Raw genomic sequence first — 56,390 nt, 5'->3', positions numbered from 1 at the left:
GCCCACGGCATGGGGTGGACCGAGTACTACGCGGCCCATCCCGACGCCGCCGAGACGTTCAACCTGGCCATGGCCGAGCACACCCGCGACGTGGCGCCCGAGGCGATCGCCGCCGCGGACCTGGGGCGGTTTCGTACCGTGGTCGATCTCGGCGGCGGCGACGGCACCCTCGTCGCGCACGTGTTGCGGGCCCATCCCGAGGTCGAGGGTGTGGTGTTCGACGTGCCCACCGGTCTGGCCGCCACCGCCGACACGCTCGCCGCCGCCGGGGTGTCGGCCCGGGCGCGGGTGGTGAGCGGTGACTTCTTCGACGCGGTGCCCTCGGGCTGCGACGCCTATCTCCTCAAGCAGGTCCTGCACGACTGGGACGACAAGGAAGCCGGCCTCATCCTGCGCAACATCCGCGCGGTGATCCCCCCGGCGGGCCGGGTCTTCCTGCTGGAGCGCGCGCTGCCCGAGACGGTCACCCCCGGCAGCCTGTCCGAGGCCGCCGCGCTCCTGCTGGACCTGCACATGCTGGTCGCCACCGGTGGTCGCGAGCGTACCGAGGAGGAGTTTCGGCGCCTGTTGCACACCGCGGGCTTCGCGACGACCCGGATCACCACACTCCCCCGCTTCGACTTCCGGGTGATCGAAGCGACTCCGGCCTGAGACTGAAGGGGGATCGATCATGTCCCGCACGACCGACCCGACCGGGCTCGACGGCGGCACCGTCGACGGCGGCCCCAGCGACGGCGGGCCCGTCGACGGTGCCACGATCCTGGCCAACGCCCGGGCCGTGGCCCCGGTGTTGCGCGAGGAGGCCGACGCGAACGAGCGGGGGCGCCGGCTCACCCCGCGGGCCGTCGACGCGCTGCGCTCGACCGGGGTGTTCCGCATGGCGATGCCCCGGGCGTGGGGCGGGCCCGAGGTGGACATCCGCACCCAGACCCGGATCGTGGAGGAGTTGTCCGCGGCCGACGGGGCGGCCGGATGGTGCGCCATGATCGGCTCCGACGGCGGCTACTACAGCTCCGCGCTGGACGACGCCGTGGGCCGCAAGCTGTACCCCGACCTGGACTCGATCACCGCGGGCTGGATCGTGCCGGCCGGTCGGCTCCACCGCGTCGACGGCGGCTATCGGCTGACCGGCCGCTGGCAGTTCGGCAGCGGCTGCACCCACGCCGACGTGATCATCGGCGGTGCGATCGTGTACGAGGACGGCGCCCCCGCGCACACCGACGACGGCCGGCCCGAGGCCCGAGTCGCCCTGCTGCGCGCCGAGCAGTTCGAGATCCTGGACACCTGGCACACCACCGGCCTGGCGGGCAGCGGCAGCCACGACTACCGGATCGACGACGTCCTCGTCCCGGCCGAGCAGACCTTCCGCTTCCGCGACCTGCGCGAACGCCGCCGCGAGGGGGTCCTGTACGCCTGGCCTGGCATGTTCTTCGCCAACCTCCCCGGGGTGCCGCTCGGCATCGCCCGGGCGGCCCTCGAAGCGGCCGAGGACCTGCTGGCCGACAAGATCGCGGTGCCCGAGATGCGTCCGGCCCGGGAGGACCCCCGGGTCCGGACCGGCGTCGCCCAGGCGCACGCCATGGTGGGCGCGGCGCGCAGCCACCTGTACGACGTGCTGGGCGAGCTGTGGTCGGCGCTGGAGCAGGGCACCGAACCGTCGTTGCGGCTGCGCGCGGCCCTGGTCGGCGGCTACATGCACACCATCCGGACCTGCCGCGACGCCGCCGGCGTGTTGTCCGACGTGGTCGGCAGCGCCTCGATCTACCGTGGTTGCCCGATCGAGCGCCACACGCGCGACCTCACCACGATCAGCCAACACCTGATGGGCCAGCCCAAGATCATGGAGATGGCGGGCGCGATGTGGCTGGGCGTCGAGCGGGCCCTGACCAGGAACCCCCTGGCGGCCGAGGGGTTGATCTGACCGTGGACCCGACCACCGGTCCGACCACGAAGGGACTGTCGTGACGTCGTTCCCGCTCTACTCCACCCCGGTGTCCGCCGACACCTGGAATGTGCCGATGGCCGGGTCCGCCCGCTTCTCCTGGGAATACGACGGGGGTCGGGAGCGGCTGCTCGCGCTGTACCAAAAAGGCAAGGACAAGCAGTGGGACGCCCGGGACCGGATCGACTGGGACCTGGAGATCGACCCGATCAACGTGGCCGGCCTGCCCGACGAGTTCAACCCGCTGCACGGCTCCGACCTGTGGGGCCGGATGTCGCAGCGCGACCGCGACGAGGTCGACCGGCACCAGGGCTCCTGGCTGTTCAGCCAGTTCCTGCACGGCGAGCAGGGGGCGCTGACCGTCTCCGCCCGGATCGTGCAGTCGGTGCCGGACATGGACTCCAAGTTCTACGCCGCGACGCAGACCATGGACGAGGCGCGGCACGTGGAGCTGTTCACCCGGTTCGTGCACGAGAAGATCGGCATGTACTACCCGGTCAACCAGGACCTGGCCAAGCTGCTGGCCGAGTCGCTGGAGGACAGCCGCTGGGACCTGCCCTACCTCGGCATGCAGGTACTGATCGAGGGCCTCGCGCTCGCGGCCTTCGGCCTGTACCGGGACCTGGCCACCGCGCCGCTGGTCAAGCACCTGCTCGCCTACGTGATGCAGGACGAGGCCCGGCACGTGGCGTTCGGCCGGCTCGCGCTCAAGGACTACTACCGCGAACTGACCGACCGCGAGCGGGCCGAGCGCGAGGAGTTCGTGATCGAGGGCAGCCTGCTGATGCGGGACCGCTTCACCGGCCGCGAGGTGTTCGAGACGCTGGACATGCCGGTCGACGAGTGTATGGAATGCGTCGAGTCGTCGGAGATGTTCCACCTCTACCGCTCGCACCTGTTCAGCCGCATCGTGCCGGTGGTCCGCGACATCGGCCTGTGGGGCGACGGCGTCCGCTCCGCCTACGAGTCCATGGGCGTCCTGGACCACGCCAAGTCCGACCTCCTGGCCCTGATGCGCCAGGACGAGGAAATCGCCGACCAATACGACGCGGCCCGAGCCGCCGCCGACCTCGCCACCCGCAAGGCGGAGGTCGACGCGGCCATGGAACTGGGCGCGGAGTAGCGGCGCGGGCGCGGCGTCCGCGAAGGCCCGCCGGGCCCGCCGCCTCCGGCTACGGACGCAGGCCGCGCTCGGGCCGGCCCGTCGGCCCATCACGTCGTTCCGCGCCAACGTCTGCGCCTGGAGCGCGCCAGGCGTCTTCCGGCGCTCGATCCGGCTGCCTCGCTCGAGTTGATCTACAGGAAAAGGCGGGAAGCATGCACGGCGATCGAGACCAACCTGTGAAGTGGCGGAAGTCCTCCTACACCGAGGAGGAGAACTGCGTCGAGGTGGCCACCTTCGGCGACCGGGCGATGGGCGTACGCGACAGCAAGCTCGCGGCTTCGCCGGTGGCTCCCCTCGACACGGGGGCATGGGCATCGCTCGTGGCAGGGTTGCGCGCGCGGTAGCGGTCGAAACGACGGTGCGGGTCGGTGATCCGCACCGTCGTTCGCGTGTTCCACACGGTGGCCCGCCGGGTGTGGGTCAGCGGGCGCCGCGGATCAGGCGGCCCGGGCGGGCGCCGGTGTCTTGGCCGTTGCGGCGGGTTATTTCGCCGGCGACGATCGTGGCTGTGTAGCCGGTGGCCTGTTGGAGCATGCGGCCGCCGCCGGCCGGGAGGTCGTGGACCATGCGGGGGCGGTGCAGGGTGAGGGTGTCCGGGTCGATCACGTTCAGGTCGGCGCGTTTGCCCTCGGCGATCACGCCCCGGTCGGTCAGGCCGTACAGCGCGGCGGTGTCCATCGTCTGCTTGCGGATCAGGAACTCCAGCGGCAGCCGCTCGCCGCGAGTGCGGTCGCGGGCCCAGTGGGTGAGCAGGAACGTGGGCTGGGACGCGTCGCAGATCATCGAGCAGTGCGCGCCGCCGTCGGCCAGGCCGAACACGCTCGCCGGGTGGGTCAGCATCTCCCGGATCGCCTCGTGGTCGCCGTCGGAGTAGTTGAACATCGGCACCATCAGCGTGGTCCGCGCGTCGTCGGCCAGTTGCAGGTCGTACAGCGTCGCCAACGGCTCCTCGCCGCGGGCCCGCGCGATCGCGACCACGGTCCGGTCCGGCAGCGGCTCGTAGTCCGGGACCGGGTCCATCGGATACATCCGGTCCAGCATGTACTGCATCGCCAGGTTGACCGAGTCGCCGGGGATGTTCGGATCGCTGGGCAGGTCCGGCTCGGCCAGGATCGCCGCCTTGACCTCGGGCCGGGCCAACTCGGCCGCGAACGCCGCGTCGTCCAGCTCGCCCGCCAGGCGCCGGTCGTCCAGCGCACGGAAGGTCGGTCGTTTGCTGAACGCGTTGCGGGTGCCGAACCCGGTCAGCATCCCGAACGGACGCCCCGCGATCTGTGGATGCAGTTGCGCGCCCGCCTCGTTCGCCGCCTGCGACTCGGCCATCAGTTCGCGCCACAACCGCGGCGCCGCGTTCACCTGGAGCAGCGCGAACGACACCGGCATGCCGATCTCGGCGGCGAGTCGGCGCATCCAGGCCACCTCGGAGGCGGGCTTGACGATGTCCTCGCCGGACGAGCCGGTCGGCGCCAGTTCGAACACGGCCCGCCCGCCCGCGGCCATCGCCCGGCCCAGGCCGAAGAGTTCGTCCTCCGTGGCAAACGTGCCCGGCACCGGCTCGCCGCCCATCGCCTTGTGCGCGACGGTGCGCGAGGTGGAAAAGCCCAGCGCGCCGGCCTCGATCGCCTCGGTGACGATCGCCGCCATCGCCGCGATGTCCTCGGCCGTGGCCGGCTCGTTGCGCGCGCCCCGCTCGCCCATCGCATACGCCCGGACCGCGCCGTGCGCGACCTGGACGCCGATGTCGGCGGCGAAGGTGCGCCGCTCCAGCACGTCCAGGTATTCGGGGAACGTCTCCCAGCCCCACGTCATGCCCTCGGCCAGCGCGGTGCCGGGGATGTCCTCGACGCCCTCCATCAACCGGATCAGCCAGTCCTCGCGACCCGGCCGCACCGGGGCGAAGCCGACCCCGCAGTTCCCGGAGACCACCGTGGTCACCCCGTGCGAGGTGGACGGGTCGAGCACCTCGTCCCAGGTGGCCTGGCCGTCGTAGTGGGTGTGGATGTCCACGAAGCCCGGCGTGACCAGCCGGCCGGCCGCGTCGATCGTCTCGGTCGCGGCGCCGTCCAGGGCCGGATCGGGGCCGGCGTGCCGGCGCACCGCGACGATCAGTCCGTCCCGGATCCCGATGTCGCCGGCGAACCGATCCGCGCCGGTGCCGTCGACGATCGTGGCGTTGACGATCTTGAGGTCGTAGACGGGGGTCCCGACGTCGTGCACAGGAGTTTCGAGGTCGTTCACAGCAGCCTCCCCGGTAAGGTGGCCAGACCGTACGGCTGCGCATTGTGCGAGTCAAGATGCGCACTATGCGAAAAGATCACGGATTCCATCCGGTATGGTCCCGCCATGGCCCCACGCCCCTCGCCGCAGACCGACCGACTCGTCTCGCTGATCGACGCGATCGCCGAACGGCCCGCCGAGGGGCTGACCCTGTCCGAGATCGCCCGGCACCTCGCGGTGACCCCCGCGACCTGCCATCCGATGCTGGCGAGCCTGACCTCACTGGGCTGGCTGATCCGCCACCCCACCCGGCGCACCTATCGACTCGGCCCGGCCCTGGTCGCGGTCGGGCGTGCCGCCGCGCGCGGGCTCGGCGTGCTCGACGTGGCCCGGCCGGTGATGCGCCGGCTGCGCGACGAGACCGGGCTGACCTGCTTCGCGATGACCCCCGGGGAGCGGCACGTGGCCATCGCGGAGGTGGTGCGCGCGCCGGGCGCGGAGCCGCACCGGCCGCACATCGGCGCCCAGGCCCCGATCACCCCGCCGCTGGGCATCGGCTACGTGCCCTGGGCCGACGAGCAAACGGTCCGCCGCTGGCTGGACGATGCCGACGATCCCACCGCGCGGGCCCGGATGGAACACGCCATCGACAACGCGCGGCGCGCCGGCTTCGCGATCGAGCTGGTCACCGACGTGGAGACCCGACTGGGCGAGACGCTGGGCGAGTTGGACGAGCACCTGGAGGGCCTGGACACGCTCGGCGCGGGCGCGTCGGCGGCCCGGCTGCGCACCCTGCTCGAGGAGATCGCGGCCGAGATCGGCGGCTCCGACGGCGGACAGATCGACGAGCTGGAGGCCGACCGGGACTACCGGGTGGGCGCGATCAGCGCGCCCGTGCACGCCCCGGACGGCGACCTCGTACTGATCCTGAGCCTGCGCGGCTTCGCGCCGCGCACCGACGGCCGCACCCTGGAACGCACCGGTCGACTGCTCGCGGACGCGGCGGCCGAGGTGGCCGCCGCGCTGTGAAAAAGCGAGCGCCGACCGGGCCACGGTCGGCGCTCGCGTTTGCCGGCGCGGGTCAGTCCTTGTCCTTCGCCCGCCCTTCCGGGTTGTCCTGGTCGGGGCTGCGCAGGTCGTCCTCGCGGCGCTTGAGGTCTTCCTCCCAGCGCCGCAACATCTCGTCCTCGTCGGTGCCGGGCTTGGGCGCGTCGGCCGGTTTGCCGTCCTTGGCCAGGGACGCCAGGAACTCGGGGTTGTCGTCGGGGGCCAACTGCCCGCCGCGACCGCGACCACCGAAGACCGTCCCGCCGCCGACGCGCTCCCGCTTGGGCCGCCCGGCGACGAACCAGCCGATCGGCCCCAGGAACGGGACCGGAAAGGAGACCAGCAGAATCAGGACCCACATCACCTTGGAGAGGTTGCGGACCTGCTTCTCGTCGGTGGTCAGGCAGTCGATGAAGGCGTAGACGAGCACGCCGAGGGCCAGCAGGATTGGCAGGACCCTGAGCATGAATTGGTCTCCCTGACTGGTACTCGGAACTCCGTACTGAGGTGTGTCTCCCATCCAGCGTAAACGGTCGACTCCATGAACACCGGATCGCTCACAACCCGGTGACCTTGCCCGACGCGTGCAGCTCGTACACCAGCGTCAACCGCCGCCGCTCGCCGGCCGACAGCGCCACGTCGTAGCGCACGATCCCCTGGTCGTCGACCGCGTCCGGGGCCGGCTCCGACAGGTCGCGGCGCACCTTGACCTCGACCGCCGACACCTCCGACACCGGCACGCGCTCGCGCAGCACCACCGTCCCGGGCACCTCGGCACCCGGCGCCGCGATGTGCGAGACGAAGACGGTCACGGTACGGGTGATCACCGTGCGCCCGGTGAGCCCCGCCGTGGTGCGCGACTCGGTGACCTCGCGGACCACCCGGAAGTCGTCCTCGCTCCCGAACGGCAACCGCACCTCCTCGCCCGGCGCGGCGAAGTCGAGCTGCCCGCGTCCGACGTAGCCGCTGCCGCGCACCAGCTCCACCGGGCCCGCGAGCAGCACGTGTCCCGCGTCGTTGGCGAACCGCACGACCTGGCTCACGTACTCCGACAACTCCGGCGCGCACGCGGCCTCGGGCGTGCAGTCGGCGGAGAAGGTGGTCAGCCGGACCCGATGCGGCCGGCCGTCGCCGGGCACCTTCACCGGCCCGGGCGCGGCCAGTACCCGGACCTCGCCGCCGTCGTCCACGCCGGGCAGCTCGGCGGAGCCCGAGGAGCCGGCCGCGACCTTGCCGACCGCGGCGATGTCCTCCTCGCGCAGGTCCACCTCGACCTGCTTCTTCTCCTCCTGGCTGCGCTCGCGCAGAGTGAGCCGGTCCTCGACCAGGCTCGGCGGCCGCGCGGCCAGGGTCGGTCGCGCGGTGGACAGGGACAGCGCGACCCCGGACCAGTCCTCGCCGGTGCGCTGCCAGACCATGGCGTCGCACTCCAGCTCGATCGAGCGACGGTCGGAAGCCAGCGTCGCGCGGTAGGCCGGCCGCCACAGCGCGCAGGGCACCAGGTGCGTCACGCGCAGCTCGGCCGAACCCGCCCGGTCCGCGTCGATCACCACCTCGACGGTCGCGGTCAGCTCCTCCGGCGCCCGCTCGGCGAGGTCGAGGGCCGCCTGCGCGTCGCGCGACCGGCGGATCAGCGCGCTCTTCTCCTCGGTCAGCGCGTGCAGGTCGGCGAACCGCTGCTCGGCCTCGGCGGAGAGCCGGTCGAGTTCGCCGGCCCAGCGCTGCGGATCGGTGGTCCCGTAGCCGGTGTGTTCGACGATCTCCCGGCGCAACTCCTGCTCGGCCCGCGTGATCAGCGCGAGTCGGCCGCGCAACCGCTCCTCGCGCCGCGTCAGTTCGTTGTCCTTGGTGCTCAACTCGTGCACGAGTCGGCGCAGTTCGGAGGCATCCGGGCCCGGGCCGTTCGCGGGTTCGGGGGTGTACGTGCGCAGCACCCGCGCGTCGATCGCGGTCGCGGTGCCGTCGTCGGCGACCACCTCGGCGCGCAGCGACCGGTCCACCGCGAGGGGGGTCACCGGCCCGATCAGGACCCGCTGTACCCCCTCGGTCAGGACGATCCGGCCGGACCGGGTCACCTGGGCCCGGTCCTCCAGGCAGGTCACCGCGGTGATCGGCAACGACTCCGGCTTGGGCTCCGCCGGCGTGCCCTGCGTACGTGTCGGTCGAGCCGTCGGTTGCGTCGTCGGCCGAGCCATCGGCTGCGTCATCTCAAACCCTCCTGTTGCCGCCGACCACGGCCTTCGCCGCCGGGATCCGGATCTCGTAGCCGCCGGTCAGGTTTTTGCGCTCGCCCGGGGCGAGTTCGACGTGCCACACCCGCGCGCCGGCGACGTGTCGTCCGTCGCGCAGCTCGGTGTCCTCGACCCAGCGCGGGGCGCCGTCGTGCTCCTCGATCCGCACGTCCTTGTCGTCGGTGACCGGGACCCGCTCCAGGATGTCGAGCCGGATCGGCCGGGCGAGGTGGTTGACCGCGTCCACCTCGATGCGGTGGTCGAGGACGACGGTGCCGCCGCGCAGGCCCGCGGTCGACTCGCGCATGTGCGCGTTGCGCGAGACCTGCACGCTCTCCACCACGCCCACCCCGACCCGCTCGCGCGCACCCGGCGCCAGCGTCGGCAGCGGCACGGTCATCAGGAACTCGCCCGCCACCGACACGTCGGCCGGCCCCGCGAGCAGCGCGTGGGGGGAGGCGTTGGCGAGTACGACGGTGCCGAACACCGCGTCGTCCAGGGCGGGTACACAGACGAACTCGGGGTCGAGGCCGATCTCGATCTCGCACACCGGGATGGTGTGCCACGCGCCGTCCGCCGCCACCTCGGCCGGAGCCGCGGTGTCGAAGCGGTAGTCGAACGACCCGGCCGCGTCGCGCGGCGCGAGCGCATGCTCGGGCAGCGTGAGCCGGGTGACCTCGTCGGCGCGCCGGCGATATTCCGCCGCCACGCCGCCCGGTCCGGACGCCGCGGCGCGCAACCGGCCCCGGTCCTGCGGTTCGTCGTCGGCGCCGCGCAGTTCGAGCGCGGCGTAGTCGAGCAGGTCGGCGCCCGGCTCGGTCGGCGCCGGCGGGGCTACGTCGGCGTCGACGAAGCGCGCGTCGACCTCGGCCGTGGGCGCGAAACCGGACTCCTGGAACGCGGCGAATCCGGCGCCCCCGTACGCGTCGCCCTCGGCCGCCTCGGCCGAGGCACCGCGCCGGAAGCGGCTGCGCGGGGCGGGGCGGGCGGCGGCCGGCGGGGGCGGACCGCCGTAACCGCCGGGCGCGATCGGCGCGGCCAGGGGCGCCGGGGCCGCAGTGGTCGGGGCGGGCGGCGGCGCGGCCCGGTACACGATCCGGTCCTCGTCCTCCATGAGTTCGCTCGGCACGGCCCCTCCGGCCGCCGCCGCGGGTACGCCGTACATCGGCCGCGGCCGCTCGGCCCGACTCGCGTCGTATCCCGCGAACAGGTCGGCCAGGCCGGTCGGCGGCTCGCGCCACCCCGCGTGCGCGGGCGCGCTCTGCCGCCGGCCCAGCCGCAGCGACTTGAGCTCGGGCAGGTCGGAACCGCGGGCCAGGTCGGCGGTGGACAGCCCGAGCCGCACGTCGGACCAGTCCTCGCCGGTGCGCTGCGCGACGCAGGCCCGCATCACCAGCGTGCCGCCGGTCATCGCCTCGTCCAGGCGCAGCTGGTACATCGGCGCCCAGCGCGCGCCGGGCACGTGGTACTCCACCGCGAGTTCGACCGGGCCGGCCCCGCCGGTGTGCTCCAGGGTGACCACGGCGGTCCCGGACGCCTGGGCCCGCTCGGTCCGCGCGGCGCCGGACCCGGCGTTGAGCCGGAAGCGGTACACGTCCACGTCGCGCATCGCCTCGCGGATCTCCGCGTCGCAGGCGGTGATCCGCTCGTGCAGCGCCGCCGACCGCTCGTCGGCGAAAGCGGCAAGCTCCAACAGCGCGGACACCGGCGCGGTGCGCGGCGGGTCGCCGCGACGCACGGGCGGCGACACCGGCTCCAGGCCGGCGATCCGGCCCAGTTCGGCGTCCAGTCGGGCCCGCCGCTCGCGCAGCGCCCGCAGCCGCGACTCGGCGGCCTCCAGGTCGCGCAGTACGTCCGGCAGATCCGCGTCGTCGACCACCTCGACGTCGACCACGGGCCGCACGTCGGTGACCCGTACGCCCGCACCGCCCCCGACCACGCGCGCCCGCAACCGGTCGCCGTACGCGGTCAACGGGAAGCCGGTCACCCGCACCCGTACCGGCCCCGACGCCTCCGCCTGCAGGTCCACCTCGCAATTTCGTACGCATACCGCCCCGACGGCGTGAACGACCACCGAACGCAATTCCGAAGCGACCGTGAGCATGTACCCCTCCCTGCCCGTCCCTGCCCGGCACGAAGGCACCAACGTAGCCCGAGCGGGCGGGTGCGCGTGCGGGTCCGGCGAGTCCGTATCGGATACTGGCACGCATGGCATACGGGACCTTGCGCGCTTTCCTGAAGGCACTGGAGAAGCGCGGTGACCTCAAGCGCGTGCGCGCCGAGGTCGATCCACATCTCGAGGTCGGCGAGATCACCGATCGGGTGAACAAGGCCAAGGGCCCGGCGCTGCTCTTCGAGAACGTCAAGGGCAGTTCGATGCCGCTGGCGATGAACGTCTACGGCACCGACGAGCGCATGCTGATGGCGCTCGGGCTGAAGAGCTACGACGAGTTGTCGGAGAAGATCGGCGGCCTGCTCAAGCCCGAACTGCCGCAGGGTTTCGGCGGGATCCGCGAGGCGTTCGGCAAGCTCGGCGCGGTCGCGCACATCCCGCCGAAGAAGATCAAGGACGCGCCGTGCCAGCAGGTGGTGTACAAGGGCGACGAGGTCGACCTGGACACCATCCCGGCGCTGTTCACCTGGCCCGAGGACGGCGGTTCGTTCTACAACCTGGGCCTGACCCACACCAAGGACCCCGACACGGGGGTGCGCAACCTGGGGCTGTACCGGCTCCAGCGGCACGACAAGCGCACCATCGGGATGCACTGGCAGATCCACAAGGACAGCCGCAACCACTACCAGGTGGCCGCCAAGCGCGGTGAGCGGCTGCCGGTGGCGATCGCGTTCGGGTGCCCGCCGGCGGTGACGTACGCGTCCACCGCGCCGCTGCCCGGGGACATCGACGAGTACCTGTTCGCCGGCTTCATCGGCGGCAAGCGGATCGAGATGGTCGACTGCGTGAGCGTGCCGCTCCAGGTCCCGGCCGAGGCCGAGGTGGTGCTCGAGGGCTGGTTGACCCCGGGCGAGATGTTGCCCGAGGGCCCGTTCGGCGACCACACCGGCTTCTACACCCCGCAGGAGCCGTTCCCGGCGCTGACCATCGACTGCGTGACGATGCGCGAAAAGCCCCTGCTCCAGTCGATCGTGGTGGGCCGGCCGCCGACCGAGGACGGGCCGCTGGGCAAGGCGACCGAGCGGTTCTTCCTGCCGCTGCTCAAGATCATCGTGCCGGACATCGTGGACTACGACCTGCCCGAGGCGGGCGGCTTCCACAACTGCGCGATCGTCTCGATCGACAAGAAGTACCCCAAGCACGCGCAGAAGGTGATGAGCGCCATCTGGGGCGCGCACATGATGTCGCTGACCAAGCTGATCGTGGTCGTGGACGCCGACTGCGACGTGCACGACTACCACGAGGTCGCGTGGCGGGCGTTCGGCAACACCGACTACGCGCGCGACCTGATGCTGGTCGAGGGGCCCGTGGACCACCTCGACCACGCGTCCTACCAACAGTTCTGGGGCGGCAAGGCGGGCATCGACGCGACCCGCAAGCTGCCCGAGGAGGGCTACACCCGCGACGGCGGCTGGCCGGAGATGGTCGTGTCGGATCCGGAGACCGCCGCCAAGGTGACCCGCCGATGGAAGGAATACGGGCTGTGACGTCCGCTGCTCTACCCGCTCCCGGAGCACCGTCGGAGGTCGGCCGGGTCAAGGCGTTCCTGCGTCTGGTGCTGATCGAGCACTCGGTGTTCGCGTTGCCGTTCGCCTACATCGCGGCCTTCACCGCGATGTACGAGAGCAACGAACGCCTGCACTACTGGGAGCTGTTCCTGGTCACCGTGGCGATGGTCGGGCTGCGCACGTTCGCGATGGCCTGCAACCGGATCATCGACCGGGAGATCGACGCGCGCAATCCGCGCACCGCCACGCGGGAGTTGGTCACCGGCGCGGTGTCGGTACGCACCGCGTGGATCGGCGCGCTGGTCGCGCTGTTCTTCTACCTGCTGGCCGCCGCGCTGCTGAACCCGCTGTGCCTGGCGCTCGCGCCGGTGGCGGTGATCCCGATGGTGATCTATCCGTACGGCAAACGTTTCACCAACGTCCCGCACGCGATCCTGGGCATCGCGCAGGCGATCGGCCCGGTCGGCGCGTGGTTGGCGATCACCGGCTCGTGGTCGTGGGAGGCGGTGGTCCTGGGCCTGGCGGTGGGCACCTGGATCGGCGGCTTCGACCTGATCTTCGGCTGCCAGGACGTCGCCGCCGACCGCGCGCACGGCGTCAAGAGCGTGCCGGCCAAGTGGGGCATCGCCGCCGCGCTGAACGCCTCCAAGGTCAGCCACGTGGTGACCACGCTGCTGTTCGTCTGGTTCGGCGCCCTCACCGGCGCGGGCTTCTTCTGGTGGCTGGGCCTGCTGATCGTGGCGGCGGCCTTCGTCTACGAACACAGCCTGCTCAAGCCCAACGACCTGAGCAAGCTCAACCGGGCCTTCTTCACCACGAACGGCTTCATCGGCATCGCCCTGTTCGTCTGTGCCCTGCTGGACCTGGGCATCCGGGGCCTGCGCCCGTAGCCGGAGGCGGCGACGACAGCCGCCTCGGCTCGCGGAGAGCTGCTCGCGTCGGCAGCGCCGGTCAAATGGTCGGCAGGCCGGCGAGCGAAGGTTGCGACGGGTCGCGGCGGTCGGTGGGGCGGCGGCGTAGTGCTACTGCCGCGATCACTCCGCCGATCAGGCCGAACAGGTGGCCCTGCCATGAGACGCCCTCCGCTACCGGGAGGATCCCGATCGCGAACGAGCTGCCGTACAGGGCCACTACCGCGAAGCCGATCAGCACGTCGAGCACGCGCCGATCGGCGAAGCCGCGTACGACCAGGTACCCGAACAGGCCGAAGACCAGGATGCTCGCGCCCGCCGAGTTCGACCCCGACGGCGAGGTGAGCCACACCCCGAGCCCGCCGACCACCGTGATCACGAGGAGCACGGTCAGGAACCGGGCGACTCCCCGCAGCGCGGCCAGGAAGCCGAGCAGCATCAGCGGAAACGTGTTGGACACGATGTGCCCGGTCCCGAAGTGCAGGAACGGCGCGGAGAGGATGTCGGGCAGTTCGTCCGCCCGCCGCGGTGTCACCCCGTGTGTCAGCAGCGAGTCGTCGGTCGCGTAGTTGATCACCTGGACCACCCAGATGGCGCCGATCAGCACACCGGTGATCAGGACCGCGTCGCGAACTCCCGATATGGATATGCGGGATGACATGCTCCACCTTCCCCGGCGGTGAGTGATACCGCCACCGGGTCAGGATAGGAGGCACACGCGACGAGCGCAGTGATGGGCGGGCCGGCCGCCCGCGTCAGTTCGGCTTGCGGACCACGAAGACGAAGTAGCCCATGTATTCGTTGATCAACTCGCGCAGCTTCGGCATCGCCGCGTCCATGTTCGCGGTCGTCTCCGCGCCGTATCGGGCCAGGATCCGCTCGTGGTGCTCGCGGTAGAAGATGTCCATCAGGTCGCCGGTGACCACGAAGCTGTCGGTGTGGTTCTCGAGGCGTTCGAGGTGGAATCCGGCCTCGGTGGTGACCCGTTCGAGCAGGGCGGCGGGTGTCTGGGGCGGCGGGGACGTCCACACCGCGCGCCATACGGCCAGGTGCTCCGGGGTCGGCTCGCCGCGCTTGGTGAATTCGGTGAACAGCAGCCGTCCGCCGGGACGCAGTACGCGCCACGCCTGACGCAGCACGGCGAGGCGATTGTCCATGTGGGCGAACGAGTCGATGGCCCAGGCGGCGTCGTACGACTCGTCCTCGTACTCCTTGCCGAGATCCATCGCGTCGGCGAGGGCGAAGCCCACCCGGTCGGCGAGTCCCGCCTCGTCGGCGCGGGCCCGGCACAGTTCCACCTGGGAGCCGCTGACGGTGATGCCGGTAACTCGGGCCCCCGTCGCGCGCGCGGCCCGCAGGGCCGGGCCGCCGGTGCCGCAGCCGATGTCGAGCAGGTGGTCGTCCGGCCCGAGGCCCAGGGCGGCGATGTAGTGGTCGGTCTGCCGATCCATGGCGAGGTTGGCCAGGTCGGTCAGGCCGGCGGCGCGAGTCCGTGCGCCCGGCGTCACCCACATGCCGACGTGGATGGCGGCGTCGCCGAGGATGAGCCCGTACAGGTCGCCGAACTCGTCGTAGGAGGCGCCGACTTCCTCGGGAGTGGGAGCGGCTTGGGCACTTTCCGAGTATTCGTCCACTGCCATGGTCGCCACCATAGCGCGGGGTGACCATCCGGACACCGACGAAATCGGCCGGTTCCGAAGGTGCGAAGGGTGCGGCGAACGCCGAAACGGGTCCGCCCCGTCGCCCCGACCGGGGCAACGGGGCGGACCCGACGAGGAATTCGCGAATCACACGCCCGCGTACGAGTGCAGCCCGTTCACGAAGATGTTGACCCCGTAGTAGTTGAACAGGAAGCACGAGAAGGCCACCAGCGAGACCACCGCCGCCTTCGAGCCCTTCCAGCCGGCCGTGGCACGCGCGTGCAGGTAGGCCGCATAGGCCACCCACGTGATGAAGGACCAGACCTCCTTGGGGTCCCAGCCCCAGTAGCGGCCCCACGCGTTCTCCGCCCAGATCGCGCCGCACACGATCGCGAACGTCCACAGCGGGAAGATGATCGCGTTGACGCGGTAGGCGGTCTTGTCCAACGACGACGCGCTGGGCAGACGGGCCAGTTGGTCGTCGAAGCGACCCCGCTTGGTGTCGGCCGGGTCGGCCTGCCGGCGCTCGTAGCGCTGCTTGAACAGGAACAGGATCGAGGCGAGCGCGCCGATGTGGAAGGCGCCGAACGACACGATCGCGGACGCGACGTGGATCCACAACCAGTACGAGTCCAGCGCCGGGACGAGTTGCTCGGAGTCGGTGTACAGCACCGTCACCGCCACGCCCAGCGTGGTGAGCACCGGCAGCGTGACGAACAGGCCCAGCCAGCGCACCGGGTACTTCCACAGCAGCGCCAGGAACGCGGTGACCACCATCAGCGCGACCGACGTGGAGAACTCGTACATGTTGCCCCACGGCGCCCGCTCCACCGAGATGCCGCGCGTCAGCACGGACCCCGCGTGCAGCAGGAAGGCCAGTGCGGTCAGCGAGACCGCGACCCGGCCGATGCGGTCGGCACGTTCGCTGCCGCCCGCCACGTTGCCCTCGTCGTCGTCGCCGGCACCGGCGTCCGCGCCGTCGCGCAGCACCACCACCGGCCGCTCGGCCAGCGCGACCCCGCCGCCCGCACCCGCGGCGGCCGCCGGTTCGAGCACCTCGACGGTCAGGTCGGCGGAGCGTTTGGCCACCGCCCCGCTGCTGCCGAAGGTCCATTCCATGCAATAGGCGAAGAACGCCATCAGGTAGACGGCGATCGCCGAATACATCAGCACATTGCTGAATTGGGCGAGGTTCTCGTTGACGCCCACGCTCACTCCTTGACCTTGGTGCCGGGAGAGTTCGCCGGCGCGGCCTCGCGCAACGCGTCCACGAACTCCTGTACCTCATCGCCGAGGCCCCCACCCTCGGTGCGGGCGAGCCCGCCGACCTCGACGACCGTGTGGCCGTCGGGGCCCTTTGCCGCACGCACCCACATCCGGCGGCGGCGTACGAACAGTGACAATACGAGACCGACGATCGCGGCGATCGTGCTGATCAGCGCGAGCCCCTTGCCAGGCTCGCTGGCGACCTGGAAGTTGGCCCAGGTCTTGACGCCGTCGAAGGTGATCGTGCCGGCGCCGTTGGGCAGGTCGACCGTTTCGCCGACCTTGAGCGCCTTGCGCCAGATGTCGTTGCCGTCCATGAACTTCGACATCTTGTTCGCCTTGAGCGCGTAGATGTTCTGCGGCACGCCCGAGTCCATGCCCAGGTCGCCCTCGTAACCGCTGATCATCAACCGGGGGTTGAGCAGCGAGGGGAAGACCGAGATCGGACCGCGCTTGGGGTCCACCAGGAGGTTGCCCTCTTGGTCCATCGGCGCGCTGGGCAGGAACTGCGCGTCGAAGCCGAGCTGCTTGAGTCCGGCGCTGACGTCCGGGACCTTGATCACGCCGGTCGAGGTGCGGTTGCCGTCCTGCGGCAGGAACACGGTCGGGCCCTTGTAGGCGATCTTGCCCTTGGCATCGCGCACGGTCACCTCGGGCGCATAGCCCGTGGCGATCATGAAGACCTTGGTGTCGCCCACCTCGAGCGGGTGGTTGACCCGGATCGTGCCCGACTTGTCCTTGCCCTCGTGCCCGTACCAGGACTCGATGTGCGCGGTGAACGAGCGCGGCTCGCCGCGCTTGGCGCCGGTCGGCTGGAAGGTCTGGTCCACCGACTTCAGCCGGAATCCGAACGGCTCCAGGTTGTCCTCGTCGACCAACGCGCCGAACTGGCGGTCGTCGTACTGCGTCAGCACGTTGGCGAAGCTGCCGCCCTCGACCACGATCTTGCCGCCCTTGACGCTGTACAGACTGCCCAAGGCGAACGCGACCAGGATGCCGAACAGCGCGATGTGGAAGAGCAGGTTGCCGGTCTCGCGCGCGTAGCCCTTCTCCGCCGCGATCGTGTCGCTGCCCGGGTTGAGCCGAAAGCGCCGCTTCTTCAGCGTGGCGCGCGCCGCGGCCAGCACCGTGTCCGGGTCCGCCGAGGTCTCCCATCGGGCGTACGCGGGCATCCGGGTGAGGTTGCGCGGCGCCTCCGGGGGCTTGGCCCGCAGCGTCTTCGCGTGCGCCCAGCAGCGCGGCACGATGCAGCCCAGGAGCGAGACGAACAGCAGGATGTAGATCGAGGCGAACCACCACGACGAGAACACGTCGAAGAGCTGGAACTTGTCCATGATCTTCGCGCGGGTGGGGTGGTCGCGGAAGTACTGGCTGACCTTGATGGGGCTGACCGGCCGCTGCGGGATCAGCGTCGGCGGCGTCGCCGCGATCGACAGCAGGAACAGCAGGATCAGCGCGACGCGCATCGAGGTCAGCTGCCGCCAGAGCCAGCGCAGCCAGCCGACCACGCCCAACTGCGGTTGGCGGATCTCCTCGTCGCCGTCGTCCTGCGCGGGTGCCGTGGACATCCCGGCACCGGCTCGCACCTCGCTCGCCGCGACCCGCTCGGGGTCGTCGTCCGGTCCGGGGTCGGCCCGGACGACGTCGTCGGGATGGGTCTCGATGCTCATCAGAATCCGATCGTGTATTGCTGGGCCCACGACTGCATCTCGCGCATCATGTGGTCCCACGCCCCGCTGAGCATGAGCACCCCGAGCAGCACGAGCATGCCGCCGCCCAGGCGCATCACCCAGACGTAGTGCTTCTTGACCCACCCGAACGCACCGAGTGCCTTACGGAACGCGACGGCGGTGAGCAGGAACGGAACGCCGAGGCCCAGGCAATACGCGACCGTGAGCAGCGCTCCCCGATTGGCACTCGCCTCACTGGTGGACAGGGTGAGCACGGCCGACAACGTCGGGCCGATGCACGGGGTCCAGCCGAGACCGAACACCACGCCCAGGAGGGGTGCCCCGACCAGACCTATGGTCGGTCGTTTGTGTACGCGAAACTCGCGCTGGAGGCCGGGCAGTACGCCCATGAACGACAGGCCCAGCACGACGGTGACGCCACCGAAGACCTTGGTGAGCGTCGACTGGTGTTCGGTCAGGGTCTGGCCGAAGTAGCCGAAGGCGGCGCCCATGGAGACGAAGACGGCGGTGAAGCCGAGCACGAACAGCAGCACGCCGAGGAAGAGCCGACCGCGTCGGGCGTCCTTGAGGTCGGCGCCGGAGACTCCGGTGACGTAGCTGAGATAGCCCGGCACCAAAGGGAGCACGCACGGCGAGAAGAACGAGATCAACCCCGCGAGCAGGGCGATCGGCATCGCCGCGAGCAGCGATCCCGTGTAGACCGTGTTGTTCATCCCCTGGGCTGCGAGAAGCACCGCGATCAGACCTTCTCGTTCAGCACGGGGTCGATCATCGAGCGCAGTTCGTCGATGGTGACCGCACGCAGCACCCGGGCCGCGATCCGACCCTCACGGTCGATGATCAGCGTGCTGGGGATGGCGTTCGGGTTCAGGCTCCCGGTGAACTTCAGGATCTCGCGCGCGTCCGGATCCCACAGGCTCGGGTAGGTGATGCCCTTGCTCGCGGTGAACGCGAGCGCGTTGTCCTGGGTGGCGTCGCGGGTGTTGATGCCGAGGAACTGCACGCCCTTGTCGGCGTTCTCGGTGTGCGCCTGCTGGAAGTCGGCGGCCTCGGCCCGACACGGCGGGCACCACGAGCCCCACACGTTCAGGACCACGACCTTGCCCTTGAAGTCGGCGAGGCTGATGTCCCTGCCCTCCAGCGTCTTGCCGGCGACCTTGGGGGCCGACTTGCGCTCGCCCTGCTTCGCCCGCGCGATGCCGCTGCTGTCGTTGTCGACATAGCCCTTGCCGTCGCCGCCGCTGCTCTTGCCGCCGGCGCTCATCCCGCCACAACCGGTGAGGGCGAGCAGGGCCGCGGCGGTGAGCAGTGCGGCACGACGAGGGAGGCGGCGTGTGAGCATGTGAAAAGTTTCGCATGCCCTCACGACCGCTCCACTCGGGGTCCGTCGTGCCGCCGACACCGCTTTAAATCATCCCGATTCGTCCCAAATAAATAGGGGGCTATGCCCCGAAGCTCTTGTTTTGCTTCTTGCCCGCGAGCTTGGCCGGCAGCAGGTCGCGAGCGGGCTCGCTGTAGCCGACGGAGACGATCTTGTCGCCCTCGTAGGTGAACGTGGTGAGCGAGGCGAGCGAGCACTGCCGGTTGCGCGGGTCGTGCCACAGGCGTCGCCGCTCGACGAACGAGCGGGTCACCCAGATCGGCAACTGGTGGCTCACACACACCGCCTCGTGCCCGCGCGCGGCGTCCCGGGCCGCACCGAGCGCGCCCATCATCCGCACCACCTGCTCGATGTACGGCTCGCCCCACGAGGGCTTGAACGGGTTGGTGAGGTGCTTCCAGTGCCCCGGGTTGCGCAGCGAACCGTCGCCGACCCCGAAGGTCTTGCCCTGGAAGATGTTCTCCGCCTCGATCAGGCGATCGTCGGTGGCGATCTCCAGGGAGTGCCGGCCGGCGATCGGCGCGGCGGTCTCCTGGGCGCGCTCCAGCGGCGAGGAGACCACGTGCGTGATGTCGCGCCCGGCCAGGTGGTCGGCCACCCGCTCGGCCATCTTCAGGCCCAGCTCCGACAGGTGGTAGTCGGGCAGGCGGCCGTACAGGATGCCGTGCGGATTGTGCACCTCGCCGTGGCGCATGAGGTGGACGATCGTCACGTCGCGGTTGGTCTGCGGCTTCTGAGCCATCGTCAGTTCTCCTGGGCACTCGCTGCGGCGCGGGCTGCGGCCGGCAGCGCGTCGAGGATACGGTTCACGGCCGCGTCGTCGTGGGCGGCCGAGAGGAACCACGCCTCGAAGGCGCTCGGCGGCAGGTACACGCCCGCGTCCAGCATCGCGTGGAAGAACGGGCCGAAGCGGAACGACTCCTGGGTGCGCGCCTGGTCGTAGTCGTGCACCGGCGCGTCGGTGAAGAAGATCGAGAACATGTTCCCGGCGGTGGACACCGTGTGCGCGACGCCCTCCTTGGCCAGTGCCGCCGACACCTCGGTGCGCAGCGCGAGCGAGACCCGGTCAAGGTGCTTGTACACCGCGTCGGTGCAGTGCCGCAGCGTGGTCACGCCGGCGGCGGTGGCCACCGGGTTCCCCGACAGCGTGCCGGCCTGGTACACCGGACCCAGCGGGGCCAGCTGGGACATCACGTCGGAGCGCCCGCCGAAGGCCGCCGCCGGGAAACCGCCGCCCATCACCTTGCCGAAGGTGATCAGGTCCGGGACCACACCCTCCAGGCCGAACCAGCCGGCCTTGGACACCCGGAAGCCGGTCATCACCTCGTCGGAGACGAACAGCGCGCCGTGCCGCTCGCACAGCGCCTTGATCCCGGCGTTGAAGCCCGGACGCGGGGTGACCACACCCATGTTGCCCGGCGCGGCCTCGGTGATCACGCAGGCGATCTCGGTGCCGTGCGCGGCGAAGGCCGACTCGACCGCGGTGAGGTCGTTGTACGGGAGCACGATCGTGTCGGCGGCCGAGGCGCCGGTGACCCCGGGCGTGTCGGGCAGGGCGAAGGTGGCCAGGCCGGAGCCCGCCGCGGCGAGCAGCGCGTCGACGTGACCGTGGTAACACCCGGCGAACTTCACCACCTTGGCCCGGCCGGTGAAGCCGCGCGCCAGCCGGATCGCGGACATGGTCGCCTCGGTGCCGGAGCTGACCAGGCGGACCTGCTCGACCGGGGCGATCCGGGAGACGATCTCCTCGGCGAGTTCGACCTCGCCGGCCCCGGGTGTGCCGAAGGACGTGCCGCGCGCGACCGCCTCGCGGACGGCCTCCTGGACGGCGGGGTGCACGTGACCCAGGATCATCGGGCCCCACGAGCAGACCAGGTCCACGTACTCGCGGCCGTCCGCGTCGGTCAGGTACGGACCGGTGCCGGAGACCATGAAGCGGGGTGTGCCGCCGACCGCGCGGAAGGCGCGCACCGGCGAGTTGACACCGCCGGGGGTGACGGCCCGGGCGCGTGCGAACAGGGCGGCGGAGGCGGGTGCGGGGTTCTCGTTGGCAGAGCTCACCCGGCCATGCTCTCAAACAAATCCGGACCCGCTCCGCTCCCCGCCGCGGCGCCGGGGAGCGGCGGGTCGACGGCGACCGGAGCGGGTGTGCGCGGATTCGCGTTGGTTCCCGGGGATCCGGGAAGCGAAACCGGGGGTATGGCGCAGTATGATCGGACCACCCGGACTCGTGCCCACGGGTGAGGCATGTCCGGTGGGGTGCAGCACGACGATCGGGGTGCGCGCGTGGCGGCGAGAACACGTCGGAGTGGGCGGTCCGGGCGACGCGGGCGGATAGCCGGCGGCCTCGTTCCGACACTGGCGACGCTGCTGATGCTGGCAGGGACGGCGGCGTGCGGCGGCGGCTCCCACGACGCCGGGTCCACGGGCCTGCGCGGTGCGCTGGACGGGGTGCGCGACGACGCGTCGACCCGGGGCTGGTTCGAATACGGCGACACCGCCGCGATCGCCAAGGCCAACGGCGGCACCGCCACGACCGGACCGTACGGCGCGCTGCTCGGCACCGGTTATCCCGATCTGGCCGCGATGGGGCCCCAGGTGGCGCCGGCGCTCGGCTTCGATCCGGCGAAGACGAACGAGGCGTGGTCGGCGGGTCGGCCGCCGCAGCAGGGCGGGGTGATCTCCGGCGGCTTCGACAAGGGCGCGGTGATCGGCAAGCTGAAGGAGTTGGGCGGCAAGCCGGACCCGACCGCGGCGAGCGTGTACCGCCTGCGCGCCGACAACGAGTTGTCCGTCGACGACGCGCTGGCACGGAAACTGCCGTCGGTGGTCGACCACTTCAACGCGGTGCGGGTCGCCGACCGACAGATCGGCTACGGCTCGACCCTGCTCGGCGCCGACCTGTCCCGGGGCGGCGCCCGACTCGGCGCCGACCCGACCGCCCGCGCGCTGGCCGCCTGCCTGGACCGGCCGCTGGCCGCGGTGCTCACCGACCGCGCCGGCGGTGGCGAGCAGCCGAGCGGGCCCCGGATCGCGGTGGGTGTGACGGGCAAGGCCGGCGTGCCCGGAACGAACGTGCTGTGCGTGGCCCGGGAATCGGAACAGGCCGCCCGGGCCGAGGCGGACCGGCTGCGCGGGGTGTTCACCGGCGGCGAGCCGACCGCGCAGGGTGTGCCGTGGAACGCGATGCTCACCGACGTCCGGGCCGAGGTGGTCGGCACGAACGTGGTGAAGATCACCGCGCGTTCGGCGGGTTCGGTGCGAACAGGGGTTTTCGTCAAGGCGTTGAACGACATGTCGCTCGCGCGGATCTTCGCGGGCGGGCCGCCTGGCCGGGAGTCCTGACGCATGCCGGCGCGGCACCGGTTCCGAGTGGTGCACACCTGTTACCCAACCGCGGTATGGGAAGCCCGCGCGACCTGCGACGATCTTCAACGAGTCCCCCCGATCCCCCTCGGATCGAAACAAGCGAGCAGACCGAGACAAGCGAGCAGGGAGCGATGGCGTCGGGCGCCACGGGTGTGCGCACGTGTCACGGAACCGACCATGGTCGGGAGGTGCACACGTGGGCGTGACATATGAGTACTTCGGCGCACCCGATCGCGCGACCGCCGCGCGGGTGCCACCGCTGATCGATCCGACCGACACGGTCGAACGCCCCACCAATTCCTACGTGTCGATCGTGAAGCCGGAGACGGTCAGCGCGATGGTGTTGTCGCTGCTCGGGGACACCCCGCCCGACGCGACGCCACCGCTCGAGCTGGTCGTGCTGCATCCCGCGCACGCGGTGATGCAGTTGCCGCCGATGCTGATGGACGTGCTGCGCAACGCGACCGAGGAGGAGTTGGGCGCGGCGGCCTTCATCTGGTCGACGTTCCCGGATCGTCGGGTGCCGCGCGACGCGTATCTGCTGTATCGGATGTTGCACGACTGGACCAAGTTCGCCCGCGATCTGCACCACGCGGGGCACCAGTTGTACTGCCTGATGCACTCCTGAGCGCCCGCCGCCGGGGTGCGGCGGGCCCGGTACGACGGGCGGATCCGACGGGGATACGGCCAGCGGATTCGATTAACCCACTTGAGTTATCAACCCACGCGGTTTAACGTGCGGCCATGACAGGGACGCACGGCGCTTCGGCGTCGGACCGCGGCGCCGGCGCACGCCTTTTGATGATCGAGGCGGCGGAGCGGCTGTTCGCCGAACGCGGCATCAACGGGGTCTCGCTGCGCGAGATCGGCGCCCAGGCCGGGCAGCGCAACACCGCCGCCGCGCGCTACCACTTCGGGTCGAAGGAGGCCCTGGTGGACGCGGTCTTCCGGCATCGGATGGAGCCGGTGAACGCGCGGCGCCTGGCGATGCTGGACGAACTCGACGCCACCGGACGCGGATACGACGCCCGGGGCCTGGTCGAGGCGTTCCTGTACCCGCTCGCCGACACTCTCGGCGAGGTCGGCAAGCCCAGTTGGTATCTGCGCTTTTGTGTGCACGCGGCCTTCCTGGAGGGCACCGCCATCCGCGATCTCGCCCGCGAGGAGTGGACGCGCGGCATCCACACCGTGCGCGAGCGCATGCTCGGCCTGCTCGCCGAGTTGCCCGCGCAACTGCGCGACGACCGCTGGCTGTTGATGTCGTCCTACCTCACCCACGCCCTCGCCGACCGCGAGATGGCGCTGCACCACCCCGGCCGGCACACCCCGACCGCTCGGGAGCTCTTCCTGGCGGGTTTGACCGACACCGCCGTCGCGCTCTATCTGGCCCCGGTCTCCGCCCGGACCGCGGCCGCGCTCGACCCATCCGCATAGCGGTCCCGCCACGGGACCTCGCTTCGGCTCAGGAGGTTCGGCCATGACGAGCATCATCGACCAGCCCACGTACGAGGACCCCACCCCCGCCACGGCCGCCGCGCTCGGCCTCCAAGTGCGGCCGATGGCCGGGCACATCGGCGCCGAGATCTTCGGTGTCGACCTGTCCCGGCCGCTGAGCGCCGAGCTGGTCGCCGAGATCCGGGCGATCTGGCTGAAGTGGAAGGTGGTGTTCTTCCGCGACCAGCACCTGACCCAGGAACAGCACAAGGCGTTCGGCCGCGCCTTCGGCGAACTCGCCCCCGGACACCCGACGTTGCCCGCCGCCTTCCCCGAACACCCGGAGATCCTGCTGCTGGACAACCAGCAGTTGGGCATGGGTGGCGGCGGCGGTTTCGTGGAGAGCCGCTGGCACACCGACGTGACGTTCATCCCCGACCCGCCGACCGCGTCGATCCTGCGCGGGGTGATCGTGCCGCCGTACGGCGGCGACACCCAGTGGGCCAATCTGGCCCTGGCCTACGAGCGACTGTCCGACCCGCTCAAGGAGTTGGTCGACGGACTGCACGCGGTGCACCACAACGCGCTGCCGATCAAGCGCGGCGAAATGCAGAGCAAGTTGGGCAGGCAGTTCCTGGGCGATGGGCTGCGCGCGGTGCACCCGGTCGTGCGGGTGCACCCGGAGACCGGCGAGAAGGTGTTGTTCGTCAACCCGAACTTCACCAGCCACATCCGGGAGTTGACCCGCCAGGAGAGCGCCCACGTGCTGGAGATGCTCTACGCGCACATCGCCGACGCGGAGTTCAGCGTGCGCTTCCGGTGGCAGCCGGGCAGCATCGCGTTCTGGGACAACCGCGCGACGGTGCACCTCGTCCCCACCGACGTGCCGCCGGGCATGCGCCGTTCCATGCAGCGGGTGACCCTCCAGGGTTCGAAGCCGGTCGGCCCCGACGGCGCCGAGTCCTTCGCGCTGGAAGGCTGATCGCCCCCGCGGACCCCGCTCGACCCCCTTGCGCGAACATCCCCGGATCCGGCGCCGCGTCCACCGACCAGGCGCCGGATCCGCACGCTTCGGACCTCGGTGAGGGCTTGTCGCGTCGGCCGATTCGACGCGATGCTGTTCTCCGGGTGGCATTTGTGCACCACCCGTTCTGCGCCCTCGCTGGATGCGAGATCGCTGCCGACAACCTTTGGGGGGCGGCCGATGGGTACACGGGACCCGATGTTCCAGGGACGCAGGCTCCGCGCCCTGCTTCGGCAGACGCGCGAGGCCTGCGGTTACATCCAACGGGACGTTGCGCTGGAGATGGATTGGTCGCTCTCCAAGCTGATCCGGATCGAAACCGGTCAGGTCAACATCTCGACCACCGACCTCAAGGCGCTGCTCCAGCACTACGGCGTGGTGGAGCCGGCCCGGGTCGCCGAGTTCATCGACATGGCCAGGGCGTCGAAGCAGCGCAGTTGGTGGTATGCCTACCGGAACATCCTCACCGCGGAGGCGAAGGTCTTCCTCGGCTACGAATCCTCGGCCACGGTCATCCGCAACTTCGAACCGATCCTGGTCCCCGGCCTGTTACAGACCGAGGAATACTCGCGCGAGGTGCTCCGGGTGATGACGCCGGCCGGTCCCGCGCTGGACGAGAACGTCGCCCTGCGGATGGACCGGCAGGAGCGGCTGATGCGCCCCGACGGGCCCACACTGCACTTCATCGTCGACGAGAGCGTGATGCATCGCGCGGTCGGCAGCCCGGCGGTCATGCGCAACCAGATCCGCCGCATCCGCAAGTACGCGGAGTGGCCCAACATCACGATCCGGGTGGTGCCGTTCGAGTCCGGGTTGTACCACCGGGCCCGCATCGCCTACCAGCTCATGGAGTTCCCCGACCTCGAGGACGAGGCGGTGCTGTTCATCGAGACCCCCTCCGGCAACATCGTCATCCGCGAGGGCAACCCGGAGGATCCGCCGACCGTTTCCCCGCTCTCCTACCTGGAGACGTTCTGGGGCCTCGAACAACTCGCGTCGCGAGAACACGCGCCGGCGATGCTGGACGCCGCGCTCGAACGCTTCGCACCGGGCTCGACCCCGCCACCCACCGGCATCGATCCCCCGGATTAGAGGGTGTACCGGACGTTGTGGCAGCAGGCCGGCCGACAGCACGCGCGCTGCCAGGACGCGAGTTGATTACATGCCAAGAGCCACTTGGCTGATTGCACATCCCTGCGCATAATGACAGGTACGTATCCGTTGCTCGATGTCGATGAGCAGCACGGTTTCGCAGCGGCCACTGCGAGGCTTCGAACGAGTTGTCCCGAGGTCAGTTTTTATGACTTATCGGGACAACTCGTTCTTTTTTGCGTGGGACCACGCATAGCAGACTCGACTCACTCTGGCGAAAGCGGACATCCGCATGCACAATCACAGATGAGGGCAACAACGCCGTCCTCCCCGCCCTTGCACGGTACACACCGTCTACATGAAAGGACGCCTGATCGGGGAAAGGAGGTGAACTCGTGCAGGACGACTTCGAGAGGATGCTCCGCGTGATCTTTCTGCTGGTAGCCGTGGCCGCGGTGACAGCGGGAGCGCTTTATTACACGCTCCGGGCCGCCGGACTGCTCACCCTCATCGGGTAACGGATACCAAACCCGTCCTCGGGCCCTGCGCCCATATCAATCGCGGCCTGCCGAACGGCAGGCCGCCTCACGTATCGGCGTGCAAAGTCGCCGGGAGCGACCGGATCAGTTCGCCGAACGACCGGTTGCATGGAGAAACGAACCCCAGGACCCGGCCCCGAAAGCCAGCCGCGACACCGGCGCCTTCGAGTCCCTGACCTCGACCTCGTCCCGGCGCCTGGCCTCGACACAGTTCACGTCCGCGCTCTTGGTGCTCTTGCGCCATGCGCTTCCCAGCGGCTCGAACTCCGCCATGCATTGCCTCCGAAAAGAGCCGATGAGAATAGGTGGGCCGGCAGCCGGATGATTCCGTGCAGGGTGATTCCATGCAGGGTGGACACCTCTGCGGGTTGACCGGCTTCGAGGGCGCGCGCACAGCTTAGCGCCTGTTGTCGGCCACGGCGTTGCATACACCCTGGGCCGTACGCGTGAAATCCGGCCGGCTCGCCCGAGTGGCGAATAGCCAGGTGTCGGATTGCCGTGTCGCTCACCTGTTCGCAGCATTCGACGACCCGGGTCGCCTATTGCCCGCGGTATTGGCCGACGAAAAGCTGGAATTCGGAACATCAGGGGCCGGACCCGGGCTTTCCCAGTCGTTTCCGGAGGGTGTCGACCAACAGGAGGAAGCCGTCCGTGGGCGGCGCCTTCACCGGACCGATGGTCGTTTCCTGCACCACCGCCACCACCGGGCCGTTGCGCACGACGCCGAAGTCCGCGTACTGGTCCTCGCCACTGACCAGTCCCTGGATCCGCCAGGCGGAGCCCTCCGCGTTCAACGCCGTGATCCGCAACGAGCCGTCGGCCATCGCGTTGGGTCGGTTGCTCGCCGGGCAGGGGCCGGCGAGTCCGCCGGTGAAGTCGGCCACCGCCACCACGGCCGTGCGCTCGTCCGGGTAGCGGACCAGCCGCACCAGGCCGCCGCCCTGTCCGTCGTGCCGGTACAGCCGTTCCTCGGTCTGTACCGCGCCGAGGCCGGCGATCGTGTCGGAGGCACACGGACCCAGCTCCTCGCCCATCGCCTCCCGGGTCTCCACCACCCGCCAGTTGTCGTAGATCCCGGCCACCGCCGGGAACTCCTGGGCGGTCGGGTAGAAGGTCTCGCTCAACGTGGTGGGCGGACCGGCCGAGGTCACCGTCGGGGACGGGGGCACGCTCGGGGTCACGGCCGCCTGTTCCCGGTGCGTCGGCTTCGCGTCGTCGCCGCCGAATCCGGTGCTCGCCAGGGTCACCCCACCCGCGACCACCACCAGCGAGGCGACCGTGGCCAGGACCCGGTTGCGCAGCCGCCGACGGCGCACCACCCGGTGGATCCCGGCGACGGGCGGCAGCGGCACCTGCGGGGCGAGTTCGACCACGAGTTCGCGAAAACGCTCGTCGAGCACGTCGGCGCCGTGCTCGTCGTCCGCGTTCTCAGGGCTGTGCCGCATGTCCGAACTCGCCATCCCCCACTCGACCGGGCATTACCGGCCCGACGGCCGTTCCGCATTCGACAGGTGTCCAGTTTGACGCATGGGTCGGGAACGATGGTTCCCGACCGGGGGTCAGCCCTTCTTCTTCAGCTCTCCCCTGGAGGTCGAGGTCAGCAGGCTTTCCCCCGGCGACTCGTAGGACATCGTGGTCGGCGTCAGCTGTTTGACGAAGACCCGGCCGTCCACGCAGCCCTTGTTGTGGGTCAGATGGCTGGTCAGTTCGACGCCCTTGTCCGCGGACACCGACAGCAGTTCCAGGTCGGCGTCGCACTCGGCCGGGGTGCCGCCGACCGGTGTACCGGTCAGGGTGGTGACGCCGACCTTCTTGTCTCCCACCCTGCCGCCGGTCAGCGTGACGGTGACCTGCGTGGAACTGCCGAGGTCCGAGGTCGTCGTGCCGGTCCAGGTGCCGAGGTAGGACTGCGGGACGGTGTCCGTCGAGGACGACGGCGCCCCCGATGTGTCCTGGTGGCCGGCCGCCGTCGGCTTGTCCTTGTCGCCGCCACCGTGCCACAGCAGCGCCGCCGTGGTGCCGCCGGCGACCAGCAGCACGACGACGAGCGCATACACCCACGGGGCGATCCGGCGCGCGTGCTTCGGGGGTGGCGTGTGCTCCGGCACGTATGTCTCGGGCGCGCCGGGTAACGCAGACGCGCCCGGCGACTGCGGAATCGGGGACCGCGGGATCCGGGACTGTGGGGTCGACGCATCCGAGGACGGCGGCGGGGACCCCGGCGGGGCGTACGCCGCTCCGACCGACTCCGCCGGGCCATGCGTCGGCCCTGTCGGCTCCGTCGGCGCCCCCGCCGGCCGGTCGTCCCACGTGGGCGATCCGCTGCCGGTCGCCACGAACCCGCGCGCGTCCTGCGGCCCGTCCTCGTCCAGGTCCAGGAGTTCGACCGCGCGGCGGGACAGCGCGGTGGTCAGGTCCGCCGGCAGCCAGTTCCCCGCGACCAGGTCGCCCGTACCCTCCGGTGCCAGTGCCGCCAGCACCTCGGCCGGGCTCGGCCGGGATCCGGCGTGTTTGGTCAGGCACGCCACGACCACCTCGCGCAACCACGCCGGCAGCCCGTCCAGGCGCGGCTCCTGGGCCACGATCCGGTACATCAGCGCCTGGCCGCTGCCCTCGCCGAACGGCCCGGTACCGGTCGCCGCGAAGACCAGGACCGAGCCGAGCGAGAACACGTCGCTGGCCGGGCCGATGTCGCGCCCGTCGACCTGCTCCGGCGACATGAAGCCCGGTGAGCCGACGGTGTGCCCGGTCCGGGTGAGCACCGAGGCGTCCATCGCGCGCGAGATGCCGAAGTCGATCACGCGCGGCCCGTCCAGGGACAGCAGCACGTTCGACGGTTTGATGTCGCGGTGCACCAGGCCCGCCGCGTGGATCGCGGTCAGCGCCTCGGCCAGGCCCGCGCCCAGCGTGCGTACGGTCTCCTCGGGCAGCGGACCGCGGCCCGACACCGCCTCGTACACACTGGGTCCGGCCACGTAGCCGGTGACCACCCAGGGTGTGTCCGCCTCGGTGTCCGCGTCCAGGACGGGCGCGGTCCACGCGCCGCCGACCCGCCGTGCGGCGTCCACCTCGCGCCGGAATCGCTCGCGAAATCCCGGGTCGTCCGCCCACTCGGAGCGCACCACCTTGATCGCGACCACCCGGCCGCCCGGGTTGCGGCCGAGGTAGACCCGGCCCATCCCGCCCGCCCCCAGCACGCGAAGCACCCGGTATCCGCCGATCCGCCGCGGATCCGCGGGTTCGAGCGGTTTCACGGCGCCCCCCTCGTCGTCCGGCAGTTGGCCCGAGAATACGCGGGTGTCCACTTTGCGCGGGCGGATCACGAGCGGTCCGAACCGGATCCGAGGTGCTTCCCTCGCACCGGGATCCGGACCGGAGCGGGCTCAGTACTCCACGTGCAGTTCGACCAGCCCCCGGATGAACGACGACGGCCCGTGCGTGAGCGTGGCGCCGGGCGCCAACCGCAGGTCCGGCAGGCGGCGCAGCAGTTCCTCGAAGGCCACCCGGATCTCCAGCCTGGCCAGCGAGGACCCGAGGCAGAAGTGTGGTCCGCTCCCGAAGGCGATGTGCGGGTTGGGCGAGCGGAAGGCGTCGAAGCGCTCCGGGTCGGCGAACACCTCGGCGTCCCGGTTGGCCGCCCCGTAGAGCATCATCACCGTCGAGTCGGCCGGGATCACCGTCCCGTGCAGTTCCACGTCACGTGTCGTGTGCCGGGCCATGTTGACCACCGGCGACACCCAGCGCAGCGACTCCTCCACGGCGCTCGGGATCAGCGCCGGATCCTCGCGCAATCGGGACAGTTGCCCGGGGTCGGCCAGCAGTGCCGCGATGCCGCCGGATATCACGTTGCGGGTGGTCTCGTTGCCGCCGACGAGCAGCAGCAGGGACTCGCCGATCAGTTCCTCGAAGGACAACTTCCCGCCGTCGATCTCGGCGTCGACCAGGATCCCGATCAGGTCGTCGGAGGGGGTCTTGCGCCGGTCCTCGATCACCCGCGTCGTGTAGGCGACGTATTCGGTGAACGCCTCGCCGGCCTTGTGGCTGAGTTCGCCGCCGTCGGAGAGCATCACCATCACGTCGGCCCAGTGCTGGAGTTGGTCGCGGTGTTCGGCGCCGACCCCGAGCAGTTCGCCGATCAGCGTCATCGGCAGCGGCGCGGAGAAGGCGCGGACCAGCTCCGCGCTGCGCCCGCCGGCGAGCATCGCGTCGATCAGGGAGGTCACGATGTCCCGGACGTGGTCCTCCATCGCGGCGATCTGCCGGGGCGTGAAGCCCTTCGAGACCAGCTTGCGGCGGCGGTAGTGCAGCGGGTCGTCGGAGTCGATCATCGACGGTTGCGGGTAGCCGAGCGGGCGCGAGCCCTTGGCCGAGGAGAACAGTTCCGGGTTGCGCTCGGCCCAGGACAGGTCGGCGTGGCGGGTCAGTCCCCAGACGCCGGCGCGTTCGCTGTAGTACACCGGCGCGTGCTCGCGCAGCCAGGCGTAGTCGGCGTACGGGTCACCGGCGTACCAGTCCCGATCGAGCAGATGGATGTCGCGGATCGCGGGAGTCGTCACGGCATACCTCCGGGGTGATCACGTGTCGAGCGGTACGAACAGACGGACGGCGGTGCGCATCAGGTCCTGGACCTCGTCGAGTGCGCGACCGCGGGCGGTGAGGCTGACCAAGCCGGAGAGCAGGACGTGGCCGAGCACCGTCTCTATGTCGTGCCGTCGGGCCGCCGCGGCGCCGTCCACGTCCTCGCCGGGCTCACCGAACGCGAGGCCGGTGATCCGGTGGATGCTCTGGTGGAAGTTCTCCTGGGACTGTCCGGCGGACGGGTCCGGCGCGGTCGCGGCCTGCACCACCGCCTCGGTCAGCAGGCGGTTCTCCGCGCTCACCTCGACGATCCGGCACAGCAGCGCGGCCAGTCGCCCGGCCGGGTCGGCGGGCAGCGGTCGACGGGCGAGTTCGTCGGACAACTCGCCGATCCACAGCGCCGAGACCTCGCTGAGCAGGTGGTTCTTCGAGGTGAAGTAGCGGTACACGGTGGCCCGGGCCACGCCTGCGCGGTCGGCGACATCGTGCATCGTGACGGCGGCGTAGCCCCCTTCCAGGGCGAGATCGCACGCGGCGCGCACCAGCCGCTCGCGCCGCGCCTGCTGGTCGCGGGTGAGCGATCTGGTGAGGGTGATCGTCGATTCGGTACGGGGTTCGGCCACCGGTGAGCCTGTCCTGTGGGGGTCGTGCACGCGGGTCGGGCGGGATGTTCGCGGGCGGTCGGATCGGGCGCCGACTCGTTCCGCGGCGATCTTGCCCACGGATGAGACGGAAGTCTAGTCTGACGTCTCGTCAGATTTACTGAGAACGTGTTCCAGTAATTTCCGGGCCCGTTTCGGACCCGCTTCCGCACCCGATCGACGCCGGAGCCGCCGTGACCGCCACCGCAGGACCGCTCGCGGGAATCCGCGTCGTGGAGTTCGTCGGCCTCGGGCCGGGCCCGTTCTGCGGCATGTTGCTCGCCGATCTCGGCGCCGACGTGTTGCGGATCGACCGCGCCGCCGAGGCCCGCAAGGGCTACGCCAAGCCGCCGCGCAACCCGATGAACCGGGGCAAACACTCGATCGCGCTCGACCTCAAGCACCCGGACGGGGTCGCCTTGGCGCTGCGGTTGTGCGCGGACGCCGACGCGCTGATCGAGCCGTTCCGGCCGGGCGTGATGGAGCGCCTGGGCCTGGGCCCGGACGTGGTCGCCGCGCACAATCCGCGGCTGGTGTACGGCCGGCTCACCGGCTGGGGGCAGACCGGTCCGCTCGCGTCCGCCGCCGGGCACGACATCGACTACATCGCGCTGGCCGGGATGTTGGAGCCGATCGGCCGGGCCGGGCAACCGCCGAGCATTCCGCTCAACCTGGTCGGCGACTTCGGCGGCGGCGGTCTGCTGCTCGCGTTCGGCCTGGTCGCCGCGCTGGTGGAGGCCGGCCGTTCGGGACTCGGGCAGGTGGTGGACGCGGCGATGATCGACGGCGCCGCGACGCTCGGCGCGACCTGGTTCACCATGGGCGCCGCCGGCATGCTCGGCCCGCGCGGCACCAACATGCTCGACGGCGGCGCGCCGTTCTACGACGTGTACGCGACCGAGGACGGCGCCTACGTCGCGGTCGGCGCGATCGAGCCGAGGTTCTGGGCCGAGTTGATCCACCGGCTCGGGCTGGCCGAGGACCCGGTGTTCGCCGACCTCGCCCGGCAACACGATCCGGCGCACTGGCCCGCGATGAAGGCCCGGCTCGCCGAGGTGTTCGCGACCCGCACCCGTGACGCGTGGTGCGCGCTCCTGGAGGGGACCGAGACCTGCTTCGCGCCGGTGCTCGCGCCCGGCGAGGCGCCGGCCCACCCGCACCACGTGGCCCGCGGCACGTTCCTGCACGCCGACGGTCTGCCCGAACCGGCTCCCGCGCCGAGGTTCTCCCGCACCGCCGCCGCCGTCCCCACCCGCCCGGTGCACCCGGGCCCGGCCGCCGCCGGCGGCGACACCGATGCCGCGCTCGCCGCGTGGGGCCTGTCCCCGGCCGAGGTCGAGCACTTCCGGGATGCCGGCGCGGTCGTCTGACGCCGCATCACCACCCAGTACAGGTAAGGGATTCCATGGAACTACACGAGGCGCTGTACAGCACTCGCGCGATGCGCCGGGTGGCCCCGGACGCCATCCCGGAAGCGGTCCAGGCCCGAATCCTGGACGCGGCCGTGCGCGCGCCCAGCGGCGGCAACGCCCAGGCCTGGCGCTTCCTCCTGGTGGACGACCCGGGCGTCAAGGGCCGGCTCGGGCCGCTGTACCGGGAGGCGATGGACGCGTTGTGGACGACCGTGTACGCGTCGCGCGTGGCCGCCGCCGAGGCGGATCCGGACAGCGCGGAGAGCCGGTCGTTCGTCCGGATGCGCCGTTCCTCGCAGTGGCTCGCGGACAACTTCGAGCAGGTTCCGCTGTTCCTGTTCGGCTTCGCCCGGCACGACCCCACCGGCGGCTCGATCTTCCCTGCGGTGTGGAGCGCGATGCTGGCCGCGCGCGCCGAGGGGGTGGGCGGCGCGCTGACCGCGGTACTCGGGATCGCGCACCGCGACGCGGTGGCGGACGTCCTGGGCGTGCCGGCCGACGAGGGCTGGCACATGGCGTGCTGCGTGTCGTTCGGCTACCCGACCGGCACGTGGGGCATCGCACCGCGGACCCCGGCGCACGAGGTGGCCTACCGCAACACCTGGGGCGAGCCGGTCGGCTTCGAGGTGCCGGCACCGCTGTGGCCCGCGGCGGGCGCGGCGTACACCCCCACCGATGTGGAAGGAGCCGGGCGATGAGCGCGGAGAACGTGGCGAGCACCGCGCCGGGCGCGGCGAGTGCGGCGAGTGCGGCGACACGTGCCGAGCCGCCGCTGCGGGGTTCGGTGGCGCTGGTGACCGGCGGGGGCAGCGGGATCGGGCTCGGCTGCGCGCTGCGGTTCGCCGCCGACGGGGCGCATGTGCTGATCGCCGGCCGCAGCGAGGACCGGCTGCGCGGCGCGGTGGCCGAGTTGGAGAAGGTGGCCGCGGCCGGCGTGCGCGTCGGGTACGCGGTGACCGATGTGACCGACGAGGCGCAGGTCGAGGCAGCGGTGGCGGCGGCTGCCGAACTCGGCCCGGTACGCGCGGTGTTGGCCTCCGCCGGGGGCAACTCGACGATGGGCCCGCTGACCCGGATCGACACCGCCAAGTGGCGCGAGACGGTCGAGTTGAACCTGACCGGCACGATGCTCGTGCTCAAGCACACGGCCCGGCTGATGGCGGCGGGCGGCGGCGGCTCGTTCGTGGCCATCTCCTCGATCGCCTCCGCCGTCACGCACCGCTGGTTCGGCGCGTACGGGGTGAGCAAAGCCGGGATCGACCACCTGGTCCGGCTCGCCGCCGACGAACTCGGCGCGAGCGGCGTGCGGGTGAACGGCATCCTGCCCGGCCTGGTGGCCACCGACATGGTCGGCGCGGTCACCGCCGGCGGCCCGGTGCTGGAGGACTACCTGGCCTGCACCCCGCTGGAGCGGGTCGGCCGGGTCGAGGACATCGCCGCGCTCGCGGCGTTCCTGGTGGGCCCCGAGTCGACCTGGATCACCGGCCAGAACATCAACGTGGACGGCGGCCACCACCTGCGCCGCGGACCCGACTTCCGGGCCTTCCTGGAGCCGGTCTTCGGCGCGGACGGCCTGCGCGGCATCGTCGCGGAAGGGAACTGACAATGACCCAGCGGGTGTTCAACCTGGCCGACCTCTTCGAGGTGGTGGTCGACGCGTGTCCGGACCGGCTCGCACTGGTCGCGGGCGAGGTACGGCTGACCTATCGCGAACTGGACGAGCGGGCCAACCGGGCCGCACACGCCTTCGCCTCGGCGGGTCTGCCGGTGGGCGCGCACATCGGCATCTACTCGCGCAACCGCGCCGAGTGGATGGAGGCGATGATCGGCGCGTTCAAGGCGCGGATGGTGCCGATCAACATCAACTTCCGCTACGTGGAAGAGGAACTGCGCTACATCGTGGACAACGCGGACCTCTCGGCCCTGGTCGTCGAGCGCGGCTATCTGCCCAAGGTCGCCGCGGTGCGGGCCGACGCGCCCGCGCTCGGCCCGGTGTTCGTGCTGGCCGACGAGAACGACGACACGCTCGACGCCACGATCGACTACGAGGCGGCGCTCGCGGCCGAGAGCGCCGACCGCGACTTCGGGCCGCGCTCCCCCGACGACCGCTACATGGTCTACACCGGCGGCACCACCGGCTTCCCCAAGGGCGTCGAATGGCGCGCGCACGACATCTTCTGCTCGGCGATGGGCGGCGGGAACTTCGGCGGCGAGCCGATCGCCGACCCCGAACTGCTCGCCGAGAAGGCCAAGGGCGCGCCGCTGGTACAGATGCTGACCACGCCGCTGATGCACGGCAACGGCCAGTGGATCACCTGGATCACCCTGTTCGGCGCGGGCACGGCGGTGTTGTGGACCGGCCCGCGCTACGACCCGGCCGAGATCCTGCGCACCGTCGCCCGCGAGGGCTGCGCGACGATGATGCTGGTCGGCGACGCGATGGCCCGCCCGATCGCGGACGAGTTGGAGAGCGGCGCGTACGCCGTCGACACGCTCAAGGTGATCGGCTCCGGCGGCGCCCTGCTCTCCCCCACGGTCAAGGCCCAACTCACCCGGCTGATCCCCGGCCTGTACATCGCCGACAGCTTCGGCGCCTCGGAGTTCGGCGCGGGCAGCGCGCAGACCGCCGGCGGCCGATTCCCGATGAAGCCGAAGACCGCGATCCTGGGCGAGGACCTGCGCCCGGTGGGAGTGGGCGAGACCGGACGGATGGCCCGCACCGGCCACATCCCGCTCGGCTACTACAAGGACCCGGTCAAGACCGCCGACACCTTCCACGTCGACCCGGACGGCGTGCGCTGGGTGATCCCCGGCGACTACGCCCGCGTCGAGGACGACGGCGACGTAACCCTGCTCGGCCGCGGCTCGGTATGCATCAACACCGGCGGCGAAAAGGTCTTCCCCGAAGAGGTCGAGGGCATCCTCAAGGCCCACCCGGCAATCTACGACGCGGTAGTGGTCGGCCTCCCCGACCCAAGATTCGGCGAACGCGTCACCGCAGTGGTCTCCCTGCGCCCGGCCCACACCATAACCCTGCCCGAACTCACCAATCACACCCAAACCCACCTGGCAGGCTACAAAACCCCCCGAAGCCTGGTAATAGTCCCAGAAATCCCCCGCACCCCAGCCGGAAAGCCCGACTACCGCTGGGCCAAATCCACAGCCCAAACAACAACCACCCCGCAGCCCGCGCCACAATCACACCCAAGCCAACCCAAACCCAGCCCGTCCGGCGCTTGACGACAAGCAGGCCGCAGCCCGGCCCAGAGGCGGCCGGGCACCACACCACCCGCGCCACAAGTACAACCGACGCAACCCAAACCCAGCCCGTCCGGCACTTGAGGACAAGCAGGCCACAGGCCGGCCCGGAGGCACCGGGCAACCCGCAACCCAGCACAGACAACCCAACCCAACCCAAACCCAGCCCGTCCGGCGCTTGAGGACAAGCAGGCCGCAGGCCGGCCCGGAGGCACCGGCACCACGCCACAAGCACAACCAACCCAACCCAAACCCAGCCCGTCCGGCGCTTGAGGACAGGCAGGCCAGGCTCGGCGACACCAACGCGCCACGCAACCCGCACCCCCCGACCCGCCCAGCCCGTCCGGCGCTTGAGGACAAGCCGGCCACCAAACAGCCCACCCATACCACCCCGCGCGTTTCGCGTATCGTGTGGCGATGACCGTCCCCCACCAGCGAACCGGCCCCCTGGCCACCGGCATCCACTGGCACGACGGCCGCGCCCACCTCGCCCTGACCGGCCCCGGCGACGAACAGTCCCGCCAACCGCTACCCCTCGGCACCCCCACCGGCTGGCGCCTGACCGGCCCCCGCACCTGCGTCGGCATCCGCCGCAAGACCGGCCGCCGCACCCCCTGCCCCACCCTCGCCCCGCTGCCCGCGACCGCCCCCCGCTCGCAGTGCGAGGCATGCGCGCTCGCCGACCCCGGCCGCAAACTCGCGCGCGATCAGGCGATGGACGACCCCCGCCCGTTCTCGCTCTACCTCGCCTGGTTCGGCCCCGGCCTGGTCAAGGTCGGCCTCACCGCCACCGAACGCCGCGCGGCCCGCCTCGCCGACCAGGGCGCGCCGATGTTCACCTGGCTCGGCCACGGCCCGCTGATCCCGGTCCGCGACACCGAACGCCGATGCTCGGCCACGGGCACCGTCCGCGAACGTATCCCGCACCGGGCCAAGACCACCGCCTGGTGGCGCCCGCGCGAGCTGGATTCCCCGGCCGAACTGATCGCCGCACACGCCCGGTTGACCCCCCTGCTCCCGGACACGATGACCCCCGCACCGTGCGACGTCCAGGACCTGAGCCGCTTCTACGGCCTGACCGACGCCCCGCCACCGACCCGGAACCAGGTCACCGGCCTCACCGAAAACGCCCTGCTGTACGGCGAGTTGACCTGCGTCGCGGGCCACGACGCCCTGATCACCACGGACACCGGCCCGCTGTTCGTGGACCTGCGCCTGCTCACCGGATGGCACCTGACCCCGGCCCGCGGCGCCCCTTCCGGCCTCACCCTCAAGCCCCTGGACACCGGCCGCGCCCCCGACGGCTCGGTCCAGGAGGGCCTGTTCTAGCGCAGCCGACCCCCACCACAAAAATCAAAACCACAAGGATCAAACCCGGCTCACCCGCTGACACTCCCCCGGCACCCCATCCTCGATCGGCTTGCTGCGGTCGTACGGATCGACCGTCTTCGGCGACCCCGACGGCATCGTCGAATCGTCGTCCGGAAACTCCGGCCGCACGAAGCCGTCCAGGCGCGTGCACGAGCTGTTCGCCGCGTCGAACCCGACCTGCCCCACCGCGATCCGGCCGCGCACCGTCGCCTGGTAGCGGGGCCCGCGATAGACCTTCGTCTCCAACACCCGACGCACCACCGAGCGGGTCACCGTCGCGTCCGCCCCGCTGCCGGCCTTGGCCACCGGGTAGACGAACGAGTAGTCGGCGTGCACCGTCAGGGTGCCCTCGCCGTCGACGTCGTAGCTCGTGATGCCGTTGACCTTGACCACCCGGCCCACCTGCTCGATCTCCTTGGGATCGAACCGGGTCACCCACGAGACCGGGTTGTCCGGCTCCCATCGGTTCGTGCGCAGCGCGTCCTCGATCCGCGCGACCTGGCCGTCGGCCGGATCCAGGAGCGCGAGATAGCCGGCCGGCCGCTCGCCCGCGAGCACGTCGCGGTCCAGGTTGCCCGCGATCAGCAGCCGCCGGGTCAGGTCCAGCGCCTCGGTGACCTCGGCCGCGCTGTACCCGGGCACCGTCTTGACCTCGGGCAGGGTCAGGCCCGCCTCGTTGTCCGCGTAGTTCACGGCCGGCGAGCCCGCGAACGGATTCTTCCGGGTGGGCCGGTCCGGATCGACACCCCGGCGGTCCCCCGCCGACGGCACCGAGGTGGCCACCCCACCGACCGACGGCTGCACCATCGGATCGTCGCCCGCGGCCGTGTTCGAGGTGCCGAACCAGCCGAACACCCGGTCCGGCGCGGCGGCGAAGGCCACCAGCGCGAGCACCGCGACGGTCACCAGGACCGTCCTCCACCGGCGCCGGCGCGGCGGCCGGCTCGGCCCGTCGGCCCGCCACGGGGTGTGCTGCGGCGGCTCGTTCGCCCATTTCCGGGCAAGCATGCGGGCCCGCGCGGACCCCTCGGTCGTGGTCGCGCCCCGGACGAAGTCCTCGTCGAACACGTACCCGGCGAACGGGTCGTTCGGGTCGGCCCCACCCGACCCGGCGCCCGCCGGTCCATCCATCCGGTCGCGGCCTTCGCCTGCGTCCCGGTTCCCCCTCTGATCAGACATCGGAGCAAGATAGCCGTGCCAACCGACAGGTCCGGGCACGTGTGACCCGGATCATGGTTTGCCGCCGAAACGGCATCTCGCGGACACGGATCATTGGCGGCACGGACACCGGAATCGGTCTCACACGCGCCTTGACTTCGAGTTCACTCCAACTCGTAGGCTCCCGATCATGAACAGCACGGGAAACACCACCACCGCCACCCTCACCGGCCCGAACGACCGCTACGAGCGCGGCCTGGCCGTCCTTCGGCAGGTCGCCGGCCCCGAGCAGTCGACGGTGCTCGACGGCTTCGCCGAGATCGCGCCGGACCTGACCCGGTTCGTCGTCGAGTTCGGTTACGGCGACGTCTACACGCGGCCCGGACTGACTTTGCGCGAGCGGCAGTTGGCCACCGTCGCCGCACTGGCCGCGCTCGGCAACGCGGCGCCGCAGTTGCGCTTCCACCTGGCCGGCGCGCTCAACGTCGGCTGCACGCGGCGCGAGATCGTCGAGACGCTGATCCACGTCACCCTCTACGCCGGTTTCCCGGCCGCGCTCAACGGACTGGGCGTGGCGCGCGAGGTGTTCGAGGCGTACCCGGACACCGCGCCCGAGGATGCCGAGGCCGCCGGCGAGGGCCCGGACGCCGCCGAGACCACCGCCGACCGCTACCGCCGCGGGTTGACCGCGCTCACCGAGATCGACGGGCACGCCGGCGAGCAGGTGGTCGCCTCGCTCTGGGACATCGCCCCCGATCTGGGCCGCTACGTGATCGAGTTCGCCTTCGGCGACGTCTACTCGCGCACCGGCCTGGACCTGCGTACCCGCGAACTCGCCACGATCGCGATGTGCACCGCGCTCGGCACGGTCGCGCCGCAACTCGCGGTGCACATCCACGGTCTGCTCAACGTCGGGGGAACCGAGGAGGACGTGGTCGAGACGATCACCCACATGGTCGGCTACGCCGGATTCCCCGCCGCGCTCAACGGCATCGCCGTCGCCCGCACGGTGTTCGCCGAGCGGGCGGCCGCCGGTCAGGCGTCGACCGACTCCGCGACCGAGTCCTGAGGCAGCAGGTACACATCCCGGCCCTCCACGTCGACGAACGCGTCGCTCGGGCGGAAACCGACCCGGCGGGCCAGGGTCAGCGACGGCACGTTGTCCGCGTTGATCACCGCGAAGATCGGCACCGTCGGCAGCGTACGACGGGCCAGCGCGACGGTGACGTCGACCGCCTCCCGGGCCAGGCCCCGACCCCACGCGACCGGCGAGAAGCGGTAGTAGAGGTTGAACACCGGGACACCGTCGGGACGCAACCGCCGGGTCAACTGGGTCCCGGCGAAGCCGAACACTTCGGTGGGACGCTCGCGCGACGCGACCGCGCAGTAGCCGATCCCGTCCCGCTCCCAGTCCTCGATCATCGTCCGTAGGAACTCGAGGCCCGCCTCGGCCGACGGCATCGGCCCATGTGGGTTGTAGCGGTTGGTCTCGGGATCCCCGTGCACGGCGAACACCGCCGCCGCGTCGTCGGGGTGGGGCCTGGTCAGGACCAGTCGTTCGGTCTCGGCGACCGAAATGCGAGTCGTCACGCGCGTGCCGTTCGATTCGTTCGATGTGCGATAGGGATGTCTGTACCGCGGGTTTCGTGCCCACCCAGCCTAATCACCCGATCACCCGATCACATGATCCGATGATCGTCGGGGGTGATCGGCTCGTTCCCCTCGGCTCGCTGGTGACGCGATCCGTCGATACCCACGCCCTCGCGGCGCAGGGCCCGGGTGCGGTGTTCGCGCGGGCTCATCCCCCGGACCCGCTTGAACGCCGTGCTGAGCGCGAACGCGTCGCCGTAGCCCACCTTTTCCGCGACCGCCCCGACCGTGGCCTCCGGTTGGCACAGCAGGTCCGCGGCCAGCGACAGCCGCCAGGCGGTGAGGAACGCCATCGGCGGCTCGCCGATCAGTTCGCTGAACCGCCGCGCCAGCGCGGCCCGGGACACCCCGGCCGAGGCGGCCAACGACGCGACCGTCCACGGTTGTTCGGGGTTGTTGTAGATCAGGCACAACACGTGGCCGATCACCGGGTCGCGGTAGCCGCGGTACCAGCCCGGCGCGTCCGTTCCGGAACGGGCGAACCACGAGCGCAACATCGCGATCAGCAGCAGGTCGAGGAGGCGGTCCAGGACCGCCTCCTGGCCCGCCTCGTCCTTGACGATCTCGGTCGCCAGGAGCGGGATCACCGGGCAGTCCACCTCGTTCGCCCGGATCACCGCCAGGTTGGGCAGTGCCTCCAGGAGCGAACGGCTGACCTCGCCGGCCAGCTGGTAGGTCCCGGTCAGCATGATCGTCTCGGCCTCGGCGCTGTTGCCCCACGTGCGCACGCCGAGCGCCATCTCCTTGGCCAGGTCCCGCCCCTCGGGCGTGGTACAGCGCTGGCCGGGATGGATGATGATCTGCGGTTGCGTGTCGGGCTCGTCGGAGACCCGGTAGTGGTCGGGCCCACGCACGATCGCCACGTCGCCGGCGGTCAGCCGCTCCGATTCGCCCCGGTCCAGCGCGATCCACGCATGGCCGCGCACCACCGCCACGACGGTCAGCGGCGCCTCGTCGTGAATGCGCATGGACCACGGCGCGCTGAGCATCGAACGGAGCAGGAAGGCGCCCTGCGCCCGGGGTCCGTTGAGCAGGCTCGCGAGAGCATCCATCCCCGAATCCTAGCGAAGATCAAGACGATCAAACATGTTATTGGGCGCTTCAGCGATGTTCACTCTCACCGCAGGGCCCTTGAATAGAGCCATGACGACGAACGAGCAGCACCTCGCGAACACCGCCGGCACCGACTACTCCACCACGCTGGTCGTGGGCGGAACCGGCAAGACCGGCCGCCGGATCGCCGCGAAACTGATCGAGCGGGGCCGCACGGTCCGCCTCGGTTCGCGCTCCGCGCCGATCCCCTTCGACTGGACCGACCGCGCCACGTGGGCCCCGGCGCTGCGCGACGTGGAGAAGGTGTACATCTCCTACCAGCCGGACATCGCCGCCCCCGGCGGCGCGGACACGGTCGGCGCGTTCGCCGACCTCGCGGCCGAGAGCGGCGTGCGGCACCTGGTCCTGCTGTCCGGCCGGGGCGAGCCCGAGGCGCAGGACGCCGAGGCCCGGGTGCGTGCCTCCGGCGCCCACTGGACCGTCGTGCGGGCCTCCTTCTTCGCCCAGAACTTCGACGAGGGCGAGTTCCTCGGCCCGCTCCTGGAGGGCGAGTTGGCGCTGCCCGTCGGAGCGGTGGGCGAGCCGTTCATCGACGTGGAGGACATCGCCGACGTCGCGGTCGCGGCGCTCACCGAGGACGGGCACGCCGGGCAGGTGTACGAGGTGACCGGGCCGCGGCTGCTGACCTTCGCCGACGCGGTGGCCGAGATCGCCCGCGCGTCCGGCCGCGAGATCGGCTACGTCCAGGTACCCCTGGAGGCATACTCGGCGACCCTGACCGGCCACGGTGTTCCCGCCGAGGTCGTCGACCTGCTGGCCTTCCTGTTCGGCGAGGTCCTCGACGGACGCAACGCGCACGTCGCCGACGGTGTGCGCCGCGCGCTCGGCCGGGAACCCCGCGACTTCTCCGACTACGCACGCGACGCCGCCGCCCGCGGTGTCTGGAAGGTGTGACCATGAGCGGCCCCCTGTTCGTCCTGACCCTGGTCGCGGCCGTCGGCTGCGCCACGATGGGCGGAGTCTTCTACGGCTTCTCCTCCTTCGTGATGGCCGGTCTGGGCCGGCTCCCGGCGAACCAGGGGGCCGCGGCCATGCGTGCGCTCAACGTCGAGGCCCCCAAGCCGCCGCTGATGATCGGCCTGCTGGGCACCTCCCTGCTCTGCGCGGGCCTGGGCGTGACCGCGCTGGTGTCCTGGGACGGGGCGTACTCCGGCTACCTGATCGCCGGCGCGCTGAGCTACCTGATCGGCCCGCTCGGGCTGACCGCCGGCTACCACGTGCCGCGCAACAACGCGCTGGACCGGGTCGAGCCGAACTCGCAGGCGGAGGAGCGCCTCTGGGCCGCGTTCCCGACCGAGTGGACCCGGGCGAACCACCTGCGCGCGCTGGGCGGCATCGCCGCCGCGGTCTGCCTGATCCTCGCCCTCACCCGCTGACCTCTCGAGACCACCCATCCGAAAACGGGGACCCCGGCATGACTCAGCCATCCACGCAGTCGTCCACACCACCGACCCGCACCGCCGCCATCGTGCTGGGCGCCGGTCTGGTCACCACCGGCCTCGTCGCCGGCGTCTACTTCTGCTTCGCGGTCGCGATCATGCCGGCCCTGGGCCACGTCGACGACCGCACCTTCATCGACTTCCTCCAGCAGGTCAACAGGAGCATCGAGAACCCGGTCTTCTTTTCCTGCTTCTTCGGCGCCCCGATCCTGGGCGTGATCTCCATCGCGCAGACCCGAAAGCTCGGCACCCCCGAGACCGTCCGCTGGGTCGTCATCGGCGTCGCCCTGGCCTTCGTCGGCATGCTGATCACCATGGGCGGCAACATCCCGCTCAACAACAAGATCGACGACGCCGGCGCCCCCGCGAAGGTCGCCGACCCGGCCAAACTCCGCGAAGACGTCGAAAACACCTGGATAGCCTGGAACATAGCCCGCACCCTCTTCGCCACCGCCGCCCTGGCCACCCTCACCCGAGCCACCCACCTCTTCGCCCGAACCACCCGCGCCCACCGCGCCGCCTGAGTCGCCCGAGCCCACCCCCCACACGCCGAAGGCCCGCCCGATCCCGGGCGGGCCTTCGGCCGTATCGCGTCCCGTCCACCGGCTCGCGGCCGGCGGACCCGGGCCTCAGCCCTTGACGCAGACCACCTGACGCAGTTCCGCGACCACCTCGACCAGGTCCTGCTGCTGCCGCATGACCTGCTCGATCTTCTTGTACGCGCCCGGGATCTCGTCCACGACGCCGGAGTCCTTGCGGCACTCCACGCCCTCGGTCTGCGCGGCGAGGTCGGCGACGGTGAACCGCTTCTTGGCGGCGTTGCGGCTCATCCGGCGACCAGCGCCGTGCGACGCGGAGTTGAACGCGGCCTCGTTGCCCAGACCGCGGACGATGTAGGAGCGCGTGCCCATCGACCCCGGGATGATGCCGAGGTCGCCGGCCCCCGCGCGGATCGCGCCCTTGCGGGTCACCAGCAGGTCCACCCCGTCGTACGTCTCCTCCGAAACGTAGTTGTGGTGGCAGCTGATCGTCTCCTCGAAGGTCACCCGCGCCTTGCGGAACTCGCGCCGGATCACCTCCTGGTACAGGGCCATCATGATCGCCCGGTTCCGCGCCGCGTACTCCTGCGCCCAGTACAGGTCGGAGCGGTACGCCGCCATCTCGGGGGTGTCGCTCACGAACACCGCGAGGTCGCGGTCGACGATGCCTTGGTTGTGCGGCAGCGACCGGGCCACGGACATGTGGTGGTCCGCCAGTTCCTTGCCGATGTTGCGCGAGCCCGAGTGCAGCATGAGCCACACCGAATCGGACATATCCACACAAAGCTCAACAAAGTGGTTTCCGCCGCCGAGCGAGCCCATCTGCTTCGCGGCCCGGTCCCGGCGGAACTTCACCGCGTCCGCGACGTCGTCGAAGCGCCCCCAGAAGTCGGCCCAGCCGGCCGACCCGAGGCCGTACAGCTTGCTCGGGTCCACCTCCTCGCCGTGCATGCCCATCCCGACCGGGATGGCCCGCTCGATCTCGGACCGCACCCGGGACAGGTCGTCGGGCAGGTCGGCGGCGGTGAGCGAGGTCTTCACCGCGCTCATCCCGCAGCCGATGTCCACGCCGACCGCCGCCGGGCAGACGGCGTCGCGCATGGCGATGACCGAGCCGACCGTGGCGCCGCGGCCGTAGTGCACGTCGGGCATCACGGCGAGGCCGTGCAGCCACGGCAGGGTGGTGATGTTGCGGAGCTGCTGCATGGCCTGGCCCTCGACCGCGGCCGGGTCGGTCCACATACGAATCGGTACCCGGGTGCCGGGGACCTCGGTGTACGACATGGGTGGGTCACTCTCCTGAGTGGATGGTGGTCAAACGTGAGCACGGCGGCTCGAAGTCTTGGGTGGCCGCCCCGGCGCACCCCGGGTAGTGGGCCCGGGTGCGCCACGGGGCAGCCGGTGGCGGGGACCGCAGGGTTGGCGACTGCGGGACCCGCGGAGCGGGAAGCGAAGCAGGGGTTACACGCGGCGGGCCGAGGCACCCTTGACGGGGCGTCGGCCGAAGTCACGGAACCGCACCGGCTCGCTCCTCTCCCTACGGGACGGGACACACGGAGGCCCCGTCGTTGGCTCGGCCTCCATCAAGCCACGGCAACGCCGCACCCCGCAAAGGGTTTTCCGGTGCGCGCGGCGAGCCCCGCGCACGCCCCCGGGACACACCGCGCGCCGCTGTGACACCCGACCCGGGCGGGCGTACATTCCCGATGCATGTTCGTCGTCGGGGTAGCCGCGTGGATCACCGCCGTCGCCTGTGTCGTGTTCGGGCGCGATCGGCATCGGCAGCGGGTGCCTCCGGTGGTCCGCGACTTCGACGGCGACGGGCCTCTGGAGCGCGCCGAGTTCCCCCGACCGGCCCGGGCCGGGTGGATCGCCGGCGCCGCCGCGGCCCTGGTCGGCTCGGCGGCGTTCGTGCTCAGCGTCAGGTGAGGCGCCCGGACGCGGGCCGGGTCAGGTGAAGACGACCGTGCGGGTCCCGTTGAGCAGTACGCGCCGCTCCGAGTGCCACTTGACCGCGCGCGCCAGCGCCTGACACTCCACGTCCCGACCGACCGCGACCAGCGCCGCCGGGGTGACCGCGTGGTCCACCCGCTCGACCTCCTGCTCGATGATCGGGCCCTCGTCCAGGTCGCCGGTGACGTAGTGCGCGGTCGCGCCGATCAGCTTCACCCCGCGCGCGTGCGCCTGGTGGTACGGCTTCGCGCCCTTGAAGCTCGGCAGGAACGAGTGGTGGATGTTGATCGCGCGGCCCTCGAGCTGCTTGCACAGGTCGTTGGACAGGACCTGCATGTAGCGCGCCAGCACCACCAGTTCCACGTCGTGCTCGTGCACCAGCGCGAGCAGCCGCGCCTCCGCCTCGGGCTTGGTCTCGCGGGTGACCGGGATGTGGTGGAAGGGCACCCCGTACGAGCGGGACAGCTCCTCGAAGTCGCGGTGGTTGGACACCACGCCGACGATCTCGATCGGCAGCGCGCCGATGCTGCTGCGGAACAGCAGGTCGTTGAGGCAGTGTCCGAACTTGCTGACCATCACGAACACGCGCATCCGCGCGTCCCCGTCGTGGATCTGCCAGTCCATGTGGAAGGACGCGCCGACGGCGGTGAAGCCCGCCCGCAGCGCGTCCAACTCGACGCCCGGCTCGGCGGTGAAGTGCACGCGCATGAAGAACAGCCCGGTGTCGCGGTCGCCGAACTGCTGGCTGTCCACGATGTTGCAGCCGGTCATCATCAGGAAGCTGGCCACCGCGTGCACGATGCCGCGCTTGTCCGGACAGGACAGCGTGAGCACGTACTGGCCGGCACCCGGCGACGCGTCGCCGGCGTCGGTGCCGTCGAGAGGCTGCTGGGTCTGCTCGGTCATGACGCGCCCTTCTTTCCGATGTATGCCCGTGTCCACCCGCCATCCGCCGAGGTGCGCGGTGTCGACGTGGCGCGGCGGCCGGTCGTACAGGATCCCACGTCCGGTGCGGGCTCAGCGCCCACCGGTACGGATACGCAACACGTCGAGCGAGTCCGGCGGCGCGTCGGGGTCGTCCTCGTCCGCGCGGGCCAGCGCCACGTGCGCGGCCCGCGAGGCGGCGACCACGTCGGGCCAGCGCGGGTGGGTGAGGTAGGCGGGCGCGGGGGCGTCCTCGCCGACGTCGTGCAGCACGCCCAGGATCTCCCGCACCGCGGCGTCCACCAGGGCGGCCTCCTCGGCGTCGGTGACCAGGCAACCGACGTAGGTGGTCGCGGACCAGCGGTCCAGCCAGGAGTCGCCCACCAGGCGATAGACGGCGTCGGTGATCGAGCCGTACTCCGGGCGGCCGGCCAGCCAGGACTCGCGCTGGAACGTCGGGTCGCCGAACATGTGCAGCGCGGAGCGGACCTGGGCCCGCCAACGCCACCACGGAACGGTGCTCTGGCGCATACCTGCCATCGTGGCGCCTCCTCCCCTGTCCCCGCTTCGGTTTCACCGATCCGATCCGGTCGCGTTCCGGATCCGATCCCGACCGGATCCGGTCGAGATCGCCCGGATCACCTCGAATCGCCACCGATCATGCCGCAGACCGGATCGAACCCGCCGGCGGGGCGACGGCCCGGCCGGCGGGATCGATCCGGTCCCCGCGCTCCGGCGCGGTCAGTCCACCACCTTGATGGTGATCAGCCCGCGCTCGTCGTCGAACACCCGCAGCGCGGCCACCGCGAAGCCCGGGTGGTCGCGCATCCAGTTCTGCGCGGCGAGCAGGATCCGGGCCGCGCTGTTGAAGACCTGCGCGGCCTCCGTCGAATAGTCCCCCGGCAGGTGCGAGGACAGGTCGGTGTCGATCGCGACCTCGTACTTGCCCTTGTGGTCCAGCGTGAGCCGCACCTGCTGGAGGTGCGCGCCCTCCGCGGTGGTGTGCAGCGCCGCCAGCATCGTGGCCCCGTAGTCGTCCGCGGCCGGCTTGCGGTCGTCCCGCTCGGCGCCGAGCCGGAAGTCGATCGCGTCGCGGTCCGAGTCCAGGATCTCGATTCCGCCCACCCACAGCGCCGGATGGTCCTCGGCCCACTGCGCGGTCTCGGTCAGCAGCTTGCCCGCCCGGTCCCGGACCAGTTCCTCGGCCTGCGTGTTCGAGCCGTTGCCCCGGACCAGGTCGGTTTCGAGCGTGACCTTGTAGACCTTGTACGAGCTGACCACCCGGATCTTGGTGACGTGGCCCCCGTGCACGGTGGTCCGCAGGTGGGTCAGCAACTCGCTCCCGTATGCCCCCGACTCGGGGGTGTCGCCGGCGGCGGCGGGCGGCACGACCGGCGGCACCGTGGCCGGTGTGCCGGCCGGCGGCACGGTCGCGGGTGTGCCGTCCGCCGCGACCGTCTTCGGCGCGGGCGTGCCGATGCGCGCCGCGCTCGGCCCCGCGGTGGCGACCGTGTCGGCGACCTTGCCGGCGTCCGGCGATCCGGTACACGCCGCGGCTCCCGCCACGGTGGTGGCGAGAAGCACGACCGCGGACAGTCGTGTGCGCTTCCGTATGCGTATCAAGGTTCGTGTTCACCCCCTGTCACCCAGCCATGGTGCGGGTTGGTCCTCGGCTCCTACCAGGCGGGGGGTAGCGCGCGGAGGAAATATACCGCTTTGCCGGCGCCCCGACCGGCACCTTTCGCCCATGGCGGGCGCCTGGGTCGAGCCGGGACCCCGCCCGACCGGGGTCAGGGATCCACGGCCAGGCGGTAGCCGCGCTTGGTGACGGTGAGGACCAGGTCCGCGTACGGCCCGAGCGCGGCGCGCAGTCGGGCGATCGCCGCCTCGACGGCGTGCTCGTCGGTCCGGGGGTCCGCCCACACCCGGCGCAGCAGTTCGGCCCGGCCCAGCACCCAGCCCGGTTTCTCGGCGAGGGCGCGCAACACGGCGCCCGGGACCGGGGGCAGCCAGATGGTCCGCCCGTCGACCAGGACCGCGTTGCCCTGGACGACCAGCCGCCGGGTGCCGGTGTCCAGCTCCCGGCGGGCCCGCGCGGGCAGCGCCTCGGCGATCGTGCGCACCAGCGAGCCGATCCGCCCGCGCTCGGGCCACACCGACTCGACGCCCAGGTCGGCCAGCGGACGCGCGCACACCGGGCCGATGCACACCGGCAGTACGTCGGCGCGCAGCGCGGCCAGCACCTCGGCGTGCCGGCCGGCCGCCTGCGCGGTCTCCAGGAACGCGCCGATGGCGGGCGCGCTGGTGAAGGTGAGCGCGTGCACCTCGTGCCGCACGGTCTGCTCGACCAACCGGCGCACCGCGCCCGGATCGTCCGGTGGTCCCCAGCGGAACACCGGGATCTCCACCACTTCGGCGCCGCGTTCGCGCAGCCCCTCGGCGAAGCCCGGGGCCGGCGCGCCGTGCTCCTGGACGGCGATCCGCCGCCCGCGCAGATCGCGCGCGAGCAGCCAGGCCAGCACTTCACCGCGCGAGTCCGAGCCGGGCGAGTAGATCTCGCGCAGTCCGCTCGCGCGCACCGCCGTGGTCGCCTTGGGCCCGCATCCGACCACCACCGCGGCCCGGCAGGCGCTCGCCAGTCGGGCGCCGCGCCCCCACCCCTCGGCGGCGCCGAACCAGCCGCGCCAGCCCACCCCGGTGGTGGCCACCACGTAGTCGAGTCGGCGGTCCAGGGCTCGTTCGGTGGCCCGGCGCAGGATCGGATCGTCGGCCGGCGACACGATCCGTACGGTGGGCGCGTCCACCACCTTGGCGCCCAGGTCCCGGAGCAGCGCGGCGAGTTCGTCGCGGCGCCGGGCCGCGGTGACGCCGATGGTGAACCCGACCAGCGGCGCGGCCCCCGTGCCTGTCTCCATGGGGTGAGACTCGCCGACGTGTGTTACGTCCCTGTTGCCGGACGGTCACGCGGGAGTTAGCGCGTGGGTCGATGGGCGGGTCGGCGGCCGGGGCCCTGCGCCGGTGTGCGCGGCCCACGCGGCTCGGGACGGTTCGCGTCGGCGGCGCTCGGGTCGCCGGCGCGGCGCGGTGGGCGCTCGGAAGTCGCCGGCCGGCCCGGCGGTGGCTCAGAAGTCGCCGGCGCTGCGCTTGCCGAGGTTGTTGTCGGCCGCGATCGGGTTCCACAGGCCGACCACCTTGTTCTTGGCGGTGGTGGCCCGGCCGCCCGCGCGGTCGGCGGCGCGCTTGTGGTCGGTGTACTCGGCCTTGTGGTCCTTGCAGCCGCCGCGGGCCATCTCGGTGCCCCAGGCCGCGAGTTCGCGGTCGGACTCGGCGGAGGCGGTCCACGCCTCGCGCAGTCCGGCGACCAGGTCGGCGCCGCGGGTCAGCTTGTCGGTGGCCAGCTTGTCCAGGCCCGCGAGCTGCTCGTCGCGCTGCCGGGCCGCCTCGTTGAGCGACTGCGCGCCGGCCGCGGGGTCGTCGCACTTCTGGATCTTCTGCACGGCCTGCGACACGACCTGTCGGGAGCCGGCCCCCGACTGGAGGAGGCGGTCCACGGCGGACGCCTGCGCGGCGCTCTCGCTCGCCTTGGCCGGCGGCGCCGACGTCCCGGGCGCCGCGCTCCCGGACGTCTCCGGCTTCGGACCGGCCGTCACGGCGGCGCCCTTGTCGGCCTTGTCGCCCTTGTCGTCGTCGCCGAACGCGCCGCTGGCGAACACCCCTATCGCGGCGACCACCACGAGCGCCCCGACGCCGGCGGCGATCAGCGGCGTGCGGCCCCGGCCCGGACCGGGGTCGCCGTGCTCGACGGTGCGCGGCCCGTACTGCGGGGCGGCCGGTTGCGGCGCGGCATATCCGGCGGACTGCGCGGCGGGATATCCGCCGGACGGCGGCGCGGGCTGCCCCGAGTAGGCCGGCCGGACCGGCGGCGCGGGAATGCCGACCGGCCCCGTACCGGCGGACGGCGAGCCGGCCACCTCGTCCCGGAACAGGCTCACCTCGAACACCTGGGTGGGGTCGGCCGGCCCCGCCGGCTGCGGCCCGGTCCCGGGCGGCGCCAGGGGCGAGCCGACAGCGGCCCCACCCGGCGGCGTATGCATCGGCCGCGGCGGCACCTGCCCGGGCGCGGCCGGCGGCTGCGCCTGTCCCGGCTCGGCCCGAAACAGCCCGTTCGCATCGTGCTGTTGCTGCGGCTGGGGCTGCTGCGCCGGATACGGCTGCTGCCCCGGGTAGCCCTGCTGCCCCGGAAACGACTGGTTCCCCGCATACGACTGCTGCCCCGCATACGGCTGCTGCTGTCCGGGATACGGCTGCTGCTGCCCCGGATACGCCCCCTGCCCGTACTGCTCCGGCGGCCCCTGATCCGCGTAGTCGTCGAACCTCGGCAACACCTCGGTCTCGTCGCGCGGGAGTTCGAGCGGGCCGAAAGGCGACGGCCCCGGCTGCCCGCCGTTCGGACCGTGTCCGCCCGTGCCGCCGTCCGCTGCACCGGATCCCATGCCATCCACCCGTTCGTCGCCTCGAAGCCGTCGCACCGGGGCGTCGCGCGACCGGCCGGATCGTCCGGCGGCCGCTCCCCCGGTCCGCCCGACGGTAACTCAGTCGTTCGAGTGACGAACAGCGGCGCATGCCGCGACCGGGCCCCGGCAAGGGTGTTCGGCGACCCCGGCGAGACGGCCCGCCGCAGGTGGGCGGCGGGGTCGGGCGATCAGACGGGGACCGCGTGCACCGCCTCTGCGAATTCCCGGACCAGGGGTTCGTCCCGATACGGCTCGAGCCGGCGCTGGAAGTCCTTGAGGTATTCGAGCCCGCGCGCCGAGTGCAGCCGGCCCACCAGGTCCAGCGCCTCCGCGCCGACCGCGCACGCCTCGTCCAGCCGGTTCTGCTGCAGGTGCGCGGTGGCCAGCAGGAGGGTGTCGACCGCCCGCCGGCGCACCCGCGTGTCCGCGTGCCCCTCCAGCGCCGCCCGGGCCGCGGCCTCCGCCTGCCGGGGCCGGTCCAGGTCGCGGTAGCAGTGCGCGAACTCGTCGGACAGGTACGCCTGCGAGAAGTGGCTTATCCACGCCGGGTCCTCGTCCGGCAGCGCCAGGTCCATCGCGGACTGGGCCCGGGCCAACGAGCCCTCGCACGCGCGCGCGTCGCCGAGCAGCGCGTGCCCGCGCGCCTCGGCGGCGTGGAACATCGCCTGGGTGGTCGGCGTGGCCTCGTGCTTGGCGCCCTCCTGCGCGGCGCGGGCGAGCTGGGTGATCTCGCGCGGATTGCCCAGGCTGCCCGCGAGATGGCTCATCCCGGCGGCCAACACGTAGCCCCCGTAGGCCCGGTCCCCCGCGGCCTGGGTCAGCCGCAGCGCCTGGATGTAGTAGCGCTGGGCGAGTCCCGGCTGGCCGGTGTCCACGGCCATGTAGCCGGCCAGCTCGGTGAGCCGGGCCACGGCCGCGAAGAGGGCACGCCCCGTCTCGTCGGAATAGGTCCCGTTGAGCAGCTGCGTCACCACACTGCCCAGGTAGTGCACCACGACCGGGCGGATGTGCCCGGCGCCGAAGCGGTGGTCGAGCGCGGACAACATGTCCGTGGTCGCGCACACCGCCTCGATGTCCGAGACGCCCACGCGCGGTCCGCCGATCCGGGCCACCTGCGGATCCGGCTCGGTGATCAGCCAGTCCCGGCTGGGCGCGACCAGGGCGGCCACCGCGACCGAGGAGTTGAGCAGGAAGTCGCGCCGGTTGACGTCGCTGCGCCACAGCTCGGTGACCACCTCGACGGTGGCCGCGGGGGTCGCGGCGAACTGGAGGCCGACGTTGGTCGCCAGGCTGCGACCGTCGGCCATGCCGATCTCCTCGACGGTCACCGGCCGGCCGAGCTTGCGCCCGATCGCCTCGGCGATCAGGTTCGGCACCGCGCCGCGCGGCTGCTGACCGCGCAGCCAACGGGCCACCGAGGTCTTGTCGTAGCGCAGGTCCATGCCGTGTTCGGCCCCGCACATGTTGACCCGTCGGGCCAGCCCCGCATTCGAGCAGCCGGCCTCCTGGATCAGTGCCGTCAATCTCTCGTTGGGCTGCCTCGTCGCCTGCGTTCGCGCGGCCATCGGTGTTCCCTCCCCGACCGTTGGTGCGGGCTTGCGACATGCGGGATCGGCGCGACGGGGGCTTGCCCGGTCCGTCGTGTGCGCGCCCGATGCCTGGTGAGTCCGGTGTGCGTGTCGAGCGGACGTCGCCCGTCCGCCGGGGCCCCTGGTACGGGGAATCGCCGTTGCCGCCCGGCAGTCGGACGAGTGCTTCATCCGCGTACGGAGCGTAGTGACCCGTATAGAGCAGCGGATAGGGCACCCTTCACTGCGCCCCCCGATCTGCACCCATGCGCCCCCCTTGCGCCGGATGGCCGGCGATGATCCCATCGCCCCTGATCACCCGGTTTCCGTCGGCCGGCGCGCGCCCGCGCGGCGTGCGACCCGGTGCCGGTGCCGGTGCGCCGTACGGGTGGCCGCGAGTGCGCCCGCGCCCGGCCGTAACCATCCCGTGGTCCTACAGTTGTGCAGCACGTGGAAGACACCCTGGGGGCCCGGCAGATCGCCCGCGACACGCTTGTAGAGACCGCAGTCCGCTACGCCGAGGACCGGCACTGGGACGTGGTTCCCGGCGCCTCGGTGGTCGAGCACAGCGCGGGGCGTCGGTGCGACTGCGGCCATCCCGGGTGCGCCACCCCCGGCGCGCATCCGATCCTGCGCGACTGGGCGGTACAGGCGGCCAGTTCGCCCGCGCTGGTGCGGCGCTGGTGGGGCGAGCACCCCGACGCGGCGATCCTGCTGCCCACCGGGCGCGGGTTCGACGTGATCGACGTCCCGGAGCAGGCCGGCTGTCTGGCGCTGGCCCGGCTGGAGCGGATGGGCCTGCCGCTCGGCCCGGTGATCGCCACCCCGACCCGGCGGCTGCAGTTCCTCGTACTGCCGGGCGCACGGGACAAGATGGGCGAGATGTTGCGCCGGATCGGCTGGAACGCCACTTCGATCGACCTGATCCCCAAGGGCGAGGGCGACTGGGTGGTGGCCCCGCCGTCGCGCATGGGCACCTCCGGCAGCGCCGCGTGGGCGCGCGAACCCACCGAGCTCAACCGCTGGCTCCCCGAGGCCCGCGAACTGGTCAGCCCGATCGCGTACGCCTGCGGCCGGTCGATGGCCGAGGCGCGCTAGCGGGCGAGCGCACGGGACGTACGGCGAAGGGCCCTCGCCACCGAGTCGTCTCGGTGGCGAGGGCCCTCGCGCGAACCACGGCCGGCCGGCCGCGAGCGACGCGCGCCGCGGCCGGCGAGCCGCGCCTAGCGCGCCGCCACGAACACGTGCGAGGCGACCTCGGGGGGCAGCTCGGCGGCCTCGCCACCGCTGCCCGCCATCACGCCGCCCGCGGACTCGTGCACACTCACCACCGCACCGGGACGAATCCCGGCCCGGCGCAGCGTGTACATCAACTGCGCGTCGGTTTGCAGCGGCTCGCCGAGCCGCCGCACCACGACGTTCTTTCCTTCCGGCCCCGCCGACTCGAGGAGCGTGACGAGGCCGCCTTCCTTGAAGGAGTCGGCGTGCAGTTCCCGGTCCAGTTCCTCCAGGCCCGGGATCGGGTTGCCGTAGGGCGATTCCTTCGGATAGCGCAGCAGTTCGAGCAGGCGGCGCTCCACCTGCTCGCTGATCACGTGCTCCCAACGGCACGCCTCGGCGTGCACCTGTTCCCAGGGCAGCCCGATGACGTCCACGAGCAGGCACTCGGCGAGTCGGTGCTTGCGCATGACCCGCGTCGCGATTCCCCGCCCCTCGGCCGTCAGTTCCAGATGACGGTCGCCCTCGACCGTCAACAACCCGTCCCGCTCCATTCGTGCCACGGTCTGGCTCACGGTCGGCCCGCTCTGTTCGAGCCGCTCCGCGATCCGCGCCCGCAGCGGGACCACACCCTCCTCCTCCAGCTCGAAAATCGTCCGGAGGTACATCTCCGTGGTGTCGATGAGTCCACTCACGACCAGCGGCTCCGTTCTTGGTGGTCCTGCCGTGCAATTCTGACGCACCTGGACCGCCGATGCGGACGTCCGGCCGATCGGGTCCCCGCGGCGTTTCCCGGCACACGCCGTCCCGTGCGCTTTGCCGCGTCATCCGTACGTGTGCCCGGCCCCGGCGGGTACACGCTGTCGGGTGCGTAGGGTCATAACGTTCCGATATGCCATTGCCATCCCGGAAGACCTCGCGTCACGCGGAATCCACCGATCGAGTGCGCCGCGTCCATGTTCTCTGGTTGCGTCGCGATCTGCGGCTGTCCGATCACCCCGCGCTGCACGCCGCGGCCGGCACCGGCTTTCCCGGTACCGGGGACGGAGCACCCGCCCGGGTGTTGCCGCTGTTCGTGCTCGACCCGGCGGTGTGGGGCGCCGCGGGGCCGGCGCGCCGGGCGCACCTGGCCCGCTCGTTGCACGCCCTCGACGCCGATCTGCGCGAGGCGGGCGGGCGGCTGGTGGTGCGCGCGGGCGAGCCGGCCCGGGTACTGCCCGCGCTGGTGCGCGAGAGCGGCGCCGCCGAGGTGCACGTCACGGCGGACTTCGGTCCCTACGGCCGGACCCGCGACGCGGCCGTGGCCGAGGCCCTGGACGTACCGTTCCGCGCCACCGGATCGCCGTACGCGGTCGCCCCGGGCCGGGTGCGCAAGGCCGACGGGACGCCGTATCGGGTGTTCACCCCCTTCCTGCGCGCGTGGGCCGAGCACGGGTGGCGCGAGCCGCTGCCGCGACCGACCGACCTCGCCTGGGCGCACGCCGACTCGGACGGCCTGCCCGCCGCCCCCGAGCCGGCCGGGGTGGACCTGCCCGAGGCGGGCGAGCGGGCGGCGCTGGCCGCCTGGCGGGAATTTCGCGCGCACGGCCTGGACCGCTACGCGGAGCTGCGGGACCGGCCCGACCTGCCCGGCACCTCGCGGTTGTCGGCGCACCTGAAGTTCGGCGAGATCCACCCGCGCACGCTGCTCGCCGACTGTCCCGACGCCACGTTCCGGTCCGAGTTGGCCTGGCGCGAGTTCTACGGCGACGTGCTCTGGCACCACCCCGAGACGATGCACGAATACCTGAACCGGGACCTGGCCGGCATGGCCTACGACACCGGACCGGACGCCGACGCGCTCTTCGACGCGTGGCGCGCGGGCCGAACCGGCTTCCCGTTCGTGGACGCGGGCATGCGGCAGCTGCTCGCCGAGGGCTGGATGCACAACCGGGTGCGCATGGTCGTGGCGTCCTTCCTGGTCAAGGACCTGCATCAGGAGTGGACGCGCGGCGCGGCGCACTTCATGCGGCACCTGGTGGACGGCGACCCCGCGTCCAACAGCCACGGCTGGCAGTGGACCGCGGGCTGCGGCACCGACGCGTCGCCGTGGTTTCGCGTGTTCAATCCGATCCAGCAGGGGCGCCGGTTCGATCCGCAGGGCGACTACGTGCGCCGGTACGTGCCCGAGTTGCGGCACATCGCGGGCCGCGCGGTGCACGAGCCGTGGCGGATCGGGGTCGACGGCTATCCCGATCCGATCGTGGAGCACGCCGAGGAAAGACGCGTCGCACTCGACCGCTACCAGGCGATCCGGCGGTAGGGTGCCGGATCCGCGTTCGCGCGGCGGATCCGTATACGAAGCTCCGAGGACGAAGTTCCTGACGAACGGGAGGACCGGGGATGGTCGAGCTGGGCGCACGCTACCTCGACGCGGCGATCGGG

The 56,390-nt window shown here is 71.5% G+C and carries 54 protein-coding genes (2 of these 54 cut by a window edge); 26 read left to right on the top strand and 28 right to left on the bottom strand.

Annotation, left to right across the window (positions count from 1 at the left end; genetic code table 11):
• The 4 genes from ACH4XV_RS27395 to ACH4XV_RS27380 all read left to right on the top strand — a co-directional run.
• Positions 1 to 651, top strand: partial view of a methyltransferase gene (locus tag ACH4XV_RS27395; RefSeq protein ID WP_395794218.1) — the 3' portion only. Its footprint begins 342 nt before the window's first position; only the last 651 of its 993 coding nucleotides appear in the window; the start codon falls outside the window, past its left edge; the stop codon is at positions 649 to 651.
• A 19-nt stretch (positions 652 to 670) separates the two neighbouring features.
• A complete protein-coding gene (locus tag ACH4XV_RS27390) occupies positions 671 to 1,921 on the top strand; it encodes an acyl-CoA dehydrogenase family protein (protein WP_395794216.1) in 1,251 nt (416 codons plus the stop codon).
• Positions 1,922 to 1,961: 40 nt separating this feature from the next.
• Entirely contained in the window at positions 1,962 to 3,065 is a 1,104-nt protein-coding gene (locus ACH4XV_RS27385) for a ferritin-like domain-containing protein (RefSeq protein ID WP_395794214.1), read from the top strand.
• Positions 3,066 to 3,259: 194 nt separating this feature from the next.
• Complete coding sequence (locus ACH4XV_RS27380; protein ID WP_395794212.1) at positions 3,260 to 3,451, top strand: DUF397 domain-containing protein; 192 nt, start codon at positions 3,260 to 3,262, stop codon at positions 3,449 to 3,451.
• A gap of 76 nt (positions 3,452 to 3,527) precedes the next feature.
• Here the strand turns inward: ACH4XV_RS27380 and ACH4XV_RS27375 are convergent, their stop codons facing one another.
• On the bottom strand, positions 3,528 to 5,345 hold the full coding sequence (locus ACH4XV_RS27375; protein WP_395794210.1) for an amidohydrolase family protein: 1,818 nt from the start codon (positions 5,343 to 5,345) through the stop codon (positions 3,528 to 3,530).
• Between the two features lie 105 nt (positions 5,346 to 5,450).
• Between ACH4XV_RS27375 and ACH4XV_RS27370 the strand changes: the two genes are divergently transcribed.
• A complete protein-coding gene (locus tag ACH4XV_RS27370; RefSeq protein WP_395794208.1) occupies positions 5,451 to 6,353 on the top strand; it encodes an IclR family transcriptional regulator in 903 nt (300 codons plus the stop codon).
• Positions 6,354 to 6,405: 52 nt separating this feature from the next.
• Here the strand turns inward: ACH4XV_RS27370 and ACH4XV_RS27365 are convergent, their stop codons facing one another.
• From ACH4XV_RS27365 to ACH4XV_RS27355, 3 genes are all read right to left on the bottom strand, one after another.
• Positions 6,406 to 6,837, bottom strand: a complete 432-nt coding sequence (locus tag ACH4XV_RS27365; protein WP_395794206.1) for a PLD nuclease N-terminal domain-containing protein — start codon at positions 6,835 to 6,837, stop codon at positions 6,406 to 6,408.
• 91 nt (positions 6,838 to 6,928) lie between these two features.
• On the bottom strand, positions 6,929 to 8,578 hold the full coding sequence (locus ACH4XV_RS27360) for a DUF4139 domain-containing protein (RefSeq protein WP_395794204.1): 1,650 nt from the start codon (positions 8,576 to 8,578) through the stop codon (positions 6,929 to 6,931).
• 1 nt (position 8,579) lies between these two features.
• Positions 8,580 to 10,631, bottom strand: coding sequence for a DUF4139 domain-containing protein (locus ACH4XV_RS27355; protein ID WP_395794202.1), 2,052 nt, complete (start codon positions 10,629 to 10,631; stop codon positions 8,580 to 8,582).
• 179 nt (positions 10,632 to 10,810) lie between these two features.
• On the opposite strand from ACH4XV_RS27355, the gene ACH4XV_RS27350 reads away from it, so the two are divergent.
• Together ACH4XV_RS27350 and mqnP are read left to right on the top strand one after the other, a co-directional pair.
• Positions 10,811 to 12,262 carry a menaquinone biosynthesis decarboxylase gene (locus ACH4XV_RS27350; protein WP_078979432.1) on the top strand — a complete coding sequence of 484 codons (1,452 nt, stop codon included), beginning with the start codon at positions 10,811 to 10,813 and terminating at the stop codon, positions 12,260 to 12,262.
• Positions 12,259 to 13,173 carry a menaquinone biosynthesis prenyltransferase MqnP gene (gene mqnP, locus ACH4XV_RS27345; RefSeq protein ID WP_395794200.1) on the top strand — a complete coding sequence of 305 codons (915 nt, stop codon included), beginning with the start codon at positions 12,259 to 12,261 and terminating at the stop codon, positions 13,171 to 13,173. The genes ACH4XV_RS27350 and mqnP overlap by 4 nt, the downstream gene beginning before the upstream one ends.
• A gap of 61 nt (positions 13,174 to 13,234) precedes the next feature.
• On the opposite strand, the gene ACH4XV_RS27340 is transcribed toward mqnP, so the two are convergent.
• From ACH4XV_RS27340 to hemL, 8 genes are all read right to left on the bottom strand, one after another.
• Positions 13,235 to 13,855 carry a rhomboid family intramembrane serine protease gene (locus tag ACH4XV_RS27340; protein WP_395794198.1) on the bottom strand — a complete coding sequence of 207 codons (621 nt, stop codon included), beginning with the start codon at positions 13,853 to 13,855 and terminating at the stop codon, positions 13,235 to 13,237.
• 94 nt (positions 13,856 to 13,949) lie between these two features.
• The gene (locus ACH4XV_RS27335) at positions 13,950 to 14,834 is read right to left on the bottom strand and encodes an SAM-dependent methyltransferase (RefSeq protein WP_395794196.1); all 885 of its coding nucleotides are present in this window, start codon (positions 14,832 to 14,834) and stop codon (positions 13,950 to 13,952) included.
• A gap of 147 nt (positions 14,835 to 14,981) precedes the next feature.
• The gene (ccsB, locus tag ACH4XV_RS27330) at positions 14,982 to 16,001 is read right to left on the bottom strand and encodes a c-type cytochrome biogenesis protein CcsB (protein ID WP_395794460.1); all 1,020 of its coding nucleotides are present in this window, start codon (positions 15,999 to 16,001) and stop codon (positions 14,982 to 14,984) included.
• 44 nt (positions 16,002 to 16,045) lie between these two features.
• Positions 16,046 to 17,770 carry a cytochrome c biogenesis protein ResB gene (locus ACH4XV_RS27325; protein WP_395794194.1) on the bottom strand — a complete coding sequence of 575 codons (1,725 nt, stop codon included), beginning with the start codon at positions 17,768 to 17,770 and terminating at the stop codon, positions 16,046 to 16,048.
• Positions 17,770 to 18,504 (bottom strand): cytochrome c biogenesis CcdA family protein, encoded by a 735-nt coding sequence (locus ACH4XV_RS27320; protein WP_380000016.1) that lies wholly within the window; start codon positions 18,502 to 18,504, stop codon positions 17,770 to 17,772. Before ACH4XV_RS27320 ends, ACH4XV_RS27325 begins: the two co-directional genes overlap by 1 nt.
• A 26-nt stretch (positions 18,505 to 18,530) precedes the next feature.
• Complete coding sequence (locus tag ACH4XV_RS27315) at positions 18,531 to 19,133, bottom strand: TlpA family protein disulfide reductase (RefSeq protein ID WP_395794192.1); 603 nt, start codon at positions 19,131 to 19,133, stop codon at positions 18,531 to 18,533.
• A 100-nt stretch (positions 19,134 to 19,233) separates the two neighbouring features.
• On the bottom strand, positions 19,234 to 19,914 hold the full coding sequence (locus tag ACH4XV_RS27310) for a histidine phosphatase family protein (RefSeq protein ID WP_078976776.1): 681 nt from the start codon (positions 19,912 to 19,914) through the stop codon (positions 19,234 to 19,236).
• Positions 19,915 to 19,916: 2 nt separating this feature from the next.
• A complete protein-coding gene (gene hemL / locus ACH4XV_RS27305; protein ID WP_395794190.1) occupies positions 19,917 to 21,233 on the bottom strand; it encodes a glutamate-1-semialdehyde 2,1-aminomutase in 1,317 nt (438 codons plus the stop codon).
• Positions 21,234 to 21,545: 312 nt separating this feature from the next.
• On the opposite strand from hemL, the gene ACH4XV_RS27300 reads away from it, so the two are divergent.
• From ACH4XV_RS27300 to ACH4XV_RS27275, 6 genes are all read left to right on the top strand, one after another.
• Entirely contained in the window at positions 21,546 to 22,517 is a 972-nt protein-coding gene (locus ACH4XV_RS27300) for a hypothetical protein (RefSeq protein WP_395794188.1), read from the top strand.
• Positions 22,518 to 22,737: 220 nt separating this feature from the next.
• A complete protein-coding gene (locus tag ACH4XV_RS27295; protein WP_126640807.1) occupies positions 22,738 to 23,169 on the top strand; it encodes a hypothetical protein in 432 nt (143 codons plus the stop codon).
• A gap of 116 nt (positions 23,170 to 23,285) precedes the next feature.
• Positions 23,286 to 23,975: a helix-turn-helix domain-containing protein gene (locus tag ACH4XV_RS27290; protein ID WP_395794186.1), complete on the top strand. Its 690-nt coding sequence runs from the start codon at positions 23,286 to 23,288 to the stop codon at positions 23,973 to 23,975.
• Between the two features lie 43 nt (positions 23,976 to 24,018).
• The gene (locus ACH4XV_RS27285) at positions 24,019 to 24,957 is read left to right on the top strand and encodes a TauD/TfdA dioxygenase family protein (protein WP_395794184.1); all 939 of its coding nucleotides are present in this window, start codon (positions 24,019 to 24,021) and stop codon (positions 24,955 to 24,957) included.
• Between the two features lie 222 nt (positions 24,958 to 25,179).
• Positions 25,180 to 26,091 carry a helix-turn-helix domain-containing protein gene (locus ACH4XV_RS27280; RefSeq protein WP_395794182.1) on the top strand — a complete coding sequence of 304 codons (912 nt, stop codon included), beginning with the start codon at positions 25,180 to 25,182 and terminating at the stop codon, positions 26,089 to 26,091.
• Positions 26,092 to 26,486: 395 nt separating this feature from the next.
• Positions 26,487 to 26,609, top strand: a complete 123-nt coding sequence (locus tag ACH4XV_RS27275; RefSeq protein ID WP_020556480.1) for a hypothetical protein — start codon at positions 26,487 to 26,489, stop codon at positions 26,607 to 26,609.
• Between the two features lie 105 nt (positions 26,610 to 26,714).
• Here the strand turns inward: ACH4XV_RS27275 and ACH4XV_RS27270 are convergent, their stop codons facing one another.
• The 5 genes from ACH4XV_RS27270 to ACH4XV_RS27250 all read right to left on the bottom strand — a co-directional run bounded on the left by ACH4XV_RS27270 (position 26,715) and on the right by ACH4XV_RS27250 (position 31,831).
• The gene (locus ACH4XV_RS27270) at positions 26,715 to 26,903 is read right to left on the bottom strand and encodes a DUF397 domain-containing protein (RefSeq protein ID WP_395794180.1); all 189 of its coding nucleotides are present in this window, start codon (positions 26,901 to 26,903) and stop codon (positions 26,715 to 26,717) included.
• Positions 26,904 to 27,214: 311 nt separating this feature from the next.
• The gene (locus tag ACH4XV_RS27265; protein WP_395794178.1) at positions 27,215 to 28,075 is read right to left on the bottom strand and encodes a hypothetical protein; all 861 of its coding nucleotides are present in this window, start codon (positions 28,073 to 28,075) and stop codon (positions 27,215 to 27,217) included.
• Positions 28,076 to 28,189: 114 nt separating this feature from the next.
• Entirely contained in the window at positions 28,190 to 29,884 is a 1,695-nt protein-coding gene (locus ACH4XV_RS27260; protein WP_395794176.1) for a serine/threonine protein kinase, read from the bottom strand.
• Between the two features lie 129 nt (positions 29,885 to 30,013).
• Entirely contained in the window at positions 30,014 to 31,186 is a 1,173-nt protein-coding gene (locus ACH4XV_RS27255) for a cytochrome P450 (protein ID WP_395794174.1), read from the bottom strand.
• Positions 31,187 to 31,204: 18 nt separating this feature from the next.
• On the bottom strand, positions 31,205 to 31,831 hold the full coding sequence (locus tag ACH4XV_RS27250; protein WP_395794172.1) for a TetR/AcrR family transcriptional regulator: 627 nt from the start codon (positions 31,829 to 31,831) through the stop codon (positions 31,205 to 31,207).
• 212 nt (positions 31,832 to 32,043) lie between these two features.
• On the opposite strand from ACH4XV_RS27250, the gene ACH4XV_RS27245 reads away from it, so the two are divergent.
• From ACH4XV_RS27245 to ACH4XV_RS27225, 5 genes are all read left to right on the top strand, one after another.
• Complete coding sequence (locus tag ACH4XV_RS27245; RefSeq protein WP_395794171.1) at positions 32,044 to 33,219, top strand: CaiB/BaiF CoA transferase family protein; 1,176 nt, start codon at positions 32,044 to 32,046, stop codon at positions 33,217 to 33,219.
• A 35-nt stretch (positions 33,220 to 33,254) separates the two neighbouring features.
• Complete coding sequence (locus tag ACH4XV_RS27240; protein ID WP_395794169.1) at positions 33,255 to 33,959, top strand: nitroreductase family protein; 705 nt, start codon at positions 33,255 to 33,257, stop codon at positions 33,957 to 33,959.
• Positions 33,956 to 34,864, top strand: coding sequence for an SDR family oxidoreductase (locus tag ACH4XV_RS27235; protein ID WP_395794167.1), 909 nt, complete (start codon positions 33,956 to 33,958; stop codon positions 34,862 to 34,864). The genes ACH4XV_RS27240 and ACH4XV_RS27235 overlap by 4 nt, the downstream gene beginning before the upstream one ends.
• A gap of 2 nt (positions 34,865 to 34,866) precedes the next feature.
• Positions 34,867 to 36,501: an acyl-CoA synthetase gene (locus ACH4XV_RS27230; protein WP_395794165.1), complete on the top strand. Its 1,635-nt coding sequence runs from the start codon at positions 34,867 to 34,869 to the stop codon at positions 36,499 to 36,501.
• A gap of 435 nt (positions 36,502 to 36,936) precedes the next feature.
• Complete coding sequence (locus ACH4XV_RS27225) at positions 36,937 to 37,848, top strand: DUF2797 domain-containing protein (RefSeq protein WP_395794163.1); 912 nt, start codon at positions 36,937 to 36,939, stop codon at positions 37,846 to 37,848.
• 39 nt (positions 37,849 to 37,887) lie between these two features.
• Here the strand turns inward: ACH4XV_RS27225 and ACH4XV_RS27220 are convergent, their stop codons facing one another.
• A complete protein-coding gene (locus ACH4XV_RS27220; RefSeq protein ID WP_395794161.1) occupies positions 37,888 to 39,069 on the bottom strand; it encodes a hypothetical protein in 1,182 nt (393 codons plus the stop codon).
• 169 nt (positions 39,070 to 39,238) lie between these two features.
• On the opposite strand from ACH4XV_RS27220, the gene ACH4XV_RS27215 reads away from it, so the two are divergent.
• Positions 39,239 to 40,117: a carboxymuconolactone decarboxylase family protein gene (locus tag ACH4XV_RS27215; protein WP_395794159.1), complete on the top strand. Its 879-nt coding sequence runs from the start codon at positions 39,239 to 39,241 to the stop codon at positions 40,115 to 40,117.
• Here the strand turns inward: ACH4XV_RS27215 and ACH4XV_RS27210 are convergent.
• Positions 40,084 to 40,638, bottom strand: a complete 555-nt coding sequence (locus tag ACH4XV_RS27210; RefSeq protein WP_395794157.1) for a GNAT family N-acetyltransferase — start codon at positions 40,636 to 40,638, stop codon at positions 40,084 to 40,086. The two genes, ACH4XV_RS27215 and ACH4XV_RS27210, sit on opposite strands and share 34 nt — an antisense overlap.
• Positions 40,639 to 40,727: 89 nt before the next feature.
• A complete protein-coding gene (locus ACH4XV_RS27205; protein WP_395794155.1) occupies positions 40,728 to 41,750 on the bottom strand; it encodes an AraC family transcriptional regulator in 1,023 nt (340 codons plus the stop codon).
• A 91-nt stretch (positions 41,751 to 41,841) separates the two neighbouring features.
• Between ACH4XV_RS27205 and ACH4XV_RS27200 the strand changes: the two genes are divergently transcribed.
• Genes ACH4XV_RS27200 through ACH4XV_RS27190 form a run of 3 tightly spaced genes read left to right on the top strand, consistent with a single transcriptional unit; the run spans position 41,842 to position 43,774 of the window.
• On the top strand, positions 41,842 to 42,705 hold the full coding sequence (locus ACH4XV_RS27200) for an NAD(P)H-binding protein (protein ID WP_395794153.1): 864 nt from the start codon (positions 41,842 to 41,844) through the stop codon (positions 42,703 to 42,705).
• 2 nt (positions 42,706 to 42,707) lie between these two features.
• Positions 42,708 to 43,187 (top strand): DUF1772 domain-containing protein, encoded by a 480-nt coding sequence (locus ACH4XV_RS27195; protein WP_395794151.1) that lies wholly within the window; start codon positions 42,708 to 42,710, stop codon positions 43,185 to 43,187.
• Positions 43,188 to 43,225: 38 nt separating this feature from the next.
• The gene (locus ACH4XV_RS27190) at positions 43,226 to 43,774 is read left to right on the top strand and encodes a DUF1772 domain-containing protein (protein WP_395794149.1); all 549 of its coding nucleotides are present in this window, start codon (positions 43,226 to 43,228) and stop codon (positions 43,772 to 43,774) included.
• A gap of 105 nt (positions 43,775 to 43,879) precedes the next feature.
• Here ACH4XV_RS27190 and ACH4XV_RS27185 read toward each other — a convergent pair whose 3' ends face one another.
• Positions 43,880 to 45,073, bottom strand: a complete 1,194-nt coding sequence (locus ACH4XV_RS27185) for an RtcB family protein (RefSeq protein WP_379999431.1) — start codon at positions 45,071 to 45,073, stop codon at positions 43,880 to 43,882.
• 426 nt (positions 45,074 to 45,499) lie between these two features.
• Between ACH4XV_RS27185 and ACH4XV_RS27180 the strand changes: the two genes are divergently transcribed.
• The gene (locus ACH4XV_RS27180; RefSeq protein ID WP_395794147.1) at positions 45,500 to 45,718 is read left to right on the top strand and encodes a hypothetical protein; all 219 of its coding nucleotides are present in this window, start codon (positions 45,500 to 45,502) and stop codon (positions 45,716 to 45,718) included.
• 21 nt (positions 45,719 to 45,739) lie between these two features.
• On the opposite strand, the gene purU is transcribed toward ACH4XV_RS27180, so the two are convergent.
• The 6 genes from purU to ACH4XV_RS27150 form a co-directional block, all read right to left on the bottom strand.
• The gene (gene purU / locus ACH4XV_RS27175) at positions 45,740 to 46,648 is read right to left on the bottom strand and encodes a formyltetrahydrofolate deformylase (protein ID WP_395794145.1); all 909 of its coding nucleotides are present in this window, start codon (positions 46,646 to 46,648) and stop codon (positions 45,740 to 45,742) included.
• A 111-nt stretch (positions 46,649 to 46,759) separates the two neighbouring features.
• Complete coding sequence (locus tag ACH4XV_RS27170; RefSeq protein ID WP_395794458.1) at positions 46,760 to 47,197, bottom strand: hypothetical protein; 438 nt, start codon at positions 47,195 to 47,197, stop codon at positions 46,760 to 46,762.
• Between the two features lie 210 nt (positions 47,198 to 47,407).
• Positions 47,408 to 48,250, bottom strand: a complete 843-nt coding sequence (locus ACH4XV_RS27165; protein ID WP_395794143.1) for a hypothetical protein — start codon at positions 48,248 to 48,250, stop codon at positions 47,408 to 47,410.
• Between the two features lie 206 nt (positions 48,251 to 48,456).
• A complete protein-coding gene (locus ACH4XV_RS27160) occupies positions 48,457 to 49,581 on the bottom strand; it encodes a uroporphyrinogen-III synthase (RefSeq protein ID WP_395794141.1) in 1,125 nt (374 codons plus the stop codon).
• Between the two features lie 207 nt (positions 49,582 to 49,788).
• A complete protein-coding gene (locus tag ACH4XV_RS27155) occupies positions 49,789 to 51,159 on the bottom strand; it encodes a hypothetical protein (RefSeq protein ID WP_395794139.1) in 1,371 nt (456 codons plus the stop codon).
• Between the two features lie 209 nt (positions 51,160 to 51,368).
• Entirely contained in the window at positions 51,369 to 52,745 is a 1,377-nt protein-coding gene (locus ACH4XV_RS27150; RefSeq protein ID WP_395794138.1) for a transcriptional regulator, read from the bottom strand.
• A 444-nt stretch (positions 52,746 to 53,189) separates the two neighbouring features.
• On the opposite strand from ACH4XV_RS27150, the gene ACH4XV_RS27145 reads away from it, so the two are divergent.
• Entirely contained in the window at positions 53,190 to 53,846 is a 657-nt protein-coding gene (locus ACH4XV_RS27145) for a bifunctional DNA primase/polymerase (RefSeq protein ID WP_395794136.1), read from the top strand.
• A gap of 125 nt (positions 53,847 to 53,971) precedes the next feature.
• Here the strand turns inward: ACH4XV_RS27145 and ACH4XV_RS27140 are convergent, their stop codons facing one another.
• Positions 53,972 to 54,661 (bottom strand): metal-dependent transcriptional regulator, encoded by a 690-nt coding sequence (locus tag ACH4XV_RS27140; RefSeq protein WP_078976746.1) that lies wholly within the window; start codon positions 54,659 to 54,661, stop codon positions 53,972 to 53,974.
• A 272-nt stretch (positions 54,662 to 54,933) separates the two neighbouring features.
• Between ACH4XV_RS27140 and ACH4XV_RS27135 the strand changes: the two genes are divergently transcribed.
• Positions 54,934 to 56,268 (top strand): cryptochrome/photolyase family protein, encoded by a 1,335-nt coding sequence (locus ACH4XV_RS27135; RefSeq protein ID WP_395794134.1) that lies wholly within the window; start codon positions 54,934 to 54,936, stop codon positions 56,266 to 56,268.
• Positions 56,269 to 56,348: 80 nt separating this feature from the next.
• On the top strand, positions 56,349 to 56,390 hold the beginning of the coding sequence (locus ACH4XV_RS27130) for a sugar isomerase domain-containing protein (RefSeq protein WP_395794132.1). The gene runs 705 nt beyond the window's last position; the window shows 42 of its 747 coding nt (coding positions 1-42); the start codon lies at positions 56,349 to 56,351; its stop codon lies beyond the right edge, outside the window.

The sequence above is a fragment of the Embleya sp. NPDC020630 genome, from assembly GCF_044334985.1.
GTDB lineage: Bacteria > Actinomycetota > Actinomycetes > Streptomycetales > Streptomycetaceae > Embleya.
The sequence above is the reverse complement of the archived record's forward strand: the minus strand, read 5'-3'. Positions and strand labels throughout refer to the sequence as shown.

Coding starts and splice junctions, on each gene's coding strand:
- ACH4XV_RS27390 (WP_395794216.1), top strand. CDS start 671: ATGTCCCGCACGACCGACCCGACCGGGCTCGACGGCGGCACCGTCGAC.
- ACH4XV_RS27380 (WP_395794212.1), top strand. CDS start 3,260: ATGCACGGCGATCGAGACCAACCTGTGAAGTGGCGGAAGTCCTCCTAC.
- ACH4XV_RS27370 (WP_395794208.1), top strand. CDS start 5,451: ATGGCCCCACGCCCCTCGCCGCAGACCGACCGACTCGTCTCGCTGATC.
- ACH4XV_RS27365 (WP_395794206.1), bottom strand. CDS start 6,837: ATGCTCAGGGTCCTGCCAATCCTGCTGGCCCTCGGCGTGCTCGTCTAC.
- ACH4XV_RS27360 (WP_395794204.1), bottom strand. CDS start 8,578: ATGACGCAGCCGATGGCTCGGCCGACGACGCAACCGACGGCTCGACCG.
- ACH4XV_RS27350 (WP_078979432.1), top strand. CDS start 10,811: ATGGCATACGGGACCTTGCGCGCTTTCCTGAAGGCACTGGAGAAGCGC.
- ACH4XV_RS27340 (WP_395794198.1), bottom strand. CDS start 13,855: ATGTCATCCCGCATATCCATATCGGGAGTTCGCGACGCGGTCCTGATC.
- ACH4XV_RS27335 (WP_395794196.1), bottom strand. CDS start 14,834: ATGGCAGTGGACGAATACTCGGAAAGTGCCCAAGCCGCTCCCACTCCC.
- ccsB (WP_395794460.1), bottom strand. CDS start 16,001: ATGTATTCGGCGATCGCCGTCTACCTGATGGCGTTCTTCGCCTATTGC.
- ACH4XV_RS27325 (WP_395794194.1), bottom strand. CDS start 17,770: ATGAGCATCGAGACCCATCCCGACGACGTCGTCCGGGCCGACCCCGGA.
- ACH4XV_RS27320 (WP_380000016.1), bottom strand. CDS start 18,504: ATGAACAACACGGTCTACACGGGATCGCTGCTCGCGGCGATGCCGATC.
- ACH4XV_RS27315 (WP_395794192.1), bottom strand. CDS start 19,133: ATGCTCACACGCCGCCTCCCTCGTCGTGCCGCACTGCTCACCGCCGCG.
- ACH4XV_RS27310 (WP_078976776.1), bottom strand. CDS start 19,914: ATGGCTCAGAAGCCGCAGACCAACCGCGACGTGACGATCGTCCACCTC.
- ACH4XV_RS27300 (WP_395794188.1), top strand. CDS start 21,546: ATGCTGGCAGGGACGGCGGCGTGCGGCGGCGGCTCCCACGACGCCGGG.
- ACH4XV_RS27290 (WP_395794186.1), top strand. CDS start 23,286: ATGACAGGGACGCACGGCGCTTCGGCGTCGGACCGCGGCGCCGGCGCA.
- ACH4XV_RS27285 (WP_395794184.1), top strand. CDS start 24,019: ATGACGAGCATCATCGACCAGCCCACGTACGAGGACCCCACCCCCGCC.
- ACH4XV_RS27280 (WP_395794182.1), top strand. CDS start 25,180: ATGGGTACACGGGACCCGATGTTCCAGGGACGCAGGCTCCGCGCCCTG.
- ACH4XV_RS27270 (WP_395794180.1), bottom strand. CDS start 26,903: ATGGCGGAGTTCGAGCCGCTGGGAAGCGCATGGCGCAAGAGCACCAAG.
- ACH4XV_RS27265 (WP_395794178.1), bottom strand. CDS start 28,075: ATGCGGCACAGCCCTGAGAACGCGGACGACGAGCACGGCGCCGACGTG.
- ACH4XV_RS27240 (WP_395794169.1), top strand. CDS start 33,255: ATGGAACTACACGAGGCGCTGTACAGCACTCGCGCGATGCGCCGGGTG.
- ACH4XV_RS27235 (WP_395794167.1), top strand. CDS start 33,956: ATGAGCGCGGAGAACGTGGCGAGCACCGCGCCGGGCGCGGCGAGTGCG.
- ACH4XV_RS27230 (WP_395794165.1), top strand. CDS start 34,867: ATGACCCAGCGGGTGTTCAACCTGGCCGACCTCTTCGAGGTGGTGGTC.
- ACH4XV_RS27225 (WP_395794163.1), top strand. CDS start 36,937: ATGACCGTCCCCCACCAGCGAACCGGCCCCCTGGCCACCGGCATCCAC.
- ACH4XV_RS27220 (WP_395794161.1), bottom strand. CDS start 39,069: ATGTCTGATCAGAGGGGGAACCGGGACGCAGGCGAAGGCCGCGACCGG.
- ACH4XV_RS27215 (WP_395794159.1), top strand. CDS start 39,239: ATGAACAGCACGGGAAACACCACCACCGCCACCCTCACCGGCCCGAAC.
- ACH4XV_RS27205 (WP_395794155.1), bottom strand. CDS start 41,750: ATGGATGCTCTCGCGAGCCTGCTCAACGGACCCCGGGCGCAGGGCGCC.
- ACH4XV_RS27200 (WP_395794153.1), top strand. CDS start 41,842: ATGACGACGAACGAGCAGCACCTCGCGAACACCGCCGGCACCGACTAC.
- ACH4XV_RS27195 (WP_395794151.1), top strand. CDS start 42,708: ATGAGCGGCCCCCTGTTCGTCCTGACCCTGGTCGCGGCCGTCGGCTGC.
- ACH4XV_RS27190 (WP_395794149.1), top strand. CDS start 43,226: ATGACTCAGCCATCCACGCAGTCGTCCACACCACCGACCCGCACCGCC.
- ACH4XV_RS27185 (WP_379999431.1), bottom strand. CDS start 45,073: ATGTCGTACACCGAGGTCCCCGGCACCCGGGTACCGATTCGTATGTGG.
- ACH4XV_RS27180 (WP_395794147.1), top strand. CDS start 45,500: ATGTTCGTCGTCGGGGTAGCCGCGTGGATCACCGCCGTCGCCTGTGTC.
- purU (WP_395794145.1), bottom strand. CDS start 46,648: ATGACCGAGCAGACCCAGCAGCCTCTCGACGGCACCGACGCCGGCGAC.
- ACH4XV_RS27170 (WP_395794458.1), bottom strand. CDS start 47,197: ATGCGCCAGAGCACCGTTCCGTGGTGGCGTTGGCGGGCCCAGGTCCGC.
- ACH4XV_RS27160 (WP_395794141.1), bottom strand. CDS start 49,581: ATGGAGACAGGCACGGGGGCCGCGCCGCTGGTCGGGTTCACCATCGGC.
- ACH4XV_RS27155 (WP_395794139.1), bottom strand. CDS start 51,159: ATGGGATCCGGTGCAGCGGACGGCGGCACGGGCGGACACGGTCCGAAC.
- ACH4XV_RS27150 (WP_395794138.1), bottom strand. CDS start 52,745: ATGGCCGCGCGAACGCAGGCGACGAGGCAGCCCAACGAGAGATTGACG.